The following is a 54943-nucleotide window of genomic DNA, read 5'->3' on the forward strand; positions in this document are numbered from 1 at the left end:
CCGGAACAGCGACGCCATCGCGTACGCCATATGGAAGCTCGCCGTGGGCGGCACGCCCGCGGAGAACGACTACTCGATCTCGGTGACCCCGTCCTCGGCGTCGGTCCAGGCCGGCCAGTCGGCTACCGCGGCGGTCAGTACCCAGGTCACGTCCGGCCAGGCGCAGAGCATCGCGCTCTCCGCCGGAAACGTGCCGAGCGGGGTCACCGTCTCCTTCAACCCGTCCACGATCCAGGCGGGGCAATCGTCCACCGTCACGGTCGCCACCACCAGCGGCGCCGCGGCGGGGACGTACACCATAGGGCTCAACGGCGACGGGGCGACGGCGGACCACTCCGCCTCCTTCACCCTGACCGTCGGAGGGGACGGCCAGGGCACCACCTGGACCGCCTACAAGGCCTACGCGGCCGGTGACGTCGTCACCTACCAGGGGTCCAGCTACCGCTGCCTCCAGGCGCACACCAGCCTGCCCGGCTGGGAACCGCCCAACGTGCCCGCCCTCTGGGGCCGGGCCTGATCTCACCGCGCGCCGGTCCCGACCGGCCCGCGTACTGGCTGCCGCGTGCGAGCTGACCTGCCATGACCGGCTCGCGCGCGGCCACCAACGCGGCCGCGGCCCCGCCTCTCCGGGGCCGCGGCCGCTTTTCGCTGCGTGCGGTGTACGGGATCGAAGCGCGACAACACCCCCATGTCGGCACTAGGCTGACGGACATCACCGGCGAAACCGTGCGGGAGAGCACCCTGACAGCCGGTCAGGGTCCCTGAAGGAGCAAGCCCTCCCCGCGAACCTCTCAAGGCAAAGGACCGCGCGGCAGCCCTGTAAGGCGTTCTTACGGGGAGGTGACCTCTGGAAAGCAGGCCCGAGCGGCCTCGCCGAAGGTGAAAGTCCGGCAAAACTCGGGCGAAGCTCTCAGGCATCCATGACAGAGGGGGAGGATGCTGGCATCCGATCCTGTCCTGAGGTGCGACAAATGTCCCGACCTACGCCGCTACGAGACGTCCACGAGGCCCTAGGCGCCACGCTGACCGACTTCGCCGGGTGGCTCATGCCGCTCCGGTACGGCAGCGAGTCGGCGGAGCACAAAGCCGTCCGCGAGGCGGCCGGGCTGTTCGACCTCTCGCACATGGGCGAGATCTTCCTGACCGGGCCGCAGGCCGCCGAGGCGCTGGACTACGCGCTGGTCGGCCACCTGTCGGCGCTCGCGCCCGGCCGCGCCAGGTACACGATGATCGTGGACGAGCGCGGTGGCGTGCTCGACGACCTCATCGTCTACCGGCTGGCCGACGAGGAGTTCATGGTGGTCGCCAACGCCTCGAACGCCGAAAAAGTCGCGGATGAGCTGAAAAATCGTACTAAGTCGTATGACACGGTGGTCGACGACCGCTCCCAGCAGTACGCCCTGATCGCGATCCAGGGCCCGCGGGCCCAGGAGATCCTTTCCACGCTCACCGACGCCGACCTCGCCGGCCTCAAGTACTACGCGGGCCTGCCCGGCGTGGTCGACGGCCGCCAGGCGCTCATCGCCCGCACCGGCTACACCGGCGAGGACGGCTTCGAGCTGTTCGTCGCCAACCAGGACGCCGTACCGCTCTGGCACGCCCTGGAAGCGGCGGGCGAGCCGTACGGGATCAAGGCCGCGGGCCTGTCCAGCCGCGACACCCTCAGGCTGGAGGCCGGCATGCCGCTCTACGGCAACGAGCTGAGCTCGGACCTGACCCCGTTCGACGCGGGGCTGGGCAGAGTGGTGAAATTCGACAAGCCCGGTGACTTCGTCGGCAGGGCGGCGCTGGAGGCGGTCAAGGACGACCCGCCCCGCCGCCGCCCGCGCCGCCTGGTCGCCAAGGGCCGCCGGGTGCCGCGCCACGGCTACCCGGTCACCCGAGACGGCGCCGTCGTCGGCGAGGTCACCAGCGGTGCGCCCTCCCAGACCCTGGGCAAGCCCATCGCGATGGCCTACGTCGACGCCGGAGCAGACGAAGGTCTGGCCGTGGACATCCGGGGCAGCCAAGAACCTATGGACCTGGTCGAGCTGCCCTTCTACAGGAGGAACAAGTGAGCAACATCCCTGACGACCTGAACTACACCAAGGAACACGAGTGGGTGTCGGGTGTGGACGACGGCATCACCGTGACCGTCGGCATCACGGCCTTCGCCGCCGAAGCCCTTGGGGACGTCGTCTTCGTGCAGCTCCCCGAGGTCGGTGCGACCGTCGAGGCGGGCGACTCGGTCGGCGAGGTCGAGTCCACCAAGTCGGTGAGCGAGATCTACTCGCCGGTCGGCGGCGAGATCGTCGAGGTGAACCAGGCCATCGTGGACGACCCGTCGCTGGCCAACAGCGAGCCCTACGGCGACGGCTGGATGTTCCGCGTCCGCATGGAGGGCGACCCGGAGGACCTGCTGTCCGCCGAGGAGTACGCCGCACTCACCTCAGGCGAGTCCTGACCCAACCGCCGGGGCCCGGGTCGGGCCCCGGCACATCCTGAACTGAAGGGCGCCCATCAATGGCGATCAGCGTCTTCGACCTCTTCAAGATCGGCATCGGACCGTCCAGCTCCCACACCGGCGGCCCGATGGCCGCCGCGCACAAGTTCGCCCGCGGTCTGCACGACGACGGCCTGCTCCCCCGTGCGGCCCGGGTCGAAGTCATCCTGTACGGCTCGCTCGGCCTGACCGGCAAGGGCCACGGCAGCGACAAGGCGGTCCTGCTCGGCCTGTCCGGTGAGAAGCCCGAGCTGGTCGACGTCGACTCCATCGACGCCCGCCTGGCCGAGATGCGCGCCTCGGGCACGGTCAAGCTGTTCGGCAGCCACGAGATCCCGTTCGTCGTCGGCCAGGACCTCGTCTTCGAACGCAAGATCTCCCTGCCCGAGCACCCCAACGGCATGCGTTTCACCGCCTACGACGAGCAGGGCGACACCCTGCGCGAGAAGGTCTACTTCTCGGTCGGCGGCGGCTTCGTCGTGGACGAGAAGGCCACCGGCGCCGACCGCATCAAGCCCGACGACACCGTCCTGCCCTACCCGTTCGCCTCGGGCGAGGAGCTGCTCAAGCACTGCTCGAACACCGGCCTGTCGATCTCCGCCCTCATGCTGGAGAACGAGAAGGCGTTCGGCCGTACCGAGGAGGAGATCCGCTCCGGCATCCTCAACCTCTGGCGCGTGATGTCCGACTGCGTACGGCGCGGCATCACCAAGGAGGGCGTGCTGCCCGGCGGCCTGAAGGTCAAGCGCCGGGCCAACCAGCTCCACCGGCGCCTCCAGGCCGAGTCGGCCGAGAAGGACCCGCTCCAGGCGATGGACTGGGTGGCGCTGTTCGCCCTGGCCGTCAACGAGGAGAACGCCGCGGGCGGCCGCATCGTCACCGCCCCCACCAACGGCGCCGCCGGCATCATCCCGGCCGTGCTGACGTACTACACCAAGTTCGTCCCGCACGCCGACGACGAGGGCGTGGTGCGCTTCCTCCTCACGGCCGCCGCGATCGGCGTGCTGTTCAAGGAGAACGCCTCCATCTCCGGCGCCGAGGTCGGCTGCCAGGGCGAGGTGGGCTCGGCCTGCTCGATGGCCTCGGCCGGCCTCACCGAGGTCATGGGCGGCACCCCCGAGCAGGTGGAGAACGCCGCCGAGATCGGCATCGAGCACAACCTCGGGCTGACCTGCGACCCGATCGGCGGCCTGGTGCAGATCCCGTGCATCGAGCGCAACGCCGTGGCCTCCAACAAGGCCATCACGGCCGCCAGGATCGCCCTGCGCGGCGACGGCCGCCACTACGTGGCCCTGGACAAGGCCATCAAGACCATGCGCGACACCGGCCGCGACATGCTGGACAAGTACAAGGAGACCTCGCGGGGCGGCCTGGCCGTCAACGTGATCGAGTGCTGAACCACGAGGACCCCTCCTTCACGGGAGGGGTCCTCGCGGCCCTGGGTCTTCGCGGCCGGGTCTCAGTGCCGGCAGATGATCGTGGTGAAGTGACTGTTCACGCAGATCAGGCCGAACTCGGGATTCAGCGCCTGCAGCAGCAGGCCGGCCAGGTGGTCCCCGACGCAGTGGGTCTGGCCGTCGTCCCCCGTCCGGCACGGGAACAACGGGACGCCGCCGTCCGGCGCCGCCTGGGCGGCGGGCGTGGCGAGGGCGATGGTGAGGGCGGCGGCGGCGAACGCGCCGATGATGCGGTGAATGACGACCTCCCGATCGGATTCGACGACGAAGGCGCGGACTGCGCCTTCTCCCTTCGGATGACGGCTGAGCTGGGGGTGACGGCTGAGCTGGGGGTGACGGGTCAGCGGCGTTCGGCCCGTTGGCGGCGTACGTGGACGCGGACGACCGCGGGCGTCTCGTCGTCGCGTACCTCGCGGCGGACGCGGCCCACGATGTCCTGGTCCAGCTTGCTCACCACCGCGCCGACGTCGGCGTCGGACGGGCAGGTCAGGTGGACACGCAGGCCGTTGTCGGCGAACCGTACGCCGGCCCTGCCGAGCCCGTCCACGCCCTTGAGGCCGACGCACAACATGGCGGTGCCGGTGCCGTTGGCCACGCCCCGGCGGCCCCAGCCGACGCTGAGCAGCAACCAGCGCAGGGCCAGCATGGACAGGATCAGCAGCGCGAAGGCCAGCAGCCACAGCGTCCAGGGATCCTCGGCCAGCGTACGGGCGAGCTCGGCGGGCAGGACCTTGGCGTTGCGCGGCAGGTCGAAGAGCCGGCCCTGACCGCGCAGCCAGGCGTAACCGCCCGCGCCGAGCAGGGTGAGACCGACCAGTGCCAGGCCGACGCGGTTGCCCGCGTACTGCCGCATCACACGCCCTTCCTGCGCAGCCGGACGACGACCTCGCCGGTGCCGAGCGTGCCGACTCCGGCCAGCCGGTCGCCGACCGCCGTACCGACCTGCCTGAGCATGGTGCCCGAGCTCTCCGGCCCGGTCACGACGGTGACCTCGATGGTGCGCCGGCGCAGCCGTACGCGGGCCCGGTCCACCCCGCTCACCTGCTGGGCGGCCGACCGCAGGGTCCGGCGCAACCCTGCCCGGGTGATGCCGATGACGATCAGGGGGTCGGAGGTCTCGACCGGGACCGTACGGGAACGTCCCGGCACGATCGCGAGCAGCAGCATCAGCATCCCGGCCCCGGCGGTGACCAGGGCGGCGGAGGAGACCTGCGGCCACGTCCGCGCGCCGGCCAGCTCGATCGCCTCGTTCAGCGGGACCCAGCCGAGCGGCTTGCCGAGCAGCGACGTCACCACCTCGGCGGTCGTCGCGCCGAGCCCGGCGGCCAGGGCGAGGGCGACGAGGGCGCCGGGGAGCGTACGGGCCGGTCTGAGCGCCCTCCTGGCCCTGCGCAGACCGGTGTGCTGAGCGGTGATGGCTGCGGGCACCATCTGCTGAAGCGTGGTCATCACAACGACAGACGTACATGGGTCCTCAGGGCCCGCGACCGCGCCCTCGCCGCCGATTTGCCCGATCATTACGGGCGCACCAAGGAATGTGAACCTCCCTCATATTCATTCGCCCCATATGCCGTTACCCTGCTGGTATGGAAGACCGCCAGCGCTACGACCGCGCCACCGTGGCGCTTGAACCGCCCTTCGCGATCCTCGACCTGGCGGCCATGCGGGCCAACGCGGCCGACCTGGTACGCCGAGCCGCGGGCAAGCCCATCCGGGTGGCGAGCAAGTCCGTACGCAGCCGCGCGGTCCTCGAACGCATCCTCGCCATGGACGGTTTCCGCGGCATCCTGGCCTTCACCCTCCCCGAGGCCCTGTGGCTGGCCGCCGAGGGCTTCAGCGACATCCTGGTGGCCTATCCGACGGCCGACCGGCACGCGCTGGCCGAGCTGGCCGCCGACCCGCGGGCCGCCGAGCGGATCGCGATCACCGTCGACTCCCGCGAGCAGCTCGACTTCATCGAGAAGGCCGTGTCGGACGTGTACCCGCGAGCCGAGCTGCGGCTCTCCCTCGACCTGGACGCCGGTTACGTCACCCTGGGCGGGAAGTTCCGGGCCGGCGCGCTCCGCTCCCCCGTACGCGAGCCCGAGCAGGCCGCCGACCTGGCCACGGCCGTCGGCAAGCGCCCCGGCCTCCGCCTGGTGGGCCTGATGGCGTACGAGGCGCAGATCGCGGGGGTCGGCGATGACCCGCCCGGCAACGCGGCCTTCGCCCGGGTCGTCCGGATCATGCAGGCCCGGTCGGCCAGGGAGCTGATCGTCCGCCGCGGGCGCATAGTGAACGCCGTACGCCAGGTCGCCGACCTGGAGTTCGTCAACGGCGGCGGCACCGGCTCGATCGAGACGACCGTCAGGGAGAAGGCGATCACGGAGGTCGCCGCCGGCTCGGGCTTCTTCCACCCGCGGCTGTTCGACTTCTACCGGCGCTTCAGCGGGCGCCCGGCGGCCCTGTTCGCGCTGCCGGTCGTCCGCCGTCCCGGGCCGGACACGGTGACGGTACTGGGCGGCGGCTACCTCGCCTCGGGCCCGCCCGGACCGAGCCGCCTGCCGCAGCCCTACCTGCCCGCCGGCCTGCGGTACGCGCAGGACGAGGGTGCCGGCGAGGTGCAGACCCCGCTGCTCGGCCAGGCCGCCCAGGATCTACGGGTCGGGGACCGGGTGTGGTTCAGGCACGCCAAGGCGGGCGAGATGTGCGAGCGCTTCGACACCCTCCACCTCGTGGACGGCGACACCGTGGCCGAGTCGGTGCCCACGTACCGGGGCGAGGGCAGGACGTTCCTCTGACCCCGCCCCCGGCACGTGCTCAGCGCCGGCGACGCCAGCGCCGGAACAGGACGATCGCGGCGCCGACGACCAGCACCGCGCCGACGCCGATGAGCACCGGCGCCAGGTTGGGCTGCTCGTCCTCCCACACCCCTTCGGGCTTGTCGCCATAGTCGACCGGGCGGGCGGTCACCCCGAGGGCGTCCCCCACGGACGCCACAAAGTGGCCCGCCCTGCTCTTGACATCGGCGACCGTACGCTCGGCGACCCGCTTGGGGCTCACCCGGTCGGCGATGGCGTCGACCGTCTGCGCCAACTCCGCGCGCGTGCGCGCGATCCGCCGCTCCAACTCGTCTGGATCGGTGTCAGCCATGGCTCTCCTTTCGACCGTACGCGTGGTCGCGCCCGCTACGCGGTCCGTCGCGAGCTCCGTCCGTTCTGGTCGTGATCAGTCTGTCAGGTCGTCATGCCGTACGGCACGGCGGCCAGGCCGGTAGGTTTGCCGGGAGAACTCAGGAGGGCCTCATGACAGACACCAAGCTCGCGCCCGGCGACCCCGCGCCCGAGTTCACGCTACCCACCGCCGACGGCGGCACCGTCACCCTCGACGACCTCCGCGGCAAGAGGGTGATCCTCTATTTCTACCCCGCCGCGATGACGCCGGGCTGCACCAAACAGGCCTGCGACTTCCGCGACAACCTCAGCCAGTTGACGGACGAGGGTTTCGTCGTCCTCGGCGTGTCCAAGGACAAGCCCGAGAAGCTGGCCAAGTTCGTCGCCCGCGACGCCCTGACCTTCCCGCTGCTGTCCGACCCCGAGCTGACCGTCCACCAGGCGTACGGCGCCTATGGCCCGAAGAAGCTCTACGGGAAGGAGATGATCGGCGTGATCCGCTCGACGTTCGTGATCGACGCCGACGGGAAGATCGAGCAGGCGCTCTACAACGTGAAGGCCACCGGACACGTGGCCTCGCTCAAGAAGAAGCTCGGCCTGGCCTGAGCCCCGGCCCGCGGTCTCCCGGAAAGGCTGCTGCCCGGCCTCGGCCGGAGCGCTAAACTGTCCCCAGCCCGCCTCGGCGGGACCGCGGGCGTGGCGAAATGGCATACGCGGCAGGTTTAGGTCCTGTTGGTGGAGACACTGTGGGGGTTCGAGTCCCCCCGCCCGCACACGCTCCCGCGCCGGCTCGTGATCAGCCGCGCGGGGCGAAGCACAGTGAGAGCGCGCGCCGCCGGCGCGCCGACGACCAGCCCTGTCGGAGCGGTCGCGAAGGTTCTCGAAGAGCCCGGGCGGTGTCTCTGGTGGGGGCCGTGGCCGAGGTTTCCCTAGGTGAGCTGCTCGGTGTCGCGCGGTCCGGGGGTCGGGTCGCGCGGTGCTTCCTCTTCACCGCGCGACCCGGCGTCGCGATCATGATCCGCCATCACGATCTCCCTTTACTCGCCCGCGAGGGGCGCTCCCATGAACCACAATGCCGTGTCCGCCGTAAGACCCATGTAAGACCTGGGTCGTACGCGGACTTCCCCCTCTAGGCGGACAAACCCCCGGCGTGGCTTACATATCGTGAGGATGTGTTCGGCAGGGTACGGGCGTGGTCGAGGCGCCATGGCGGGCTGGTGAGCGTCCTGCGGGTCGCCCCCCTCGCCCTTTTGAGCTTGCTCCTGGCGATTCCCTACGCCTCGCTGAACCCCTCCGAGGGCAGCAGGTACCTGGGCGTGGCCGGCTACATCGCGCTCTCCGCGCTCCTGCTGCTGCCGCTGCTGTGGCGGAGCAGGCCGCTGGCGGCGTTCGCGGTGGTCTCGCTGGTCTCCTTCGGTCAGTGGCTGGCGCACGTCGATCCGATGCCGGCCAACCTCGCGGTCATGGTCGCGCTGTGGACGGTCGCCTCCGAGTGCGCGTTCCGGTGGGCGCTGGCGGCGGGGCTGGTGGCCGAGCTGGGGATCTTCCTGGCGCTGGTGAACTGGTCCGTCGCCACCTTCGGCATGTTCTTCAGCGGCTCGATCTTCGTCGTCACCATCTGGCTCGCCGGCCTGTACGCCAACACCCGCAGGCGCTACCTGGAAGGTCTGGAGGAACGCGCCGAGCGGGCCGAACGCGAACGGGACCAGCAGGCCAGGATGGCCGCGGCCGCCGAGCGCACCAGGATCGCCAGGGAGCTGCACGACGTGGTGGCCCACAACGTCAGCGTGATGGTCGTCCAGGCCGACGGCGCGGGCTTCGCCCTCGACAGCGACCCCGAACAGGCCCGGCTGGCCGTACGGAACATCTCCAAGACCGGACGGGCCGCGCTCGCCGAGATGCGCAGGATGGTCGGCGTGCTGCGCGAGAGCGAGGACGACGACACCGACTACACCCCGCAACCCGGCCTGGGCCAGCTCGAAGAGCTGGTACGCGGCGCCGGCGTGCCCACGAGCCTGCGGATCGGCGGCATGCCCGGCGAGCTGCCCGAAGGGCAGCAGCTCGCGGTCTACCGCATCGTCCAGGAGGCCCTGACGAACGCGCTCAAGCACGGCGGCCCCGACGTCCGGGCGCTCGTCGAGATCGATTACGGCGGCCCCGAGCTGGTCGTCCGCGTGACCGACGACGGCAGGGGCGCCGCCGCGCCGCCCAGCCCCGACGGGCACGGCCTGATCGGCATGCGCGAACGCGTCGGCATGTACGGCGGCGCGGTGTCGGCCGGCCCCCGTTCGGGGGGCGGCTTCGAGGTGCTGGCCCGGCTCCCGATGATCAGGGCGGCGTGATGATCAGAGTGATGCTGGTCGACGACCAGGAGCTGCTGCGGGCCGGGTTCAAGATGGTGCTCGGCGCCCAGCCCGACATCGACGTGGTGGCCGAGGCCGGCGACGGCGTCGCGGCCCTGGAGCTGCTGGAGCGCGTCGAGGTGGACGTCGTCCTCATGGACGTGCGCATGCCGCGCATGGACGGCGTCGAGGCGACCAGGCACATCGACGGGCCGAAGGTGCTGATCCTGACCACGTTCGACCTCGACGAGTACGCCCTGTCCGCGATCAAGGCGGGCGCGGCCGGGTTCCTGCTGAAGGACGTGCCGCCCGCCGACCTGGTCGAGGCGATCAGGCTGGTGCACGCGGGCGACGCCGTGGTCTCGCCGCGTACGTTGCGCAGGATGCTGGACCGGTTCGCCGCCCAGTTGCCCGTGGAGGAGCTGCCCGCGGCGACCGAGCTGACCCCGCGCGAGCGTGAGGTGCTGCTCATGGTGGCCCGCGGCCTGTCCAACATGGAGATCGCGAACCGTCTTGAGGTCGCCGAGGCCACCGTGAAGACGCATCTGGGCCGCGTGCTGGCCAAGCTGGGGCTGCGCGACCGGGCCCAGGTGGTCGTGTACGCGTACGAGGCGGGGCTGGTCGTGCCCTCGCATCGGCCGAAAGGTTGACGGGGGTCGTCTGAGGTCCTACACGAAGTCCCTCCTCAGGACCCACAAGTCCTGAACTTTCCACTCCTAGCGTTGGTCGCGACGAAATATTGCGACAAGGAGTGAAAGTGACCCTCACCGACTCCCGGCGCGCGGCCCCGCCCGCGGTGGTGGCCAAGGCCCTGACCAAGGTGTACGGCCAGGGCGACGCCGAGGTCCACGCCCTTCGCGGCGTGGACGTGGCGTTCGCGACCGGCGCCTTCACCGCGATCATGGGCCCTTCCGGCTCCGGCAAGTCGACGCTCATGCACTGCCTGGCCGGTCTCGACACCGCCACCTCGGGCACCGTGCACATCGGCGACGTGGAGCTGACCGGGCTGGCCGACCGGCAGCTCACGCTGCTGCGCCGGGAGCGGATCGGCTTCATCTTCCAGGCGTTCAACCTGCTGCCCACGCTGACCGCCGAGCAGAACATCAGGCTGCCCCTGGACATCGCCGCCCGGCAGGCGGACGAGGAGCTGTTCGCCCGGGTCATCGACACCGTGGGGCTGCGCGACCGGCTCGGGCACCGGCCGACGCAGTTGTCGGGCGGCCAGCAGCAGCGTGTGGCCGTGGCCAGGGCGCTGATCAGCAAGCCACGGGTGATCTTCGCCGACGAGCCCACGGGCAACCTGGACTCGCGCAGCGGCTCGGAGATCCTGTCCTTCCTGCGCACCTCGGTCCGCGAGCTGAACCAGACCATCGTCATGGTCACGCACGACCCGGTCGCGGCGGCGTACGCCGACCGGGTGGTGTTCCTGCGTGACGGCGAGCTGGTCACCGAGGTCAGCGGGCCGACGCCGCAGGCCGTCCTGGACACGCTCATGAAGCTGGAGGGCTGAGGTGCTGAAGACGGCGCTGGCCGGGCTGCGGGCGCACACGCTCAGGCTGCTGCTCACCTCGCTGGCGATCACGCTGGGGGTGGGCTTCATCGCGGGCACGTTCGTGCTGAACGACACCATCCAGGCGGGCTTCTCCCAGCGCGTCACGGCCGACGCGGACAAGGTGGACGTGGCCGTCCTGCCCAAGGAGCGCGACGGCGTGTTGCCGGAGAAGGTCCTCGAACGGGTACGCGCCCTGGCGGGCGTGACCGAGGCGCAGGGCCTGATCCGCGACCCCGCGCCGCTGCTCGGCAAGGACGGCAGGGCGGTCGGCGGCAGCCCGACCACGGCCCTCTCCATCGTCCCCGGCCCGCTGGACCGTACCTCGATCGTCTCGGGCGCCTGCCCCGGCACCGACGACCAGGCGGCCGTGCTGGACAAGAACACCGCGAAGTCGCAGGGCCTGCGGCTCGGCGACACGATCACCGTGCTCGACCGCAAGCAGGCCCGGCACGAGTTCAGGCTGGTCGGCCTGCTCGACCCCGGTGTGGACCAGGAGTTGTCCTTCACCGGCGCGGTCGGCTTCACCTCGGCCACCGCGCAGCGCATGACCGGCGCGAAGGGCTACCGCGAGATCGACGTCGCCGGCTCGGCCCCGGGGCTGAAGCAGGCCGTCGCGGCGGCGCTCGGCGGCGCGTACGAGGTCAAGACCGGCGCCGAACTGGCCGACGACCTGGCGGCCTCGGCCGGGCTGTCGATGCGTACGCTGACGATCGGCCTGTTGCTGTTCGGGGCCGTGGCGATGATGGTGGCCGCGCTGGTCATCTACAACACCTTCACCATCCTCGTCGCGCAGCGCACGCGGGAGATGGCGTTGCTGCGCTGCATCGGCGCGACGCGCGGGCAGGTGTTCGGCTCGATCGTGCTGGAGTCCTTCGCGGTCGGCCTGCTCGCCTCCGCGCTCGGCCTGCTCGCCGGGTACGGGCTGGCCGTGCTCGCGCTGACGCTGCTGGCCGCGTTCGACGCCCCCATGCCGACGGACGCGGCGGTCGCGCTCACGCCGGGCACCATCGGGATCGGCCTGGCCGTCGGCCTGGTCGTCACCCTGTTCGCGGCCCTGCTGCCCGCGCGCGCGGCCACCCGAGTGCCGCCGGTCGCGGCGCTGCTCGCCCAGCCGGAGGAGCAGGACTTCCGCACCGGCCTGCTGCGCTGGTTGTTCGCCGGGCTGTTCCTGCTGGCCGGAGCCGGTACGACCGCGTTCGGCGTGGCGAAGCTGCCGCCGGGCGAGCCGAGCACGTTGTTCGTCGTGATGGCCGGGGGCGCGCTGGTCTTCCTGGCCGTGCTGATCCTCGGGCCGGTGCTGGTCAAGCCGCTGAGCGCGATGGTGGGCTGGATCCCGGCCAAGCTGTTCGGCGTGCCGGGACGCCTGGCGCTGGACAACTCGGCCCGCAACCCCCGCCGCGCCGCGACCACCACGGTCGCGCTCACCATCGGCGTCACGCTGATGACGCTGATCTCGGTGCTCAGCGCCTCCACCCGGCTGACCGTGTGGAACAAGCTCGACGAGCAGTTCCCGGTCGACTACATGCTGGCCGGACAGGTACGCGAGACCGGCGTCCCCCGGTCGGTGGCCGAGAAGCTGCGCGGGCGGCCCGAGCTGGCCTCGGTGCTGCAGATCCGCGAGACGCCGGGCAAGGTGGGCGCGCGCAGGTTCGACATCGGCACCTACCACGGGCCCCTCACCTCCGAGGTGGCCTCCGGCTCGATGGCGGGCCTGGCCGACGGGCAGGTCGCGCTGCTCGACTACGCGGCCTCCGCCCTGGGCGTCAAGGTCGGCGACACGGTCACGGTCCGGACCCAGCGGGCCGGGGCCGTACCGCTGAAGGTGGTCGCCGTCCTCGTCGGGACGAACTCCGCGCTGCCCGCCCTCACCGTCGCCGAGCGGCCGTTCGACACCTACTACGACCGGGTGCCGGACTCCCGCGTGATGATCAACATCCGCGACGGGGTGGCGGCCGAGCAGGCGCGCCGGGTGGTCAACGCCGCGATCGCGGCCTATCCCACCGTCCAGATGTCGAGCTCGACCGAGGTACGCGGGCAGTTCGACGAGACCCTGGACATGCTGCTCATGATCGTCACGGGACTGCTCGGGCTGGCGATCCTGATCTCGCTGCTCGGCATCGCCAACACCCTGTCGTTGTCCGTGCACGAACGCACCAGGGAGTCGGCGCTGTTGCGGGCGCTCGGGCTGACCCGGCCGCAGCTCCGGCGCATGCTCTCGGTCGAGGCGCTGGTGCTCGGGCTGCTCGGGGCGCTGGTCGGGGTGGCGCTCGGCGCCGTGTTCGGCTGGGCGGCGGTACGGGCCATGTTGCCCGGGGCGGTCTTCTCCGCGCCGGTCGGGCAGATCGTGCTGTTCGTGGTGTTGTCCGGGCTGGCGGGCGTGCTGGCGGCCGTGGTGCCGGCGCGGCGGGCGGCCAGGGCGTCCATCGTGGGCTCGCTGGCGACGGGTTGATCCCGATAAAACCGAATAAAAGCGAAAAATCGGGATAGAGGGTACGAGCAAGAGGCTGCGCGGCCTCGTGGGACGGTGTCATGGGGGACGCCGAGGCCGCGCGGCCATGTTCGTGTCCGCAGGCCGGGCGCCCTACGGGGGCGGCGCCCGGCGCGGGGTCGGCGCCCGGCGCGGGGTCGGCGCCCGGCGCGGGGCCGGGGTCAGCGTGGGGTGCGGCCCGGCCAGAGTTCGGCGACGGTCTCCGGGTCGAGCAGGGGACGGACGACGACCTCGCCGGACGCCTTGTCGATCACGAGGCAGGCCCCTCCGACCGTGTCCGGCAACGTGGTGGGATCGTCGGGGTCGAGCTCCCGGATCCAGGCGACATATCCGTCATGGAAGCCGTACAGGCCCACCGAGAGCGGGTCGTCCGGCGGGCGGGTCCCGTTGAAGTACTCCTCCGCCAGCGCCCTGGCCTGGTCCATGTTCACCGCGGCCGCCCCTGCCGGTCGAGGATCATGCAGAACACCCCGGTCACCGTCGCGTACGGCGGCTCGACCGACATGTGCCCGCGCTGGGCGTCGATCCAGATGACCTCGCTGCCGGAGTTGACCGCGTTCCAGACGTGCGAGCCGCCGCCCGGCCAGCGCACCACGATGACGGCGCTCGCGCCGTGCCCGGCCTCCAGCAGCCGCCGGGCCACCATGGGGTAGGCGTGCCGGCCCTGGCCCGCGTACTGGAAACGCTGGCCGGTCCACCGTTCGATCCTGGCCGCGCCGCCCTGCTCGCCGGTGAGCAGCGGACGGCCGATGCGGTCGTACTCGGGGAGGCGGGGGGCGGCGGTGGCGGGCTCGCCGTGCCAGGTGGACAACACGGCCAGGGCGCAGTCGGCGGCGTTGGAGGCCCGGAACGGGTCGTCCGCCGGGCCGCCGCCGTTGATCAGCCTGACCCAGGTGCCGCGCGGGTCGGGGAACCTGGTGCCGGGCTCCAGCGCCTGGGCCAGGTCCTGCTCGACCTGCGGGTCCGGTTGTGCCAGCCCGCCCGGCAGCCCGTACGGACGGCACTCGGTCAGCCTCGGCGGCCTGCGCTCGCGTTCGAACCAGTCTCCGTCGGAGTTGTTCCTGCCCCGGTCGACCCGGACGTCGAGCGGATGCCGCCCGTTCCCCGGGACGGGCCCGCTCCCTCGTACCTCCCCCAGCTCCAGCCGGCGCATCCCCCGCACCGCCGCCCCGAATCCCTGTGTGGGAGAGGTTCTGACGGGGGTGGTGCCGGGCTCCGGCGGGGTGCTCGTGGCTGTGTCGTGCCCGTTCGGGCCGCCGGAGTGCCAGATCCACGATTCGGGGTTCGCCGCGGGAGCCGGGGGCGTGCTCGGCTCGGCGGCGGACATGGTGTCGGACGCGGTGGCGCCGTCCGGACCGTCCTCCTCGGCGGGGGCGGACGTCGAACGAGCCCCGCCCGGCGTCGCCGACCCGCCGGTCTCCCGGTCGCCCGCATGGGGACCCGTCAGTGCGGTCCCCGAAGAAGTGGCGAGCCCCGTCAGGACGTCCAGGGCGGCGGCCAGGGCGTTCGGGGTGTCGCCATGGGAGGCGGGCGGGCCCTGCGCGGGAGGACGGGACGTCGGGGCCTCCGGGGGCCCGTGGCCCGAGGGAGCGGCGCAGGGCGTTAAAGGGGCCGAGCCCTCACGGGAGGAAGGGGCCTCCGTCGTGGCGGGCACGTCGCCGGGGGCGTCCTCGGCGGCACGTTCGTAGTCGAGCCACCGGACCCCCTCCCCCACCACCGGGTTGTACTGCCCCTCCGGAAGGACCCACCGGACGCTCGACTCACGCTCGCGGAACACGTCCTGCCTCCTGTCCTACTCGACGACCGATCGTAGGGCCGCCGTCAGGCCGCGGAGGGGGAAGTCAGGAAGATTGTCGGTCAGGGCCACCGGCCTTACCTGCGAGAACGCCAGCGAATCAGGCCACCTGCACCGTGATCGTGGGCCAGCCGCTGGCGCCGTCGGGCGCGGGCGGCGCCTGCCGCTCGGTCTGGGTACGCCCGGCCGCGTCGGTCGCCCGCGCCTCGATCGTGTGCGCCCCCGGCGTGGCGTCCCAGTCGAGCGCCCATTGCCGCCAGGTGTCCCGGCCGGCCAGCGCGGCCAGCCGCGCCTGCCGCCACTCGCCGCCGTTGATCCGCACCTCGACGGCCTCCACCCCGGTGTGCTGCGCCCACGCCACCCCGGCGATCGTGACGCGCCCGGCGGCCAGGGAGTCCCCCGCCTTCGGTACGTCGATGCGCGACTCGGTCTTGATCGGCCCCTTGGCGGCCCACCCGCGTGGCGTCCAGTACGCCTCGTCCTGGTCGAACCTGGTCACCTTGACGTCCACCACCCATTTGGTGGCCGACACGTACCCGTACAGGCCGGGCACGACCTGGCGGACGGGGAAGCCGTGCTCTACGGGGAGCGCCTCGCCGTTCATCGCGATCGCGAAGAGCGCGTCGCGGCCGTCCATCACCACGTCCACGGGCGTGCCGCAGGTGAAACCGTCGGACGAGGTGGACAGGAGCATGTCGGCGTCCGGCCGCAGCCCGGCCCGGCGCAGCAGGTCGGGCATGCGTACGCCCAGCCAGCGGGCGTTGCCGACGTACGGGCCGCCCACCTCGTTGGAGACGCAGGTCAGGGTGATGTCGGCCTCGGTGAGGGGCAGGCGGAGCAGTTCCTCGTAGGTGATCTCGACGGGCCGGTCCACCATGCCGTGGATGCGCAACGTCCACGTTCGCGGGTCCACCTGGGGGACGACGAGCGCCGTATCAACCCTATAGAAGTCCCGATTTTTCGTGATGAAGGGGGAAAGGCCGGGGATGCGGAAGTCCGTTCCGGGCGGGAGGGGTTTGGCGGGCGTCGCGGGCTTGGGCAGCGCCATGTGCATCCGTGCCTCGTCGAGCGCCCGCCGCCCGCCGAGCTCCCGTCCCAGCGCGGCGGCCGCCCCGGCCACCACCACCCCGCCGGCCACCCCCGTGATCAGCCCCCGCCGGTCGAACCCGCGCCCCGCGCCCCCGGCCCGCATTACGGGCGGTCGCCCCTCGACCCCCTCGCCCCCCTGCCTGAACGCCGGGACCGTGTCGTGGTCGGGTGCCGGACTCGGGCCGCCGGCGCGCCGGATCAGCCAGGCCAGCGCCGCCGCCCCGCAGACGACCCCAACCACCGTCGGCGACACGTCCGCCGCCCGAGCACCCGGACGGGTGAGCACCGCGACGACCCCCACCACCCCGAACACGGCCAGCCCCGCGAACCCGTACGCGAGCCGCCGCCTGGCCAGCACCCCGATCACGGCCGCGATCCCGGCGAGCACCACCAGGACACCCCCGACGAGAACGGTCTTGTCGTTCTCCCCGAAGGTGTTGATCGCGAAGTCCTTGACCGGCGCGGGCGTCAGGTCGACCGCGGCGTCGCCCACCGCCACCACGGGAAAGGTCGCGGGCCCCGCGAACCCGGCGACGAGCTGCGCGATCCCGAGCGCCAGCGCGCCGGCCGTCAGCCCGGCCAGGGCACCCGCCCAGGCGGGCACCGAATCGTTCTTCTGCACGGTACGACGTTACGTCGCCGACCGCGACGAGGTTCTTACGCGGTGGTTACGAGCCCAGCATGTCGCGCACGATCGGCGCCAGCGCGCGGAAGGCGCGGCCCCGGTGGCTGATGGCGTCCTTCTCGTCGGGGGACAGCTCGGCGGTGGTGCGGTCGTGGCCGAGCGGCACCAGGATCGGGTCGTAGCCGAAGCCGTTGGTGCCTCGCGGCGTGGTGACGAGGTGGCCGGGCAGCGTGCCCTCCACGACCCGGTGCTCGCCCGAGGGCAGCGCGAGCGCGGCGGCGCAGGCGAAGTGCGCCGCCAACTTCTCGGCCGGCACGTCGGACACCTGCGCGAGCAGCAGGTCGAGGTTGGCCTGGTCGTCGCCGTGGCGCCCCGACCAGCGGGCCGAGAAGACGCCGGGCATGCCGTTGAGCACGTCGACGCAGAGCCCGGAGTCGTCGGCCACGGCGGGCAGTCCGGAGCCCTTGGCGACGGCATGGGCCTTGAGCAGCGCGTTCTCCTCGAAGGTGACACCGGTCTCGGCGACCTCGCCGATCTCGGGGAACTCCTCCAGCCCGACGATCTCGAACCCGGCGAGGATGCGCCGCAGCTCCGCGATCTTGCCCGGGTTGCGGGTGGCCAGCACGATCCTCATGCGCCCAGCGCCTCCTGCTGGATCAGCTTGAGCTCCTCGCACCCGGCGGCGGCCAGGTCGAGGAGCTGGTCGAGGGCCGCCCGGTCGAAGGGCACACCCTCGGCGGTGCCCTGCACCTCGACGAAGGAGCCCTCGCCGGTCATCACGACGTTCATGTCGGTCTCGGCGGCGACATCTTCGGTGTAGCACAGGTCGAGCATGGGCACCGAGCCGACGACTCCGACGGACACGGCCGCGACCGAGCCGATCAGCGGGTCTCCGGGGCACATCTTGCGGGCCTTCATCCACGCGACGGCGTCGGCGAGCGCGACGTAGGCGCCGGTGATCGCGGCGGTCCTGGTGCCGCCGTCGGCCTGAAGGACGTCGCAGTCGATCAGAATGGAGTTTTCGCCCAGCGCCTTGTAATCGACGCACGCGCGCAATGATCTTCCGATCAGCCGGGAGATCTCATGGGTGCGCCCGCCGATTTTGCCGCGGACCGATTCACGATCGTTACGGGTATTGGTCGCGCGCGGAAGCATCGCGTATTCGGCCGTAACCCAGCCCTGCCCGCTGCCCCTGCGCCAGCGCGGCACGCTGTCCTGCACCGACGCCGCGCACAACACCCTCGTGCCGCCGAACTCGACCAGCACCGAACCTTCGGCGTGCGCCAGCCATCGCCGGGTGATGGTGATGGGGCGTAGCTGGTCGGGGTTGCGGCCATCCTGTCGGGACATGCAGTTCACCCTATCTCCGCGCCACGACACTCTTGACCAAATGTGTCCGACACATGGATCCTTACGCAATGACAACGGGGGTGTTGCGAAACCCTGACTTCCTCCGGTTCCTGACTTCGCACGTGGGGAACGAACTGGGAGCGAATATCTCGCGCGTGGCCCTCCCGCTGGTGGCTGTCGTCGCCCTGCATGCGGGCCCTGCCCAGGTGGCTCTGCTGTCCGCGCTGCAGACCGCCGCGTTCCTGTTGCTCGGCCTGCCCGCGGGGGTGTGGGTCGACCGCATGCGACGGCGCCGGGTGATGGTGGTCTCCGACCTGGCCAGGTTCGTGCTGCTGGCGAGCATTCCGCTGGCGGCGCACCTGGGTGTGCTGTCGATCGGGATGATGTTCACGGTCGCCTTCCTGGCCGGTGTGGCGCAGGTGTTCAACGACGTGGCCGACCAGACGTACCTGCCCAACCTGGTGAGCACGCCGCAGCTCGGCGACGGCAACTCCAAGCTGGAGGTGGTGCGCTCCGGCGGCTTCCTGGCCGGTCCCGGCATCGGGGGCGCGCTGGTGCAGCTCCTCGGCGCGCCGCGCACGATGCTCGCGACCGCGCTGGGCGCGCTGGCGTCGGCGGTGTTCCTCAGCTCGATCAGGACGCCCGACAAGCCGCCCGCCGCGGGCGTGCGCGAGCCGCTGCTGCGCGGCATCGGCGCGGGGCTGCGGTACGTCTGGCGCGACCGCCTGATGCGCATGTTCGCCGCGGCGTCGATCGCGGCGAACGTCACGGTCGGCGCCGTGCTCGGCCTGTCGGTGTTGTTCCTGGCCGAGGACGTCGGGCTGCCGCCCGGCCTCATCGGCGTGCTGCTGATGTCCGGCGGCTTCGGCGGCGTGGCCGCGGGCCTGCTCGGCGGCGTGCTGTCGAGGAGGATCGGCACGGCCAGGATGACGTGGCTCTCCCTCACCGTGCCGGCGCCCTTCGCCCTGCTGCTGCCGATGACGCAGGCCGACTGGCGGGTGGCGTTCTTCGCGATCACCTCGATCGCGTTGTCGTGGAGCTCGGCGCTGAGCACCGTCGGCCTGATCACCTACCGGCAGACGACGGTCCCCGAGCATCTTCTGGGCCGGGTCAACGCCTCGTTCAGGTCGTTCATGTGGGGCTCGATCCCACTGGGCGCGCTGCTCGGCGGGTTCGTCGCCCAGGAGATCGGCGTGCGGACGGCCTTATGGGTGTTCATGATCGGGCGGCTCGTGTCGTTCGTGCCGTTGTTGTTCTCGCCGCTGCCGTGGTTACGCGACTTCGACGAGGCTCAGGCCAAGTCGTAGACCGCGCCGCTGCGCGCCAGCTCGACCGGCCCGTCGTAGCCGCCTCTGGAGGCGTCCTCCAGCACCCGGGCGTTGTCGTTCCACGGGACGAGGTGGGTGAGCACGAGCCGTCCCGCGCTCGCCTTGGCCGCGTGCTCGGCCGCCTGGCGACCGGTCAGGTGCAGGTCGGGCGGCAGGTCGGGGCCCTCGACGAACGACGCCTCGCACAGCAGCAGGTCGGCCCCCGCCGCCAGCTTGACCAGCTCGGCCGACTCCCCGGTGTCCCCCGAGTACGCCATGCACACGTCGTCGCTGGCCACCCGGAACCCGTACGCCTCGACCGGATGGTTCACCAGGCCGGCCGTGACGGTGAACGGCCCCACCTCGAACGACCCCGGCGACAGCGGCGTGAAGGCGAAGGCGGTCTCCAGCCCGGGCTCCTCCGGCATCCCGTACGCGGCCGCGAGCCGGGCGGCTGCCCCCTCGGGCGCGAAGACGGGCACGAGCGGATAGGGCGCGTCGGGCCCGTACGTCCGGGCGACGTGGTAGCCGCAGATGTCGAGGCAATGGTCGGCGTGCAGGTGGGACAGGCAGATGGCGTCCACGTCGTAGAGGCCGATGTGGCGCTGGAGCGCGCCGAGCGACCCGTTGCCGAGATCGAGCAGCATCCTGAACCCCTCGGCCTCGACGAGGTAGCAGGACGCGGGGCTGTCGGGACCGGGGTAGCTCCCCGAGCATCCGACGATGGTCACCTTCATGTGGGCCTCCCGCTAAAGGTAGTACCCCCCACTGGTGCGACTTCGACCACATCGATCTCCGGGCCCAGGAATCGCCTGCCGAGGCGGGCGAAGAGCTCGGTGTCGCCGGTGGCGCGGAAGCGGTGCCGGGGGGTGGCCTCGCCTCCCGCCGCCAGTCCGTGGTCGTGCAGGATCCGGTAGACGTCCTTGGCCGTCTCGTCGGCGCTGGAGACCAGCGTGACCCCGTCTCCCACGACGTAGGAGATCGCGCCGGTGAGCAGCGGGTAGTGGGTGCAGCCGAGGATGAGCGTGTCGCAGCCGGCGTCCCTGATGGGCTCCAGGTACTCGCGCAGCACGTCGATGAGCTCCTTGCTCATCGTCTCTCCGCGCTCGACGTACTCCACCAGGCGGGGGGCGGCCACGCCGGTGAGCTGCACGTCGGGGGCCGCGGTGAAGGCGTCGTGGTAGGCCAGCGACTCGATCGTGGCCCGGGTGGCGATCACGCCGACCCGGCCGGTGCGGGTGGCGCGCACGGCCCGCCTGGTGGCGGGCTGGATGACCTCGACGACCGGTACGTCGTAGCGTTCGCGCGCGTCGCGCAGCACGGCGGCGCTGGCGCTGTTGCAGGCGATGACGAGCATCTTGACGTCCTGGCCGACGAGGTGGTCCATCACCTCAAGGGCGTAGGCGCGCAGCTCGGCGATGGATTTCGGCCCGTACGGCTGGCGTGCCGTGTCGGCCACGTAGGTGATCGCCTCGTTCGGCAGCTGGTCGATGATCGCGCGGGCGACCGTCAGGCCGCCGACCCCGCTGTCGAAGATCCCAATACTCGCGTCCGGCACGTTCTAGAGGGTAGGCGACCTGCGCGATCAACACTGCGTAAGAATGCTCACACCTGGTGAAGGCGGGACTGTTGTGTTGCTCACACCAGCCCTGCCGATCGCCCCTTCCGATCAGCCCCTGCCGACCCTGGCGAGCTGGCGTGACTGGGCGACCAGGCGGCCGGCGGAGTCCCACACCTCGACCTCTTCGTCGAACCAGCCGTCCGTGATGAGCCGGCCGCTGCCGATCAGGGTGAGCCAGCCGGGGGCGGGCAGCGCGCGCAGGTGCCAGGTGAGGTCCACGGTGGGCGCCCATCCGCGGGCGCCGGCCAGGAACACCACCGGCGGCAGCACGTCCACGGCCAGCGCCAGCACGTACGGGTCGGCGTCCTGCGGCTCGGCCATCCGGAAGTACGCCCGGGACTCCGGCCGACCCGTCGGCCCGCCGGTCAGCCACGCGATGGTGGGCGGGTCGAAGCGCAGGTCGAGCTGGGCGTTGAGGGTCATGTTGTTCTCGGGCTTGGGGTCGGGGAGCTTGACGCACTCCTCGACCAGCGGCATCACGACCGAGGGCGCGTCGGTGTAGACGGGGTCGGCGCCGGCCAGGGTGGCGGTGGTGATCAGGCTCTCGATCTGCGGCACGCCGTTCTGGACCAGCGTGGCCCTGGCGAACGCGGCCGTCCGGCCCGCCTTGAGCTGTTCCACTCTGACCTGGGCGGGCCCGGGGACCGGCGACCTGAGGAACTGCGAGGTGGTGCTCACCGGATGCTCGAACGGCGAGGCGTCCACCGCGGCGCGCAGGACCACGGCCATCAGGTAGCCGCCGTTGAGCGGGGCGCCGATGCAGTATCCGGGGTCGAGGCACACGTCGTAGGTGGTCTCGTCGATCCGGATCGCCTGTGTGGCCTCGTCGAACTTGGTCATCCCGCCCTGCCTCACCTTACGGAACTATATTCTAGTAGTCCCCCCACTTTACGCGGGGCTGCGCCGTTCGCACCACGCCGTTCCGGTATCAGCGCGCCTACCTGCGGAAACGTCCTCCGGATGGAACAGTTCGATCATGGCAAGCGTCGCCGAACTCATCGGCCAGTCGGTGTGGGACTCCAACGGGGTGTGGGTCGGTCACGTCGTCGACATCCGCGTCCAGAAGCACAAGGGCGAGCTCCAGCAGAGCCACACGGTCTACGGGCTGGTCGTCTCGGGACGGCGCGCGCCGGTCCTGCTCGGGCTCACGCGCGACCGCCAGGGCCGCTCCCCCTGGCTGTCCAGGACGCTGGCGCGGACGGTGTACGCCGGTTGCACGTTCGTGCCGTGGGCCTGCGTGTCAGAGTGGACAACTGGCGAAGTTCACCTCGATGTGCTGAAAAAAGAGCTAAACAGGGTCTAATTTCGTCTTCAGCACATTGCAAGCGGCCATCTAGCAACATCAGCTACCTTCTCTGTGGTCAAAAGTCCACATTGTGAGTTGAGTGATGTCTGCGAATAATCCCCCACCTGGCCAGGATCCTGAGCGCACCACGGCGTACCGAGGAGGCTGGGAGCAGCCGCAGGAGCCGCAGCAGCCGTACCCGCCGCAGCAGTCGTACCAGCAGCCCTACGGCCAGCAGGTCCCGCAGCCGGGCCAGGAGGCTTCGTACGGGCAGCAGCCGGCTTACAACTCCCAGGCCGCGTACGGACAGCAGCCCGCCTACGGCGCCCCGCACGGCGGGCAGCCCCAGCAGAACTGGCAACAGCAGAGCTGGCCGCAACAGGACCAGTACGCCCAGCAGCAGCAACAGCAGGGTTGGCAGCAGCAGGACCAGTACGCCCAGCAGGGCTGGCAGCAGCAGGGCCCCGAGGGCTTCGGCCCGCCGCAACCGGCGAAGAAGGGCAGCCGCAAGGGCTGGCTGATCGCCGGCGCCGCGGCGCTCGCCGTGGTGCTGCTCGGCGGCGGCGCGGTGTGGGCCGTGGGCGCGATCGGCGGCGGCGGCACGCAGCCGACCGAGGTGCTGCCCGCGAACGCGATCGCCTACGCCCGCCTCGACCTCGACCCGGCCGCGAACCAGAAGGTGGCGCTGTTCCAGCTCGCCAGGAAGTTCACGGTCACCAAGGGCTCCTTCACCGGCGAGGACCCGCGCCAGGCCCTGTTCAACCTGGTCAACGAGAGCGGCGAGAAGAAGGTCGACTTCGCCAAGGACATCGACCCCTGGCTGGGCAGCCGGGTCGGCTTCGCCGCCGTGCCCTCCGGCAAGGCCGAGCCCGACATCGCGGTCGCCGTCCAGGTCAAGGACCAGGCGCAGGCCAAGGCGGGCATCGCCAAGCTCATGGACGGCGACAAGTACGGCATCGCCTTCCGCGAGGACTACGCGCTGCTGTCCTCGACCCAAGCGCTGGCCGACAAGTTCGCCAAGGGCGAGGCCACTCTCGCCGAGAACAGCGAGTTCACCGACGACATGAGCGCCGTCGGCGAGCAGGGCGTGCTGTCGTTCTGGGCGGACATGGGCGGGGTCGCGAAGCTCGCGCCCATCCCCGCCGAGCAGGCGGCCGGCATCGAGCCCATCAAGGACGCCCGGTTCGCCGGCGCGCTGCGCTTCGACAGCGCCTACGTCGAGCTGGCCGGCCAGGTCAGGGGCGCCAAGGGCCTGACCACGGGCGACCTCCAGGCCGCCGGACTCGGCACGCTGCCCGCCACGACCGCCGGCGCCCTGTCGATCTCCGGCCTGGACCAGATGATCACCAAGCAGTGGGCCGAGATCCAGAAGTCGGCCACGGCCAGCGGCGGGGCCGAGGTCCAGCAGCTCTTCGAGCAGGCCAAGAGCAAGTTCGGCCTCGACCTGCCCGGCGACCTGGCCACCGTGCTCGGCAAGAACTTCACCGTCGCCCTGGACAGCCAGGGCCTGGACGCCGACCAGATCAAGGCCGGCGTGCGCGTCGCCACCGACCCGGCCAAGGCGCAGGCGGTCGTCGACAAGATCGAGAAGGCGATGGCCGCCAGCGGCCAGCCCGCGCCGCAGATCGCCAAGGTCCCCGGTGACGGCGTCTTCACGGCGGCGACCAGCGAGGAGTACGCCAAGAAGCTGGCCGAGGAGGGCACGCTGGGCGACTCCGAGACGTTCCAGACCGCCATCCCGGACGCCGACGAGGCGACCTTCGCGCTCTTCGTGGACCTCGACAAGGTCGAGAAGCTCTACCTTCAGGGCCTGGAGGGCGACGACAAGGCCAACGCGCAGGTCCTGCGGGCCGTCGGCCTGAGCGGCAAGCAGAGCGACACCGAGGCGAACTTCTCGCTGCGGGTCCTGTTCAACTGACCGAAAACGCGGAAGGGGCGGCCGGACCGGCCGCCCCTTCCGCGTTTTCGGCTCCTAGGCCCAGAGCTGCCCTTCGAGGCGCTCCTCGGCCTCCTCCAGAGTGCCCTCGTACGCGCCCGTGGACAGGTACTTCCAGCCGCCGTCGGCCACCACGAAGACGACGTCGGCCCGCTCGCCGTCCTTGACCGCCTTCCTGGCCACGCCCAGCGCGGCGTGCAGCGCGGCGCCGGTCGAGACCCCGGCGAAGATGCCCTCCGCCGCCAGCAGCTCGCGGGTACGCCGCAGCGCGTCGGCCGAGCCCACGGAGAAGCGGGTGGTCAGCACGGACTCGTCGTAGAGCTCGGGGATGAAGCCCTCGTCGACGTTGCGCAGGCCGTAGACCAGCTCGCCGTAGCGCGGCTCGGCGGCGACGATCCGCACGCCGGGCACGTGCTCGCGCAGGAACCGGCCGACGCCCATGAGCGTGCCCGTGGTGCCGAGCCCGGCCACGAAGTGGGTGACCGTGGGCAGGTCCGCCAGGATCTCCGGGCCGGTGGTCTCGTAGTGGGAACGCCAGTTGGCCGGGTTTCCGTACTGGTAGAGCATCACCCAGGACGGGTTGTCGGCGGCCAGGCCCTTGGCCACGCGCACGGCCTCGTTGGAGCCGCCCGCGGCGGGCGAGGAGATGATCTCCGCGCCCCACATGCGCAGGAGCTGGCGGCGTTCCTCGGAGGTGTTCTCCGGCATCACGCAGATCAGCTTGTAGCCCTTGAGCTTGGCCGACATCGCGAGGGAGATGCCGGTGTTGCCGCTGGTGGGCTCCAGGATCGTGCAGCCGGGAGTGAGCAGGCCGTCCTTCTCGGCCTGCTCGATCATCCACAACGCCGGCCGGTCCTTGATCGACCCGGTCGGGTTGCGGTCCTCGAGCTTGGCCCAGACGCGCACCTCGGGCGAGGGCGACAGCCGGGGCAGCCCGACGAGCGGCGTGCGCCCGACCGAGTCGATCAGCGAGTCGAACCGCATGTCACCCGCCGGCGACGGCGGGCAGCACGGTCACCGTGTCGCCGTCGGACACCGGCGTGCCGAGGCCGCCGAGGAAGCGCACGTCCTCGTCGTTGAGGTAGACGTTGACGAAGCGGCGCAGGCTGCCCTGGTCGATCAGGCGGTCCTTGATGCCGGGGTGGCGGGACTCCAGGTTGCTGATCAGCTCGTCGAGGGTGGCGCCCTCGGCGTCGACGGCCTTGGCGCCGTCGGTGTAGTTGCGCAGGATGGTGGGAATGCGAACCTCGATGGCCATCGCGGTCAGTCTCCTCTGTTCTGGTCGTCGTCCCCTCGGCGGCAACACCGGGGGATGGGTGCGGATTCCAGATCAGCGACAGTCGTAGACGACGACGGCCGGGGTGTGCGCGAAGAGGTAGCTCTGCACCGGCCGGACCATCATGGGAGGAATCTTACCTCTTCCTCCTCGATCACCCCGTCGAGGATCCGGTACGAGCGGAACTCGACGTCGTCCGCGTCCTTGGTCGAGACCAGGACGTAGTGGGCCTGCGGCTCGGAGGCGTAGGACACGTCGGTGCGCGACGGGTACGCCTCGGTGGCGGTGTGGGAGTGGTAGATCACGACGGGCTCCTCGTCGCGGTCGTCCATCTCCCGCCAGACGCGGAACTGCTCCATCGAGTCGAAACGGTAGAAGGTCGGCGAACGCTCGGCGTTCTCCATGGGGATGAACCGTTCGGGAACGCCGTTCCTCCCCGCGATCACGCCGCACGCCTCGTCCGGGTGGTCGGCCCGCGCATGGGCGACGATCTTGTCCACCAGTTCTTGAGAGATCGTGAGCATGCCCCGGAAGCTACCAGAGGGCCCGGACCAGGCTGTCTTGGAGGTAGGTCAGCCAGTCGTAGGTGACGTAGGCCGGGTAGCGGGGGTCGTCCTCGGACATCGTCGCGATCTCGTCGTGGATCTCCTCGGTCACGTCGAGCTTGGTGCCGAGCGTCAGGCGTACGTCGTTGAGCGAGCGCAGCCACGACTGAGCCTGCTCGGGCGTCAGCTCGGCACGGCCCGAGCGCGCGGTGTCCAGGACGGTCTGGGCGTCGGCGCGCTTGCCGTCGCGCAGCGTGGCCTCGGTGTAGCGGCGGAACTCCGAGGCTTCCTGCTCGTCTTCGTACGCCGAGGGGAACAGCCGGGCCAGCACCGGATCGGTCGGAGCCTGGGCCGCCCCGATGCCGAGCGCCCGCTCCAGCGGGTCGTCGCTCGTCTCCCCCGGCGTCACCAGGCCGAGCAACATCGAGACCAGCGAGCGCAACAACGAGACCTCCGCGGCCTCGAACCGCGCGATGACCGAGCCCTTGTGCCCGGCCGAGAACCCCGAACTCACCGCCGCCGCCTCACTTGACCGAATCCGGCTGGACCGTCGCCCACAGGCCGTAGGAGTGGAGAATCTGCACATCGCGTTCCATCTCTTCGCGCGTGCCACTGGACACGACCGCCTTGCCCTTGTGGTGCACGTCCATCATGAGTTTCTCGGCCTTCTCCTTGCTGTAGCCGAAGACGGTTTGGAAGACGTAAGTCACGTAGGACATGAGGTTGACCGGGTCGTTCCAGACGATGGTCACCCATGGCAAATCGGGCCGGACGTCCGATGACGGACGCTCGACGGTGATTGGAGCGGTGCTACCCACATCCCCGAGTCTGCCCTATCTGGGTCGTAGTCTTCGAGTCGTGAGAATGACCATGAGCACTGCGTTGCTCACAGATCACTATGAGCTGACGATGCTCCAGGCGGCGCTGCGCAGCGGTGCCGCGCACCGGCGCGCGGTCTTCGAGGTGTTCGCCCGGCACCTGCCCGGCGGCCGCCGCTACGGCGTCGTGGCCGGTACCGGCCGCGTCCTGGACGAGCTCGAACGCTTCCGTTTCGGTGACGAAGAACTCACCTTTCTCCGCGAGCAGGAGGTGGTCGACGAATCGACTCTGGCGTTTCTCGCCGATTACCGGTTTTCCGGGAACGTCTACGGCTACCGCGAGGGCGACCTCTACTTCCCCGCCTCCCCGATCATGATCGTGGAGGGCACCTTCGCCGAGGCCGTGCTGCTGGAGACGCTGACGCTGTCGATCCTCAACCACGACTGCGCGATCGCCTCGGCCGCCTCCCGCATGTCCAACGCCGCCGGGAAACGTCCGCTCATCGAGATGGGCTCGCGGCGCACGCACGAGTACGCGGCGCTGGCCGCCGCCCGCGCCGCCTACATCGCCGGGTTCGCCTCCACCTCCAACCTCATGGCCGGCCACCTGTACGGGGTCCCCACGGCGGGCACCGCCGCGCACGCGTTCACGCTGCTGCACGACTCCGAGCGGGACGCGTTCGAGGCCCAGATCGCCACCCTCGGCGCGGGGACGACGTTGCTGGTGGACACGTACGACGTGGAGCAGGCGGTGCGTACGGCGGTCGAGCTGGCCGGCAACAAACTAGGCGCGGTCCGCATCGACTCCGGCGACCTGGCCGCCGCCGCGCAGGAGGTCCGCGAGCTGCTCGACTCGCTCGGCGCCTTCGACACCCGGATCGTGGTCACCTCCGACCTCGACGAGTACGCCATCGCCGCGCTCGCCGCCGCCCCCGTGGACGGCTACGGCGTCGGCACCTCCCTCGTGACCGGCTCCGGCGTCCCCACGGCGGCCCTGGTCTACAAGCTGGTGGCGCGGGAGACGGCGACGGGCCGGCTGGAGGCCGTGGCCAAGCGCTCGGTCGGCAAGCCGTCGCGCGGTGGGCGCAAGGAGGCGTACCGGCTGTTCGACCCCCATGGGCACGTGGAGACCGAGCTGATCACCACCGGCGGCATCGTCCCCGAGGGCGGCATCCCCCTGCTGCACGAGCTGGTGCGCGACGGCGAGGTGATCGGCCGGGAGCCCCTGTCCGCCGCCCGCGACCGCCACGCCGAGGCCATCGCACTGCTCCCCCAGGAGGCGCTGCACCTCGGAAGGGGGTACGCGGCGATCCCCACGGAGTTCGCCTGACGTATCGTGCTCTTATGGGCACCGCGCTGATCATCATCGATGTGCAGAACGACTTCTGCGAGGGTGGAAGCCTGCCCGTCGCGGGCGGCTCCGAGGTCGCGGCGGCGATCACCCGCCACCTGAGCGACCACGGCTACGACCACGTCGTGGCCACCCGTGACTACCACGTCGACCCCGGCGACCACTTCTCGGCCGACCCCGACTTCGCCACGACCTGGCCCGCCCACTGCGTGGCCGGCACCCCCGGCGCCGACTTCCACCCCTCCTTCGACGTGTCGGAGGTGGAGGAGGTCTTCAGCAAGGGCGCTCACGCGGCCGCGTACAGCGGTTTCCAGGGCGCCTCGGGCGACGGCGCCCCGCTGGCCGAATGGCTGGCCGAGCGCGGGGTGAACGAGGTCGACGTGGTGGGCATCGCCACCGACCACTGCGTACGCGCGACCGCGCTCGACGCCGTGGCCAACGGGCTGGCCGTGCGCGTGCTGCTCGACCTGACCGCGGGCGTCGACCGGACGACCACCGAGTCGGCCATGGCTCAGATGGAGGCCGCCGGCGTCACGCTGAAGGGCGCCCCCAAGGAGGGCTGACCCCGGCCCCGGCACGACGGGCGCCGGGCGGCTTCGCCATGCCCACAATGATCACGCACGGTACACAGTGCGCAACCCTGTGGTCATGTGATATTCAAGGATGACCTAACCTCTCCGCAGCCGAAGTAGTACGTAGAGTCATATCTCTTCATTCTCGTGCGAGGTTACTCATGCTTGCCATCTCCCTGGGCGTCGCCTGGCTGCTCCTCGCCCCTCTCGCCCTCTGGGTGCTCGTCAAGGGTCGTCCGGGGGCGCGGGTGGGGGCCGTCGTGACGCTGGTGCTGCTGGAGGGCGCGACGATCGCGATGGGCCAGGCCGTACGTCCCGATCACGGTCCCGTGGTCGTGGCCCACGACATGCCGCCGGCGCCCGCGCTGCCCGCCTGCGACGAGCGTACGCCGATCCCCCAGTGGGCCACGGTCGGCCGGCAGCTCGTGTTGTCGTGGTCGGCCGCGCCGCGCGAGTGCGCGACGGCCAAGGTGATCTCGCGTACCGAGGGCCGCAGGCTGCTGGTGTGGGTGCACGAGGGCCCGCTGAGCGGCGACCACGAGGGCGTGCGCACCCTTCCCGTACGTGTGAAGGGCGGACGGGCCGCGCTGACGGTCCCGCTGCCGGCCGGCAGGCGCTACATCCCGGTCGACGGGCGCTCGGGCAAGAGGATCCCGGCCCCCGCGAGCCTCTAGAGTGTGGCCACCGCCAGCCGCAGGGCGTCGTCGAACCTGGTGAACACCTCGAACGCGTGCCGCAGCCCGGTGATCGACAACACCCGCGCCATCACCCCGTGCACCCCGCCGAGCAGCAGCCTGGTGCCCCTCGACTCGCACCGCTGCATGACCTCGACGAGCTCGTTCAGGCCCATCGAGTCGCAGAAGGCGACCTCGCCGAGATCCAGGATCAGGAACGGCTTGGCGGGCAGCTCCCAGATGTGGTGCATGTGCTCCCGGAGCACCGGAAGCGCGTAGACGTCGAGCTCCCCTTCGAGCCGGATGATGATGGCGTTTCGGGAGAGGCCGGACGAGACGGTGAGGGTCGACGTTCCAGGGGCCTCAGACGACATGGGCTAGATCCTTCTGCTGATCCCGAGACAGCCAAGAGGGTTCTTGCCGTTCTGGCTGAGGTTCTAACGGAAGGTCACTGCTCTGTGTCCAAATGCGCAGGGTCCCCCTGCGGGTCCCTTCGCCGGCCCGAGGCGGGCCGGCGAGGGGGCGCGGCTAGCGTCGCTGGGTGGCCCAGCGGCGGATGGCGTCGATGCGTTCCTGGATCTGCTCGGACGTGGCCTGCGCGATCGGGGGCCCGCCGCACGTGCGCCGCAGCTCGGCGTGGATGACCCCGTGGGGTTGACCGGTGCGGTGGTTCCAGGCGCCCACCAGGCCGTTGAGCTCGCGCCGCAGCTCGGCGATCTGCTCGTGGGGCGCCAGGGTCTCCTTGGGCTGCTCGGCGGGGCTCTGCCGGCGCTTGGCCTGCTGGTCGGACTGGCGCTTGCGCAGCAGGGTGGCCACCTGGTCGGGCTCCAGGAGGCCGGGCAGCCCGAGGAAGTCCTCCTCCTCGGCCGAGCCGATCTCCGCGCCGGTGCCGAACTCGCCGCCGTCGAAGAGCACCCGGTCGAACGTGGCCGAGGTCTCCATCGTCTCGAACGGCAGCTCGTCGCCCAGGACGTCGGGGTTGTCCTTCTGGCGGTTGGCCTGCTCCAGCAGGCTGTCGTCGAGGCCGTCCTCCGGAGGTTTCCGGTTGAGCACGTGGTCGCGCTCGACCTCCATCTCGTTGGCCAGCCCCATGAGGGTGGGCACCGAGGGGAGGAAGACCGAGGCCGTCTCGCCGCGCTTGCGGGCGCGGACGAACCGGCCCACGGCCTGGGCGAAGAAGAGCGGGGTCGAGATCGAGGTGGCGTAGACGCCCACGCACAGGCGCGGGATGTCGACGCCCTCGGAGACCATGCGGACGGCGACCAACCACCGGTCCGGGGAGCTCCCGAAGTGCTTGATCTTCTTGGACGCCCCCGGGTCGTCGGACAGGACCACCGTCGCGCCCTCGCCGGTGATGTTGCGCAGGTGGCGGGCGTAGGCGCGGGCGGTCTCGTGGTCGGTGGCGATGACCAGGCCGCCCGCGTCGGGCACACCCCGGCGGATCTCGGTCAGCCGGCGGTCGGCGGCCTGCATGACCTGGCGGATCCAGTCGCCCTTGGGGTCGAGCGCGGCCCGCCACGCCTGGGAGAGCTGGTCCTTGGTGAGCGGGGTGCCGAGCGTGGCGGCGATCTCGTCGCCCGCGCGGGTGCGCCACTTCATCTCGCCGGAGTAGGCGAGGAAGATCACGGGACGGACGACGCCGTCGTCGAGCGCGGGCCCGTAGCCGTAGGAGTAGTCGGAGACGCTGCGCTTGGCGCCCTCGGCGTCCTCCTCGTAGTCGACGAACGGGATCGGGTTGTCGTCGGACCTGAACGGCGTGCCGGTGAGCTGGAGCCTGCGGGTGGCCGGCTCGAACGCCTCGCGCACGCCGTCGCCCCACGACTTGGCGTCGCCCGCGTGGTGGATCTCGTCGAAGATGACCAGCGTCTTGCGGGCCTCGGTGCGCGCCCGGTGGAGGGCGGGATGCATCGCGACCTGCGCGTACGTCACCGCCACCCCGGTGTAGTCGCGCGAGGTGGTGCCCTGGCTGTTCTTGAACTCCGGGTCGATGCCGATGCCGACCCGGGCGGCGGCGTCGGCCCACTGGCGCTTGAGGTGCTCGGTGGGCGTGACGATGGTGACGGCCCGGATCACCCCGTTGGCCAGCAGCTCGCTGGCGATGCGCAGGGCGTAGGTCGTCTTGCCCGCGCCGGGGGTGGCCACGGTGAGGAAGTCACGCGGCTCGCGCCTGAAGTACAGGTCGAACGCCTGCTGCTGCCAGGCGCGCAGCTTGGGCGCGGTGCCCCACGCGGCGCGGTCTGGATAGGAAGGCGAAAGGTGGGACGCGGCGAAGGTGCTCACCGCATCACCTCTGGGGTTCGTGTGCTTCGCTCTCTCACAGTGACCCAAGGGTAATCGGGCTCACCGACAAGACGTGCCGTGCACCGAGGATTCTGGCCAAGGTCTTCCCTACGTGCTATGTGGCTTATCTGAAGCTCGTCATCACCGCGTCGAGCGCCTGTCTTCCGCCGGTCGCCTCGGGCTGGAGCAGGCCCACGAGCAGCACCGCGCGCCCCGCGCGAGTGAGAAGCATCACGCGCAGGAAGGCGGGCCGGTTGACGACGTCCTGGTACTCGGCCCGCAGCGCCCTGGTGTGCCCCTGGGGGATGTCGCGGTCCTCGACGACCGTGACCTTGTCGCCCTTGAGCAGCAGCCTGGAGTACAGCTCGGCGGCCTCGCCCGTGGTCTTCTTCGCGTTCGTCACGGGGCCGGGGACCCCCATGGCCATGACCAGCGCGCCGTTCCCGTCCCTGGCGGCCGACGTGAACCCGGTGACCGGCGGGACCGTCCCGGGGCTCCAGCCGGGCGGCAGCAGCAGCGACACGCCCGCCGCGGCGTCGCTCAGCCGTTCGGGCTCGGGCGGCGGCGCGGTGAGCCGGGGCGCCAGCGCCCGCGTCCCCGCGACCAGCCCCGCCGCCGCCACCAGTGCGACCAGGACGCCGGGCCAGCGCCGTACGCGGCTCGGTGCCTGTTCCAGGGGCCCGGGGTCGGCGGGGGTGCCGTAGAGCCGGGCGGAGGGCGGCAGCGCCTCGGAGGGGGCCGGTGGGTCGATCGGGACGGTCCTGCGGATCCGCGGGTTCCAGGCCGTCTCCCGCTCGTACGGGTCGCGCCCCCGGCGCGGCGGCCAGGGGGCCTCCTCGTCCTCGTCGGAGTCGTCCTCCGAGTCGTGGGGAGGGGGGCGGCGGTGCCTGGGCCCGGAAGCGGGGGGCCAGACCTGGTGATCGTCCTCCATGACACCTCCTCGTCCGCTGTCCTATCACTCCTCGGGACGAAGATCTGGCGATCCGTGATCGCTGTGGCGGGAGGGGCAGAATCGCACGGTCAGCGCGTACGGGCGGCCAGGAACGTGGTGGCGAGACCGATGAGCGCCATCATCACCGAGATCACCACGAACCCGGCGGCGATCTGGGAGGGTTCGTGCCCGATGAAGTTGATCACCGCGCCGCCCAGGCCGACGGTCAGCGCGGAGCCCAGCATGTCGGTGACCGACAGCGCCGCCGAGTTGGCGCCCTGCTCGCTGACCGGCGACTGCTTGAGCGCGGTGACGCTGACCGTGGTCATGCCGAGGCCCATGCCGAACCCGGCCACGATCCACGCCGGCACCGCGATCCACCCGTTCACCGAGGGCAGCGCCGCGAACAGCGCGATCACGATGCCGACCGTGACGCACGCCGCCCCGAGCCTGATCCGCCGGTGCGGCTCGGCGGTCCGCCTGCTCTGCAGGAACGACCCCGTGGACCAGCCGAGCGCGCCCGTGGTCAGCGCGATCCCCGCGGTCCTGGCGTCGAAGAACTTGACCGACTGGAGCACCAGCGGGATGAAGGAGTTCACGCCGAAGAAGGCCGCGGAGAAGAAGCCGCGCAGCAGCACGGTCGTCGGCAGCCCGCGCCCGAACCGCAGCGCGCGCACCGGCAGCAGCCGATGCAGGCCGTAGACGAGGAAGCCCAGCCCGGCGAGGGTGGCGGCGACGCCGATCACGGGCTGCTTGTGCAGCTCGTCCACGCCCCACAGCAGCACGCCCGCGCCGCCGGCCGCGGCGGTGGCGGCCAGCGTCATCGCCAGCGGCTGCGAACGCGGCCCGCGCGAGGGCTCCGCGTCCGGCTCGGAGGTGGCCATCCGGAGGGCCGGGACGAGCATGACCAGCGCGGGGATCACCAGCGGGATGATGCCGTAGAAGACGTAGCGCCAGCCCCACTGCTCGGCGACGAACCCCGCCACCGCGGGCCCGACCATCGAGGGCACGACCCAGGCGGCCGACAGGGCCGCGAAGACCTTGGGCCGTACGGCCGCCGGGTAGACCCGCGCGATCATCACGTACAGCGCCACGATCGAGGCACCGGCCCCGAGCCCCTGGACGGCCCGCGCCACCAGGAACAGCTCCTTGGCGTCGGCCGTGCCGGCCAGCGCCATCCCGGCGACGAACAGCACCACCCCGGCCAGGAACGGCAGCGGGTATCCGCGCCGGTCGGACCAGAGCCCGGCCACCACGTTGGCGAACAGGCTGGCGATGAGGAAGGCGGAGAAGCTGATGCCGTAGAGGTTGAGCGCGTCGAGGTCCTTCGAGACCTCCGGCATGACGACGCCGACCGACATCCCCTCGAAGGCGATCAGGGTGACCACGAGGACGATGCCCAACGTGGCCGTACGGAATTCGGGCCCCAGGATCCGGGGTTCGGTGTCGGGAGTGTCGATTGCCTTCGGTGCTGTCACCTACACATCGTAAATGTGCGGAAACTAGACATCTGTCGCGCGGCGGTACGCGGCCCACATCTCGTGCATGCGCTCGGCCTGGCCCTGGGAGAACTCCGACATGCACCGGTCATGGGTGTAGTCCATGTAGTTGTGCATCGGGTCGGAGGCGGCGCCGGGGCAGGTGTCCTTGCTCTCGGGGCAACCCTCGGTCGCGCCGCCCTCGGGCGCCGTGTCGGCGATGCCGTCGCCGGGGACGTCGCAGCCGTTCTCGAACGTGTGGAACAGGCCGAGCCAGTGGCCGATCTCGTGGACGCCGGTGAAGCCCTTGTTGTAGTTGGTCATCGCGCCGCCCGGCAGCGTACGCCAGTCGATCACGACGCCGGCGAGGGCGGGGGCGCCCGCGTACCAGTAGGGGTAGGCGGCGAAGCCGAGCATGAGCTCGCTGAGCTGGGCGATGTAGAGGTTGAGCGTCTGGGCGCCGCCCTGGTGCAGGCGGGTCTTCATGGCCTTCTCGGCGCCGACGGGGTCGGTGAACCAGGAGGCGTTCTCCTTGACCGAGACCGACTCCAGCTTGAAGCGCACGCCGGTGTCGACGCCGCCGTAACCGCCGGAGTAGGCGGTGTTGAGCACGTCGAGCTGGGCCCTGACGGCCTGGTCGGAAACCCTGCGCCGGCCGTCGGTGAGGAGGATCACCCTGGTCGGCACGGTGATCCGGACGGGCACGGCGACACCGCGCAGCCTGCTCTTGAGCTCGCCCATGACCTTGGCGACGTCTTCGGGGCGCGGCGAACGCGCGCCCGTCGCGCCCGGCACGGCCCGGGCCAGGCGCGCAGCGGCCGGTAGGCAACCGGATACCCGCGCGACATCGAGCCTGAGCGGCGGGACGAGCCCGGCCGCCAGCAGGCATGCCAACGAGACGGCGGACGCGCGCCGGGCCATGCGATCCCCCCGTGACGGTGTGGGCTGGTCAGATTACCGACCGTAGCCCCACCCGGAGGGATTGGCCTTCAGCAACACTCACTGCTTGTCGTCGCCGCCACCGCCGCCCGACGGGAGACCCTCGTAGATCTCCTTGCACTCCGGGCAGACCGGGTATTTCTTCGGGTCCCGGCTGGGGACCCAGATCTTGCCGCACAGGGCACGGATGGGCGTGCCCGTCACCATGCTCTCGGTGATCTTGTGCTTGTCCGCGTAGTGGGCGAAGCGCTCGTGGTCGCCGTCGCCGTGCGAGGTGCGCGGAGTGGTCTCCTGCTCGGGGAGGATCTTCGTGCTCACCCCATCGATTTTATGCCCGCCGGCGACCGGTCCCGCGTTCCGCGCCGGCGTGGCAGCGCGGCGAGGCCCGGAATCCAGCCGAGCACGATTCCCCAGATCAGCCCCGTGAGCAGGCCACCCCCGAGATAGCCGAGGTAGGCGCCGAGGCCGGCCTGCGCCACCATGGCGAGCAGGGCCGCGCGCAGCAGGTTCACCACGATCGCGGCGACCAGGAAGGCGCCCCAGGTGCGCCAGAATCCGCCGCGCGCGGACGCCACCGCGCCGACCAGCGCGAGCGCCAGCACGGTGTCGGCCAGCGTGAGGAGCCACGTCGTCTCGCCGAGGGGTACGACACGCAGCCCCGGCAACGCGTACGGCCCTCCGATCGCGGACGGCACGGCCAGGTAGCCGACCCTGGTGACCAGGGCCGCGCCGAACAGACCGAACGCCAGGACGATCACGAAGGCGACGATCGCCGGCAGGCTATTGCGAACAAGGCTCATGTTCGGCAGGCTAGCCGCGTCCATGATTCTGATGGAAGACCCCATTTCCCGGCACCCGCGGAGATCAGATGAAGCGTGCCAGGTTGCTCGCGACGGCAGCCGTGCTCGTCCTGCTGGCCGGAGGCGCCGTCGCCGCCGGGACCAGGGACGCTCCCCCGTCCGCCCCCCGCTACGTCACCGACGACCAGGGCCGGGCGCTGATCCTGCACGGCTTCAACACGGCCGGCAGCGCCAAGGGCGCCCCGGACGCGCTGCCGGAGCTGACCCCGGACGACATCGACCGCGAGTACCGGGACATGGGCACGAACTTCGTGCGTTTCCTCATCCAGTGGCGGGCCGTGGAGCCTTCCCCCGGCACCTATGACATGAAATATCTGGACAAGGTGGCTGAGCGGGTGCGGTGGTACTCCGACCGCGGCTACCAGGTCATGCTCGACATGCACCAGGACCTGTGGGGCAACGCCATCACCCCCACCGGCGTCGCCGGCAACGGCGCGCCGGCCTGGGCCACCCACACCGACGGCCTGCCGGTGGCCACCGAGCAGTTCACCTGGGAGATGTACTACCTGGAGCCCGGCGTCATCCGGGCCTTCGACCACTTCTGGAACACCACCGGCGACCACCCCGACCTGATGGACCGCTACGCCAAGGCGTGGGCGGCGGTCGCGGCCCGCTTCAAGGACGTGCCGGGCGTTCTCGGGTACGACCTGATGAACGAGCCTTGGGGCGGCTCGGTGCAGGGCGCGGCGTTCGAGACCGGCCCCCTCGCCACCCTCTACCGCAAGACCATCGCCCGGATCAGGGAGGTCGACCCCGACGGCTGGATCTTCCTGGAGCCGCAGGCCGTGGGCGTGAACTGGGGTCTGCCGTCGGCGCTGCCGCGCTTCGACGACCCGCGCGGCGGCCCGCCGCGCATCGCCTTCGCCCCGCACCTCTATCCGCTGCCCCTGGACCTCGGCGACGACTACGCCGCGGACTCCAAGGAGTGGACCGACCGCACGCTCGGCTGGTGGCGGGAGAACATCGCGCGGACGGCCGAGCGGATGCGGGCGCCGGTCCTGCTGGGCGAGTTCGGGCTGGACATGACCAGGCCCGGCGCGTCCGACCTGGTCAAGAAGGTCCAAGGGTTGAGCGACCAGGCAGGGACGGGGATGGCGTACTGGTCGCGGGACGCCGACGCCTGGGGGCCGTACGACGCGAAGGGGAAGGCCACTCCGCTGCCGGGCGTGTACGTCAGGGCGTACCCGAGGGCGATCGGCGGCGTCCCGGTCAGCGTGACGTACGGCGAGAACCGCCTCCAGGTGGCCTTCGACGCCAACGAGACCGGCCCCACCGAGATCTACGTGCCCGAGCGCGGCTTCCCGAACGGCGCCCAGGTGGACGGCGGCACGGCCGTCTGGAACGCCGCCCGGCGCATCCTGACGGTCACGACCAAGACCTCCGGCCGCGTCATCCTCACCGTGACCCCCAAATAGCGTCATCCTCACCGTGACCACCAAATAGCGGAACGGCCCCCGCCGCACTGGCGGGGGCCGTTCCTGCGGCGCGCGGTCAGCCGACGTGGACCGGCGCGCCCTCGGTCTTGCGGCCTGCCTTGACGAACATCGTCAGCAGGGCCGTCAGCACCGCGACACCGGTGCTGACCAGGAAGGCGAGGTGCATGCCGTCCATGAACGAGTTGTGCACGGCGTTCGTGACCACCTCCGGCAGCCCGGGAGGCGCCATACCGAACGCGGCGGCCTTCTCCAGCAGCGTGAGCTGCTCCGGCGGGACGCCCTGCGCCGCCGGGCCGAGGTAGCCGGGCAGCTTGTCGGCGATCTCGCCGGCCATCACGGCGCCCAGGATCGCGGTGCCGAGCGCACCACCGACCTGCATGGCCGACTGCTGCACGCCACCCGCGACACCGCTCAGCTCGACCGGCGCGTTGCCGACGATGATCTCGGTGGCGCCCACGAACACCGGCGAGAGGCCGAAGGCCAGCAACACGAACGGCAGGCCGCTCTCGATGAACGAGGCGTCGATGCTGAGACGCGACATGAGGAACATCGAGCACGCGGTGATCAGCAGACCCGCGGCCATCGTGATCTTCGGGCCGAGCTTGCCGATCGCCATGCCGGCCAGCGGCGAGGCCACGATCATGCCCGCGCTCATCGGCAACATCCGCAGACCCGCCTCAAGCGGGGACAGGCCGTGCACACCCTGGAAGAAGAAGCCCAGGAAGAACATCGCGCCGAACATCGCGAACGCGACCATCATCATCAGCAGGGTGCCGATCGAGATCGAGACGTTCTTGAACAGGGACAGCGGGACCAGCGGCTGCTTGGCCTTGCTCTGCCAGACGATGAACAGGGCGATGAGCACCACGAACGCGCCGATGAAGGTCAGCGTCGTCGCGTCGCCCCAGCCCCACTCGGGGGCCTTGATGATCGTCCAGACCAGCGAGAACATCGCGCCGGACAGCAGCAACACGCCGAGCCAGTCGATCCTGCCGAACGTCTGGACGGCGCGGTTCTCCTTGATCAGGAAGATGCCCATGATCAGCGCCACGATGCCCACCGGGGCGTTGATGAAGAAGACCGTCTCCCAGCTCACCTTCTCCACCAGCACGCCGCCCACGATCGGGCCGGCGGCGCTGGACAGGCCGATGATCGCACCCCATGCGCCCATCGCCTGGTTCAGCCTCTCACCGGGGAAGGCGCCACGCAGCAGGGCGAGGGCGGCCGGCTGGAGCAGGGCGCCGAACAGGCCCTGCAGCACCCGCAGGCCGATCAGCGCGCCGACCGGCGAGACGCCGGGGATGACGTCGGCCAGTTCCTGGCTGAGGCCGATGCCCACCGAGGACAGGGCGAAGCCGGTCACACCGATCAAGAAGACGCGCTTGTGGCCGAACAGGTCACCGAGCTTGCCCGCGGTGATCAGGAACACGGCCAGCGCGAGCAGATAACCGCTGGTCACCCACTGCAGGTCGGACAGCGACGCCTTCAACTCCACCTGGATGACCGGGTTGGCGATGCCCACCACCGTGCCGTCCAACATCACCATGATGACGCCGAGGCTGACCGCCAGCAGCACCAGCCATGGGTTTCCGCCACCAGTCCCCGTCTTACCGAGGCTGGGCGACGACGGTTCGGCGACCGCCTTCGCGTTAGCCATAAGTCCCCCTCAGTTACACGTACCGCCCCACAAAGCGGCATAGATCTCGTAAGCCTCAGGTAATCTATGTCAGGCAATGACTTATGACAAACGGTTTTAGATAGTCACCGTATGACTTCTGGCACACTGTGACAGATAGGTGGCGAGGGAGTGTCCGCTGTGGGTCTACGGGAACGCAAGAAGGAGAAGACGCGCGTCGCACTCCTGGACGCGGCGCTTGATCTTTTCCTCGAACAAGGATACGAGTCCACCACGATCGAGCAGATCGCGGGGGTGGTCGAAGTGTCTCCCCGTACGTTCTTCCGCTACTTCACCGGCAAGGACCATCTCGTCCTGTGGTTCCACGACCACGGCGAGGAGATCCTCCTGGAGACCTTCGCCGGCCGTCCGGAGGACGAGCCCCCGTTCACGTCGCTCATGCACGGCCTGCGGGCCATGCTGGACGACATGCACGGGTCAACGCCGGAGGACACCGAGAGGTTCCTGAAGCTCCGGAAACTCTTCGACAAGTATCCGCACCTGGTGGGCCAGTCCGTGGCCCGGGGCAGCGTGACCGAACTCCGCCTGGCCGAGGCCGTCGCCGCCCGCAGGGGTGTCGCCCCCGAGGACGATCAGCTGACGTACCTGATCGTGGCGTTCGCGATGTCGACCATGCGCATCGGCTTCGAGTGCCCCCGCAGGGAGACCACGATGCCGGAGATCAAGCAGCGCATCTCCGACGCGGTCGCGCTGGCCGAGGCGTCGCTGCGGCCCGGCTGGGACACCCGCCCGGCGAGCTAGTTCATCGTGGGGTCGTCGGGGCAGGTCGCCACGAAGGCGAGCTCGCCCGGCTGACGCCGCAGCACGTGCCGCCAGAGCGAGCCGGGGTCGCCGTGGAAGGTGTCGCCGGCCTCGGAGTCGACGACGTACCAGGCGCCCTCGGCGATCTCGCTCTCCAGCTGGCCGGAGGTCCATCCGGCGTATCCGGCGAAGATCCGCATCTGCGCGATCTCGCCCTGGAGGATCTCGGGGGGCGCGTCGAGGTCGACCGTGCCCAGCCGGGAGACGGCCGGGGTGCCCGCGTGGAGCCTGCGCCACCCGAGCGGCTCCTGCCCGCTCGGGACCGCCGCCAGCGCGAGCGCACTGTCGGTCTGTACGGGCCCGCCCTCGAACAACACCGGCGGCCCGGTCACCAGCGGGTCCCACACCGGCAGCACCTGCGTGACCGAGATGTCGCTCGGCCGGTTGAGGACCACGCCGAGCGTGCCCCCGTCGAGGTCGTGTTCCAGGATGAGCACGACGCTACGCCGGAAGTTGGGGTCGTCGAGAAGCGGCGTCGCCACCAACAAACCGCCGACGTAGATCGCTTCCGCCATACCTCCATCATGAAGGGTGCGACGGGCATTCCGCTCCCCCGGCTCAGTCATGTTACTTTCTGTGCTCTTATGGGCACGATCTGTAGCAATGATCACGCTTGCGGGGGCTCGGGAGGAGCACATGCGCATCGGTACACGCCTCGTCCTGGCCGCCCTTCCCGTGGGCGCGGTCCTGCTGCTCCCGACGTCCGCGGAGGCGTGGCCGCTGCCGACTCCAGACCAGGGCGACCCGTTCACGATGACGACCGACCAGCTCGCGTGCCACTCGGGGTCCGTACGGGTGACGTTGCGCAACCAGACCCGCCAGCTCGCCCGGTTCGACCTGCGGGTCGACTCGGCCAGCGTGGCGACCGGCTCGATCCCGGCCCGCAAGAAGGTGATCAGGACGGTCAAGGTGAACCGCGGCTCCGCCCGCGAGATCGAGGCGTACTCGGTCAGTGAGGCCCGTCCCGACACACTCATCGACTCCACGCGGGTGCGCAACGACTGCGCGTGGGGACGGGGGCACGGGCGGCTGCCGTACACCGGGCCGCCCTCCGACCTGCTGGGCAAGCTCGCCACGGCGGGAGGGCTCGTGGTGATGGGCGGGATCATGTGGTGGTACGGCTCAATCTGGCCCCGTTCGGTCCCCGACGGCCCCCTGTGATCCCGCCCCCCGTGACGCGCTAGGCGGGCAGCGGGACGAACGCGCCCGCCCGCGCCGCCGCCAGCGTGCGCAGCGCCGCGCTCCTGGCGACCCCCTGGTCCACCGGCTCCTTGGTGACCAGGAGACGGTAGTAGAGCGGGGCCGAGATCGCCCGGATCACCTCCATCCCGTCGGTGCCCTCGGGCAGCTCACCCCGCTTCACGGCGAGATCGACCACCTTGGCCCATTCCTCGATCCGCCGCAGATAGAAGGCCTGTAACGCCTGGACGGCCTGCGCGTCCGAGGTGCCCGCCGCGATCACCGCCTGGAACGTCGCCCCGAGCCGGTGGTCGGTGACCGCACCCACGACAGCCATGGCGTTGGCCAGCAGGTCGTCCTCGATGGATCCCGTGTCGGCGTGCGGTGACGACTGCTCGGCCAGCTCGATCATGAGGTCCGTGACCAGCCCGGCCCTGCTCCCCCAGCGCCGGTAGACCGTGGTCTTGCCCACGCCGGCCCTGGCCGCCACCTGATCCATGGTCAGCCCATGGAAGCCGTGCTCGACCAGCTCGTCCTGAGTGGCCTCCAGCACGGCCGCGCGCACGCGCGCGGTGCGGCCCCCCGGCCGCACAGTCCCCGCTAAACGGGACTCTTGTTCCATTAACGCTCCTTCCCTGTTATCGTCATGGCACATCTTAACGGAACAGCTGTCCCATTAGGGAGATGACATGACCGTACTCGCCGACCGGCCCCGATCCGATCGGATGACGTCCGCGCAGCGGCTGGTGCTGGTGCTCTTGCTGGGGTCCCAGTTCATGCTCGCCGTGGACTTCTCCATTCTGAACGTGGCACTGCCGGTCATCGGTTCGGGCCTCGGTTTCGCACTGGCCGAGCTGCAATGGGTGGCGACCGCGTTCGCACTGGCCGCGGCCGGGTTCACGTTGTTGTTCGGCAGGATCGCCGACCTGTTCGGGCGGCGCAGGCTGTTCCTGATCGGCATGGCCCTGCTCGGGGTGTCCTCGCTGGCCGGCGGGCTGGCGACCTCCCCGGGCCTGCTGCTGGTCGCCAGGGTCGCCCAGGGCCTGGCCACGGCCATCGTCAACCCCGCCGGGCTCGCGCTGCTGACCACGTCGTTCCCCGAGGGCCCGCTGCGGGCCAAGGCGCTCGGGCTGAACGGCGCGCTGATGTCGGCCGGGTTCACCTCGGGCGCGGTGCTGGGCGGGCTGCTGACCGAGTTGCTGAGCTGGCGGTGGGCGTTCTTCGTCAACGTGCCCGTCGCGCTGGCCGTGCTCCTCGCCGCGCCCGCCGTACTGAAGGAGAGCCGCCCGGCCGAGCGGCCCAGGATGGACCTGCCCGGCGCGGCGGCCGTCACCGCCGGTCTGCTCGCGCTGGTCTTCGGCCTGACCAGGGCCAGCGAGCACGGCTTCGCCGACGCCCTCAGCCTCGGCGCGCTCGCCGCCGGCGCCGCGCTGCTGATCGCCTTCTGGTACGTCGAGCGCCGCGCCGCCGCTCCCCTGGTGCCGGTCACGATCCTGGCCAGGCCCAATGTCACCTGGGGCAACCTGGCCGGGCTGATCGCCTTCGCCACGGAGACGTCCCTCGTCTTCCTGATGACCCTCTACCTGCAGAAGGTGCTCGGCTACTCGGCCCTGGCCACCGGGCTGGCGTTCGGCGTGCTGGGGCTCGGGACCGTGCTCGGCGGCGTGCTCGCGCCCCGGGTCATCGGCCGGCTCGGCACAGGACGGGCCCTCGCCGCCGGGTTCGGCCTCCAGGCCGTCGCCACGGCCTCGCTGGCCCTGCTCGGCACCGGCCCGGGTTGGATCTGGCTGCTGCTGGCCGCCACCTTCGCGGGCGGGATCGGGAACATGGTGGCGATCGTCGGGTTCATGGTGACGGCGACGTCCGGGCTGCCGGACTCCGAGCAGGGTCTGGCGACCGGCCTGGCCACGATGACGCAGCAGGTCGGCATCACCATGGGCATCCCGGTCATGAGCGCCGTGGCCACCGCGGCCATGGGGACCGTACTCCAGGGTGTGATCGTGGCGGTGCTCGTCAACGTGGCCCTCACGTTCGCCGGAGCACTGATTCCCCGGAAGCGTTCGGCAATGTCGAACTGATCTGCGCTATGGTTGCCGCCGTGGGAGAGACGATTCAATCGGTCGAGCGGGCCGCCGCGATCCTGCGGCTGCTCGCCTCCGGTCCCCGCCAGCTCGGCGTGGCCGAGCTGGCCAGGGCGCTGGGCCTGCCCAAGGGCACACTCCACGGCATCCTGCGCACGCTGGTCCGCGTCGGCTTCGTCGAGCAGGACGCGGCGACCGGCAAGTACCGGCTCGGGGCCACGCTGCTCCACCTGGGCAGCAGCTACCTCGACGTCAACGAGCTGCGCACCCGCTCGATCAACTGGGCCGACGCCCTGGCCGGGCGGAGCAGGGAGAGCGCCTGGATCGGCACCCTGCACGAGGGCCACGTGCTGGTCATCCATCACGTGTTCCGCCCGGACGACAGCATGCAGACCCTCCAGGTGGGCACCTACCTGCCGACGCACGCCAGCGCGCTCGGCAAGGTGCTGCTCGCCTACGACCCCTACGGCGAGTCGCTCGCGCCGCCGCTGACCGCCTACACCGACCGGACGCTGGTCGACGCCGCCAAGCTGGAGGAGGACCTGGAGCAGGTCCGCACGCGGGGGTGGGCGGCCGAGATGGAGGAGCTGACCGAGGGCGAGGTCGCCATCGCGGCCCCGATCAAGGACCCGCGCGGCATCGTCGTCGGGGCCATCGGCATCCGCGGCGCGGTCGAACGACTGACCGCCGGCGGGGCCCTGACCATGGAGTACGTCTCCTACGTCCGCGACGCCGCCCGCGCGATCAGCCGGGATCTGGCCAGGTGAACCGGTTGAACAACACCGGGGCGAACACGTACCATCGCTCACATCGTTCGACAATGTCGAACCCCGACTCTCAAGCGAGGAACCTCGTGCCTCGACCGCACTACATCGCAGCCATCGACCAGGGCACCACGTCCAGCCGGTGCATCGTCTTCGACCAGGCCGGCAACATCGTCACCGTCGCCCAGCGGGAGCACCGCCAGATCTTCCCCAAGCCGGGCTGGGTCGAGCACGACGCCGCGGAGATCTGGCAGGCCGTCCAGACCGTCATGGCCGAGGCCACCGAGGGGCTCGACATCGCCGCGCTGGGCATCACCAACCAGCGCGAGACCACCGTCCTCTGGGACCGGCAGACCGGGCGTCCCGTCTGCCCCGCGATCGTGTGGCAGGACACCCGCACCGACGCGCTCACCCGTACGCTGGCCGAGCACGAGGGGCTGTTCAAGGAGCGGGCGGGGCTGCCGCTGACCACGTACTTCTCCGGGCCGAAGATCCGCTGGCTGCTCGACACGTACGAGCTGCGGGAGCGGGCCGAGCGCGGCGAGGTGCTGTTCGGCACCATGGACAGCTGGCTGCTGTGGAACCTGACCGGCCGCCACCTGACCGACGTGACCAACGCCAGCCGCACGATGCTGATGAACATCCACACGCTGAGCTGGGACGACGACCTGCTCGCCGCCCTCGGCGTGCCGCGCGCGATGTTGCCGGAGATCCGCCCGTCGGCCGAGGTCTACGGCCACACGGCGGCCGGCGTGCCGGTGGCCTCCGCGCTCGACGACCAGCAGGCGGCGCTGTTCGGCCAGACCTGCTTCGAACCCGGCGAGACCAAGAGCACCTACGGCTCGGGCAGCTTCCTGCTGATGAACACCGGTCAGGAGCCCGTCGTCTCCCGGCACGGCCTGCTCACCACCGTCGGCTACCAGATCGGCGACGGCCCGGCCACGTACGCGCTCGAAGGCGCGATCGCCGTCACCGGCTCGCTGGTGCAGTGGCTGCGCGACAACCTGGGCCTGATCTCCAGCGCCGCCGAGATCGAGACGCTGGCCAAGAGCGTCGACGACAACGGCGGCTGCTACTTCGTCCCGGCGTTCTCGGGGCTATTCGCGCCCCACTGGCGTTCCGACGCCCGCGGCGTGATCGCCGGTCTGACCGGATTCGTCACCAAGGGCCACATCGCGCGGGCGGTCCTGGAGGCCACCGCCTGGCAGACCCGCGAGGTCGTCGACGCGATGAACGCCGACTCCGGGCTCGACCTGACCACGCTGCGCGCCGACGGCGGCATGACGGCCGACAACCTGCTCATGCAGACGCTGGCCGACGTACTGGCCGTCCCCGTGATCAGGCCGATGGTCGCCGAGACCACCGCGCTCGGCGCCGCGTACGCCGCCGGCCTGGCCACCGGTTACTGGCCCGACCTCGACAGCCTGCGCGCCAACTGGCACAAGGCGTCGGAGTGGCGGCCGGAGATCGACGATCAGGTCCGCGCGCGGGAGTACCGCAATTGGAAGAAGGCCGTGGCCCGCACCCTTGACTGGGTCGAACAGTAGGACTGGAGCACGTTCATGAACATCGCCATCGGCGCCGACCGGTCCGAGATCCGAGACGAACTCTCCCGCGCCACCTACGACCTGCTGGTGATCGGCGGCGGCATCCTCGGCACGTCCGTCACCTGGATGGCCGCGCAGGCCGGGCTGCGGGTGGCGATGGTCGAGGCGGGCGACTTCGCCGGGGCCACCTCCAGCGCGTCGTCCAAGCTGGTCCACGGCGGCCTGCGCTACCTGCAGACCGGCAACGTCAAGCTGGTCGCCGAGAACCATCGCGAACGCCGTGCCCTGGCCGCCGACATCGCGCCCCACCTGGTCAAACCGCTCACCTTCCTGGTGCCGATCTACAAGGGCGGCCCGCACGGCGCGGCCAAGCTCGGCGCCGGCGTCTTCCTGTACTCGGCGCTGTCGGTGTTCGGCGACGGCATGGGCAAGGTCATCACGCCCCACCAGGCCATGGCCCGCGTCCCCGCGCTGCGCAGCGAGGGCCTGCGCGCCGCCGCCGTCTACGGCGACCACCAGATGAACGACAGCCGCGTCGCCGTCATGACCGTCCGGGCCGCCGTGGACGCGGGCGCGGTCGTGCTCAACCACGCCGAGGTCGTCGGGCTGCGCAAGACGGGCGCCAACGTGACGGGCGCCGAACTGCGCGACCGCCTCGACGGCACCGAGTTCGGCGTGGACGCCCGGCTGGTGCTCAACGCCACCGGACCCTGGGTGGACCACCTGCGGCGGATGGAGGACCCGAACGCCGCGCCGAGCATCCGCCTGTCCAAGGGCGCCCACCTGGTCATGCGCCGCCACGAACCGTGGAAGGCCGCGCTCACCACGCCCATCGACAAGTACCGCGTGTCCTTCGCCATCCCGTGGGAGGACCACCTGCTGCTCGGCACCACCGACGAGGCGTACGAGGGCGACCCGGCCGCCGTACGCGCCACCGACGCCGACATCACCCAGATCCTGGACGAGGCCGGCCACGCCGTACGCGACTCCCAGTTGCGCCGCGAGGACATCACCTACGCCTTCGCCGGGCTGCGCGTGCTCCCCGGCGGCCCCGGCGGGGTGGCCTCCGCCAAGCGGGAGACCGTGGTGACCAGGGGCTCGGGCGGCATGTTGTCGGTCGCGGGCGGCAAGTGGACGACCTACCGGCACATCGGCAAGCACGTCCTGGACACCCTGGCCCGCCTGCCCGGCAGGCCGCTCGGCGACGACCTGGCCGCCATCCTGCCCGCCGTACCGCTGCCCGGCCTGGCCAGCCCGGACGCCGTCGCCATGCGCCTGTGGACCGAACGCGAGCCGGGCGCCCGCATGGACCCGCTGGTCGCCCGCAACCTGGCCACCCACTACGGCACGATCGCCTTCGACGTGGCCCGGCTCATCCGCGACGACCCCTCGCTCGGCGAGCGCATCCACCCGGACGGTCCCGACATCTGGGCCCAGGCCGTCTACGCCCGCGACCACGAGTGGGCGGCCACCGTGGACGACGTCGTCCGCCGCCGTACCACGCTCACGGTGCGCGGCCTCGACACGCCCGACGTCCGCACCCGGATCGAGCGGCTCCTGGGCTGACCGCGCCCTCCCGGATTCCTCAGGTTCAGAACGGCTGAGATCGGGAATCCGCACGGTCGCATTCCGCCGCCTCCGGGCCATCCGGAGGCGGCGGCCCCTATGGAGGTGACGACTTGTCCGCCGATTCCCGGCTGCACATCGCGATGGTGACCCCGCCGGAGCTGGAACGCTCCGACGGGGGCGTCAGGGTCATGATGACCGACCTCGCGCGTTCCCTGCTCAGGCTGGGCCACCGGGTCACCCTGATCGGCGCCGACCGGCCGGTGCCGGAGGACGCGGATGTCGTCCACGACCACTCGTCGGCGGGCATCGTCCTGGACCCGCGCTTCCCGACGGTAGCGACCGTGCACGGCCCGGCCACCGGCGAGCCGGCCCGGTGCCACCGCCCGCTCGGCGACGCCGTCGGCCTGGTGTCCACCTCCACCTTCCAGCGGATGCGGGCCCCGGAGCTCAACTGGCTGGGCACCGTGCACAACGGCGTGGATCTGAAGAGCTTCCCCTTCCGCGAGCGCAAGCAGGACTACGTGCTCTTCCTCGGCAGGCTCAGCCCCGGCAAGGGCGCCCACCTGGCCATCGACGCCGCGCGCGCCGCGGGACGGCGCATCCTGCTCGCCGGCGGGCTGACCGGGCCCGCCGACCACGCCTACTTCGACGCCCACGTCAGGCCCCGGCTCGGCGACGACGCCGTCTTCGTCGGCGAGGCGGACGGCGTACGCAAGCGCGAGCTGCTGGCGAACGCCCACTGCCTGCTCTTCCCCAGCCTGCGGGAGGAGTCCTTCGGGATGGTCATGATCGAGGCCATGGCGAGCGGCACCCCCGTGGTCGCGCTGCGCGGCGGCGCCGTGCCCGAGATCGTCGCGGACGGCGTCACCGGCTACGTCAGCGCCGCCCCCGCCGACCTGCCAGAGGCTGTCGAGGCCGCGGGCGGCCTGCATCCGGCCGACTGCCGCATGCACGTCAAGCGCGACTTCGACGCGCTCGGCATGGCCATGGGCTACGAGAAGATCTACGAGCTGAGCGTGCGCGACCGGCGACCGGCGCCGTTCGCGGCCGCCTGACCTGCTTCTACGGCGCGGCGGATCGCCGCCGTACGGGGTGTCGCCCGCGTACCGGGGGAAGAGGGTAGGCATGCGCACTGCCATGAACGAGGCTCTGATCAGGCATTTCACCGACCTGCGCGACGGCGTCCACGGCGGCGTCACCGCGCGGGAGGACAAGGAACGCCTGTTCGCCACGGCGGTCGAACTGCTCGACCCGGTGGCACGGGCGACGCTGGACGAGTTCAACGCCGACCTGCTCCTCGGTACGGGGCAGGTGGTGGCCAGCGGGCTCACCAGGTCTCAGGAGGGCGGGCTCAACGCCATGTGGTCGCTCACGTGGCCGGAGCAGCGCGACAAGGACATCCTGCCGATCGCGATCGTGGCCCATTACGGCGCCGACTTCCACCACCCGCACCTGCGCGGCAACACGGTGGGCGACTGGCCGCTGAACGTCTTCGACCACTCCGACGCGGCGGGCCAGCTCACCACCCTGCGCGCCATCGCCGCCGCCGACGCCCACAACCTCGTCTTCCAGGAGAGCTACCGCCTGATCCCCGCCGTCACCCACGCGTAAAGCCTCCACAGGCGACGCCCTGCGGGCCGTCCGGATGGTCGGAGGATCTGCGGCGCTGCGGCGGAAGAGGGCCGAACCAGCGGCTCGGCCCTCCGGTGATCACGCCTCGGTGAAACCTCGGGCACGGCCGCCGGCGGACTCGCGGACCGCGGCCGCCACCGCCGTCGCCACGTCGGGGTGGAAGACGCTCGGGACGATGTAGTTGGGGCCCAGCTCCTCCGGCGTGACCACCGCGGCCAGCGCCGCCGCGGCGGCCAGCAACATCTCCTGCGTCACCCCGCCGGCCTGCGCGTCGAGCAGCCCCCGGAACACCCCGGGGAAGGCCAGCACGTTGTTGATCTGGTTGGGGTAGTCGGAGCGCCCGGTCGCCACCACGGCGGCGTGCTCGCGGGCGTCGTCGGGCGACACCTCGGGCTCGGGGTTGGCCAGCGCGAACACCACCGCGTCCTTGGCCATCGTGGCGATGTCGTCGCCGGTCAGGATGCCCGGCGCGGACACCCCGACGAACACGTCGGCGTCCTTGACCGCGCCCCGCAGGTCGCCGGCGTAGCCCTCGGCGTTGGTGTGGTCGGCGATCCAGCGCAGCGACTCGTCGAGGTCGTCGCGGCCCTTGTGGACGGCGCCCAGGTAGTCGCAGACGACCACGTTGCGCGCGCCCGCGGCCAGCAGCAGCCGCAGCACCGCGTTCCCGGCCGCGCCCGCGCCGGCCATCGTGATCTTGACGTTCTCGATGGACTTGTTCACCACGCGCAGCGCGTTGGTCAGCGCCGCCAGCACGCAGATCGCCGTGCCGTGCTGGTCGTCGTGGAAGACCGGGATGTCCAGCAGCTCGCGCAGCCGGCGCTCGACCTCGAAGCAGCGCGGCGCGCCGATGTCCTCCAGGTTGATGCCGCCGAACCCGGGCGCGATCACCTGCACCGTGCGGACGATCTCGTCGACGTCCTGGGTGTCGAGGCAGATCGGCCAGGCGTCGATGCCCGCGAACCGCTTGAACAGCGCCGCCTTGCCCTCCATGACCGGCAGCGCGGCCTCCGGCCCGATGTTGCCCAGCCCGAGGACGGCGGATCCGTCGGTGACCACGGCCACCGTGTTCCGCTTGATCGTCAGGCGGCGGGCGTCCTCCTTGTTCCTGGCGATGGCCATCGACACGCGCGCCACACCCGGGGTGTAGGCCATGGACAGCTCGTCGCGGTTACGCAGCGGCACCTTCGACTTCATCTCGATCTTGCCGCCGAGGTGCATGAGGAACGTGCGGTCGGACACCTTGTGGATGACGACGCCCTCGACGGCCTCGAGCTGGTCGACGATGGCCTGGGCGTGGTCGGTGTCGCGGGCGGCGCAGGTGACGTCGATGCGGAGCTTCTCGTGGCCCGCATTGGTGACGTCGAGGGCGGTCACCACACCCCCGGCCGACTCTACGGCGTGGGTGAGCTGGCTGACGGCCTTGCCGCCCGCAGGCACCTCAAGACGCACGGTGATGGAGTACGACACACTCGGAACGGTGGCCACGTCAATCGCTCCTTCGGGACTGACCAAGAAGTCATCCCAGGATAGGGGGCTTCAGGTCAATCCAGTGCCGCCGCGGCCATGACGATCAGGTCGACACAGGCCGGGACCGGGATGGTGGTGCTGTCGAGCACGAGATGATAGTGGCACGGATCGCCCGGATCCGCGCGGTAGAAGTGGCGTACGTAGGCCGTCCTGGCCCGGTCGTTGTCCTCGATGACGGCCCGCGCCTCCCGCTCGCTCATCTCGCCGAGGGTGGCCGTCTGCCGGATCCGGCGCTTGAGCGGCCCGTCCAGCCGGACGTGCAGCGCGCCGGGCTGGTCGGCCAGCACCAGGGCCCCGGCCCGGCCCAGGAAGACGCCTCCCTGGGCGAGGGCCATCTCCTTCATCATCCGCTCGGTACGCCGGACGAACTCCTCGGGCGGCAGCGGCATCGCGCCGGGGACGTACATGTCGACGCCGCCGAACGTGACCGTAGGCAGCCGGATGGCGCCGGACAGCAGCCTGCCGAGGCCGTGTTCGGCGCGGTCGTCGTGGGCCAGCGCCTCCTCCAGCGTGCAGCCGAGCTCCTGGGCGACGGCGCTGGGGATGGCACGGTCGACGAAGGGCACGCCGAGGCGCTCGGCGACGGCCGGGCCGATGTGGCTGCCGGCCGTGCCGTAGGCCGCGGAGATCGTGACGACCCGCATACCTCCAGGTTAGAACAGGGCGCTCGCCAATGCTCTACGCGCTTTTGCCAAAGATGGGTCGTCTGATGGCAACGCGTCGAAAAGTCCGAGCAAGTGCTTTCTGGCCTTGTCACGGTCGTCACCCGAGGTGCGCTTGACCACCGCCACGACCCGCTCGAACGCCTCGTCCACCGCGCCGGAGAGCATCTCCAGGTCGGCGGCGAGAAGCTGCGCGTCGACGTCGGACGGGTCCTGCGCGCGCCGCTGCACGTCGGCCGGGTCGACCTCGGAGGTGCGCTTGATCAGGCCGACGCCCGCCAGGCCCATCTTGGCGTCCTCGTCGCCCGGGATGCGGGCCAGCAGGCGCTGGTAGGCCGCCTCGGCCGCGTCGAGGTCTCCGGCGTCGATGGCCTGCTCGGCGGCCACCAGGTCGGGGTCGGCGGGCGGCCCGGCGGGCGCCTCCTCCCCCTCCTCGGCCGCGGCCGGCCGGGCGTCGGGGTTGGCCTGGTAGGGCTGCTCGACCGCGCCCATGAGCTCGTCGAGCCAGCGGCGCACCTCCTGCTCGGGCAGCACCTGCTGGAAGCCGGTGACGGCCTGCCCCTGGAAGATGGCCAGCACGGTCGGCACGGCCTGCACCCGCAGCGCCTGCGCGATCTGGGGGCTGGTGTCGACGTTGACCTTGGCCAGGACGGCTCTGCCGCCCATGTCGCCGATCACCTTCTCCAGCACGGGGCTGAGCTGGGCGCTGCCGGGCGCCCTCGGCGACCACAGGTCGAGCACGACCGGCATGGTCATCGAACGGTCGATGACGTCCGTCGTGAAGGTCTCCTCGGTCACGCCGACGACCGAGGCCGACGGGGCCCCCTGGGGACCGGCGGCCTCCCGCCGGGCCTGGGCCTCCAGTGCCTGTTTGCGCGCGCCCAGGTCCACAGCTCCGTAGAGCGACCCGGGCCTAGAGAAGTCCGCCATGCTCCTCATCTTGCCGCATGGACGGGCCGGCGAAGTCACCCGCCGCCACCCTCAGCGTGCGGAGCTGGTCGAAGATCTGCTGGAGTTCGTCCTCGGCGTACATCGTCAGGCCGAACTCGGCGGCCATCAGGTCGGCCGTGGCCCGGCGTACGACCTCCCTGCCCTTGTCGGTGATCTCGGCGAGCACGCCGCGGCCGTCGCGCGGGTTGGGCAGGCGGCAGACGAACCCGGATTTCTCCAGCCTGTCCACGGTGTTCGTGACGCTGGTGGGGTGGACCATGAGCCGCTCGCCGATCTTCCACAGCGGCAGCGAGCCGGTGTGGCTGAAGGTCAGCAGAACCAGCGCCTCGTAGCGGGCGAAGGTGAGATCATGGGGCTTCAGGAGCGAGTCGAGCTGCGACAGCAGGATCTGCTGGGCTCTCATGATGGAGGTCACCGCGGCCATCGCGGAGGAAGGCCCGAAACGGGCACGCCAGCTCTCCGCGGCGCGGTCGATGGGATCGAACGGCAGATTGAGCGGCTTCGGATGGGACACAGCGCTACGGTAGCGCGCCTCTCGTCCCGGTTTCTCCGGGCCACCTGGAGCGACAGGCTTCACCGCTTGACCAAGAATCCGACCGTCAATCATCACGCTCCGTTATGGTTCTCTTACGTAAGGTGACGCGGAAGCCAAGTCCATCTGCCGTGGGGACGGGTCTGGGCTTGCATTCTTCCGCCTCGCCAGGGGCACGGGGGGTGCTTGGTGAACTGCAACGGGATAAGGCGTGCGTGAGCACGCGGGCGTTTCACGCGAGGAGCTGAAGCACAGCGCGGCCGTGACAGTGGCGGTCCTGCTCGCTCTCGGCCTGGTCGCGGCGTGGAACGTCCTGATACCTGGCGTCGACGCGTGGGAGAACATCCTGGCCGCGGTCATCGGCTCGCTGCGGATGACCGGGCCTGTAGCGGCCGCGTTCGCCGCGTGGGTGGCGCTGCGCAAGCGGCGGGCCCTGCGCGGGCGTTCGCTCACGACGTGGCGGGCGCTCAAGGCGCCGCTGGCGATCGTGGTGGTGGTGCTGGGCTCGTTCGGCGCGACGGTGCTGGTGCTGGCGGTCAAGACCGTGCTCACCGACCAGGCGGGGCGGCTGAGCCTGTCCGGGCTGGGCATGGGCATGGCCGGCCTGGCGCTCTACGCAGTGATCGGGTGGGTGGCCGGCTGGGTCGTGCCCAAGGCGCTCACGCCGCCGATCGCCGGGCTGGCCTGCTATGGCGCCTTCTCGTGGCTGGCCGACGACCGGGGGCTGGCCGACAGGCTGGCGCCGGGCACGGGCGAGCCGTACGACCTGTTCCAGGGGCTGGGCGGGGCGCCGTTCTTCGACCAGACGATCTGGCTGCTCGGCATCACCTGCGCGCTGCTGCTCGGCTGGGCGGCGCTGGTGACCAGGCAGGCCCTGGTGCTGGCGTGCGCGCTGCTGGCCGTGCTGGCGGCGGGCATGGGCGTGTCGCGGATGCTGGCCCACCCCAAGCCGGCCGCGGCCGAGGACATCGCCTACGCCTGCCAGGAGTGGCCGATCACCGTGTGCCTCCACCCCGGGATGCGGGCCGGGCAGACCGAGCTGGGCGCGGTGTTCACGCAGATCGCCTCGCGGCTGGCCGGCACCCCGGCCGCGTTCACGCGGGTCGAGCAGCGGCCGCTCGACGAGCCGCTGAAGCCCTCCAACGGCCTCGCGCCGATCCACGTGCCCGACCTGTCGGCCGGGTTCGCCGAGGAGGCGGCGTACGAGTACATCGACGCGCTGGCCGCCCGCTGCCCCGGCACGCCGGCCGACGGCTACCGGGAGATCGTGATGGCCTGGCTGCGCGGCGAGCCCCTGCCCGGCGGGCCGCTGCCCGAGCACCAGTACGCCGCGTCCTGGTTCTCCGGGCTCGACGAGCACCAGCGCAGGGAGTGGCTGCGCATGTTCTACAGCGACTTCCAGGCCTGCCGCCTGTCCAGCACCCACTTCGGCGGCGGCCCGGCCGGCATGCCGGCGATGACGTCCCCCGCCCGGCCCACCCCGGAGAGCAGCCACGTCTACCCGGTCTACCCCGATCCCGGCACGGCGGGCACCTCCGGCGCGTCCGGCTGAGAACGAAGCCGAGAACGAAGCCGAGAACGAAGCTGCGGACAAAACCGAGGACAAGGCTGAGGACGAAGTTGTCACCCTATGGCTGGCAATGATGATCGACGAGCGGGTAGTCATGCACCCATGACGACTTCCCAGACGACGCCGCCGGACGTGGCTCCCCGGCGGCGCCGCAGGTGGCGATACGCGGCGGGGTTCCTGGTCCTGGCGGTTCTGCTCGTGGTGGGCGGCCGGCTGGCCTGGACCTGGCTCAACCCGCTCGGTGAGCAGACCGTCGACCGCAGCGGGCCGGTGTTGTTGCAGTCCATCAAGGACCTCAGCCGGTTCGAGGCCGCGACGGGCAACTTCCAGGTCGTCGTCGATCTGGAGAAGGACGCCAACTTCCTGCCCGACGCCGTCAAGGGCACCCGGACGCTGTTCGTGGGCGCCGGCGGCGTCGACGCGTACGTGGACTTCTCGGCCATGGCGGCCGGCGCGGTGACCGTCAACGAGGAGCGCACCGAGGCCACCGTCCGCCTCCCGCGCGCCCAGCTGGAGAAGCCCAACCTGGACAACCGCCGCTCGTACGTGTTCGCCCAGCAGCGCGGCCTGCTCGACCGCGTCCAGGACTTCCTGTCGGGCTCGCCGGGCGACCAGCGCGAGCTCTACCTGCTGGCGGAGAGGAAGATCACCGAGGCGGCGGTGGCGAGCGACCTGCGCGCGCGGGCCGACGCCAACACCAGGTCCATGCTGACGGGCATGCTCAAGTCGCTGGGGTTCACCAAGGTGAGCGTGAAGTTCACCGACGAGCCCTGACCCCCGCCGCCCCT

The 54943-nt window shown here is 70.9% G+C and carries 58 protein-coding genes, 1 tRNA gene and 2 riboswitches (1 of these 61 cut by a window edge); of the genes, 28 read left to right on the forward strand and 31 right to left on the reverse strand.

The window, feature by feature from the left end:
- From DMB42_RS06095 to DMB42_RS06110, 4 genes are all read left to right on the forward strand, one after another.
- Positions 1–517: the 3' portion of a M28 family peptidase gene (locus DMB42_RS06095; protein WP_125632618.1), read on the forward strand. 854 nt of this gene lie to the left of the window's left edge; only the last 517 of its 1371 coding nucleotides appear in the window; its start codon lies beyond the left edge, outside the window; the stop codon is at positions 515–517.
- Between the two features lie 202 nt (positions 518–719).
- Positions 720–817, forward strand: a riboswitch (glycine riboswitch).
- A gap of 20 nt (positions 818–837) precedes the next feature.
- A riboswitch (glycine riboswitch) is annotated at positions 838–937 on the forward strand.
- 34 nt (positions 938–971) lie between these two features.
- Positions 972–2057, forward strand: coding sequence for a glycine cleavage system aminomethyltransferase GcvT (gcvT, locus tag DMB42_RS06100; protein WP_125631518.1), 1086 nt, complete (start codon positions 972–974; stop codon positions 2055–2057).
- Entirely contained in the window at positions 2054–2443 is a 390-nt protein-coding gene (gene gcvH / locus DMB42_RS06105) for a glycine cleavage system protein GcvH (protein WP_125631520.1), read from the forward strand. The genes gcvT and gcvH overlap by 4 nt, the downstream gene beginning before the upstream one ends.
- A gap of 59 nt (positions 2444–2502) precedes the next feature.
- Complete coding sequence (locus DMB42_RS06110; RefSeq protein ID WP_125631522.1) at positions 2503–3879, forward strand: L-serine ammonia-lyase; 1377 nt, start codon at positions 2503–2505, stop codon at positions 3877–3879.
- A 62-nt stretch (positions 3880–3941) separates the two neighbouring features.
- Here DMB42_RS06110 and DMB42_RS52985 read toward each other — a convergent pair whose 3' ends face one another.
- The 3 genes from DMB42_RS52985 to DMB42_RS06120 all read right to left on the reverse strand — a co-directional run bounded on the left by DMB42_RS52985 (position 3942) and on the right by DMB42_RS06120 (position 5370).
- On the reverse strand, positions 3942–4085 hold the full coding sequence (locus tag DMB42_RS52985; protein WP_185844487.1) for a hypothetical protein: 144 nt from the start codon (positions 4083–4085) through the stop codon (positions 3942–3944).
- A 194-nt stretch (positions 4086–4279) separates the two neighbouring features.
- On the reverse strand, positions 4280–4795 hold the full coding sequence (locus DMB42_RS06115) for a hypothetical protein (RefSeq protein WP_125631524.1): 516 nt from the start codon (positions 4793–4795) through the stop codon (positions 4280–4282).
- Positions 4792–5370 carry a DUF6286 domain-containing protein gene (locus DMB42_RS06120; RefSeq protein ID WP_125631526.1) on the reverse strand — a complete coding sequence of 193 codons (579 nt, stop codon included), beginning with the start codon at positions 5368–5370 and terminating at the stop codon, positions 4792–4794. Before DMB42_RS06120 ends, DMB42_RS06115 begins: the two co-directional genes overlap by 4 nt.
- A 155-nt stretch (positions 5371–5525) precedes the next feature.
- On the opposite strand from DMB42_RS06120, the gene DMB42_RS06125 reads away from it, so the two are divergent.
- A complete protein-coding gene (locus tag DMB42_RS06125; RefSeq protein ID WP_125631528.1) occupies positions 5526–6719 on the forward strand; it encodes an amino acid deaminase/aldolase in 1194 nt (397 codons plus the stop codon).
- A gap of 19 nt (positions 6720–6738) precedes the next feature.
- Here the strand turns inward: DMB42_RS06125 and DMB42_RS06130 are convergent, their stop codons facing one another.
- Positions 6739–7071 carry a DUF3618 domain-containing protein gene (locus DMB42_RS06130; RefSeq protein WP_125631530.1) on the reverse strand — a complete coding sequence of 111 codons (333 nt, stop codon included), beginning with the start codon at positions 7069–7071 and terminating at the stop codon, positions 6739–6741.
- A 152-nt stretch (positions 7072–7223) separates the two neighbouring features.
- On the opposite strand from DMB42_RS06130, the gene bcp reads away from it, so the two are divergent.
- From bcp to DMB42_RS06160, 6 genes are all read left to right on the forward strand, one after another.
- Positions 7224–7697 (forward strand): thioredoxin-dependent thiol peroxidase, encoded by a 474-nt coding sequence (bcp, locus tag DMB42_RS06135; RefSeq protein ID WP_125631532.1) that lies wholly within the window; start codon positions 7224–7226, stop codon positions 7695–7697.
- A gap of 84 nt (positions 7698–7781) precedes the next feature.
- Positions 7782–7864 (forward strand) — tRNA-Leu (locus DMB42_RS06140).
- Between the two features lie 483 nt (positions 7865–8347).
- On the forward strand, positions 8348–9433 hold the full coding sequence (locus tag DMB42_RS06145; RefSeq protein ID WP_260477518.1) for a sensor histidine kinase: 1086 nt from the start codon (positions 8348–8350) through the stop codon (positions 9431–9433).
- Positions 9433–10083, forward strand: coding sequence for a response regulator transcription factor (locus DMB42_RS06150; RefSeq protein WP_125631536.1), 651 nt, complete (start codon positions 9433–9435; stop codon positions 10081–10083). The genes DMB42_RS06145 and DMB42_RS06150 overlap by 1 nt, the downstream gene beginning before the upstream one ends.
- A gap of 107 nt (positions 10084–10190) precedes the next feature.
- Positions 10191–10943 (forward strand): ABC transporter ATP-binding protein, encoded by a 753-nt coding sequence (locus DMB42_RS06155; protein WP_260477519.1) that lies wholly within the window; start codon positions 10191–10193, stop codon positions 10941–10943.
- 1 nt (position 10944) lies between these two features.
- Complete coding sequence (locus DMB42_RS06160) at positions 10945–13434, forward strand: ABC transporter permease (protein WP_125631540.1); 2490 nt, start codon at positions 10945–10947, stop codon at positions 13432–13434.
- 200 nt (positions 13435–13634) lie between these two features.
- On the opposite strand, the gene DMB42_RS06165 is transcribed toward DMB42_RS06160, so the two are convergent.
- The 5 genes from DMB42_RS06165 to rph form a co-directional block, all read right to left on the reverse strand.
- Positions 13635–13898, reverse strand: a complete 264-nt coding sequence (locus DMB42_RS06165; RefSeq protein WP_229824242.1) for a hypothetical protein — start codon at positions 13896–13898, stop codon at positions 13635–13637.
- Positions 13899–13900: 2 nt separating this feature from the next.
- Positions 13901–15250: a toxin glutamine deamidase domain-containing protein gene (locus DMB42_RS54795; protein ID WP_260477520.1), complete on the reverse strand. Its 1350-nt coding sequence runs from the start codon at positions 15248–15250 to the stop codon at positions 13901–13903.
- Positions 15251–15368: 118 nt separating this feature from the next.
- Positions 15369–16979 carry a molybdopterin-dependent oxidoreductase gene (locus DMB42_RS06175; RefSeq protein WP_260477521.1) on the reverse strand — a complete coding sequence of 537 codons (1611 nt, stop codon included), beginning with the start codon at positions 16977–16979 and terminating at the stop codon, positions 15369–15371.
- A 46-nt stretch (positions 16980–17025) separates the two neighbouring features.
- Positions 17026–17616, reverse strand: a complete 591-nt coding sequence (gene rdgB / locus DMB42_RS06180; protein WP_125631544.1) for an RdgB/HAM1 family non-canonical purine NTP pyrophosphatase — start codon at positions 17614–17616, stop codon at positions 17026–17028.
- Entirely contained in the window at positions 17613–18332 is a 720-nt protein-coding gene (gene rph / locus DMB42_RS06185; protein ID WP_125631546.1) for a ribonuclease PH, read from the reverse strand. Before rph ends, rdgB begins: the two co-directional genes overlap by 4 nt.
- Before the next feature lie 68 nt (positions 18333–18400).
- On the opposite strand from rph, the gene DMB42_RS06190 reads away from it, so the two are divergent.
- A complete protein-coding gene (locus tag DMB42_RS06190; protein ID WP_260477522.1) occupies positions 18401–19639 on the forward strand; it encodes an MFS transporter in 1239 nt (412 codons plus the stop codon).
- Here the strand turns inward: DMB42_RS06190 and DMB42_RS06195 are convergent.
- From DMB42_RS06195 to DMB42_RS06205, 3 genes are all read right to left on the reverse strand, one after another.
- Complete coding sequence (locus tag DMB42_RS06195) at positions 19624–20376, reverse strand: MBL fold metallo-hydrolase (protein WP_125631549.1); 753 nt, start codon at positions 20374–20376, stop codon at positions 19624–19626. The genes DMB42_RS06190 and DMB42_RS06195 overlap by 16 nt on opposite strands.
- Positions 20373–21197, reverse strand: a complete 825-nt coding sequence (gene murI / locus DMB42_RS06200) for a glutamate racemase (RefSeq protein ID WP_125631551.1) — start codon at positions 21195–21197, stop codon at positions 20373–20375. The genes DMB42_RS06195 and murI overlap by 4 nt, the downstream gene beginning before the upstream one ends.
- A 111-nt stretch (positions 21198–21308) precedes the next feature.
- Positions 21309–22100, reverse strand: a complete 792-nt coding sequence (locus tag DMB42_RS06205) for a thioesterase family protein (RefSeq protein WP_125631553.1) — start codon at positions 22098–22100, stop codon at positions 21309–21311.
- Between the two features lie 136 nt (positions 22101–22236).
- Here DMB42_RS06205 and DMB42_RS06210 point away from each other — a divergent pair, with 136 nt between their 5' ends.
- Together DMB42_RS06210 and DMB42_RS06215 are read left to right on the forward strand one after the other, a co-directional pair.
- A complete protein-coding gene (locus DMB42_RS06210) occupies positions 22237–22563 on the forward strand; it encodes a hypothetical protein (RefSeq protein ID WP_125631555.1) in 327 nt (108 codons plus the stop codon).
- Positions 22564–22648: 85 nt separating this feature from the next.
- Positions 22649–24463, forward strand: coding sequence for a DUF3352 domain-containing protein (locus DMB42_RS06215; protein ID WP_125631557.1), 1815 nt, complete (start codon positions 22649–22651; stop codon positions 24461–24463).
- Between the two features lie 54 nt (positions 24464–24517).
- Here DMB42_RS06215 and DMB42_RS06220 read toward each other — a convergent pair whose 3' ends face one another.
- The 5 genes from DMB42_RS06220 to clpS form a co-directional block, all read right to left on the reverse strand.
- A complete protein-coding gene (locus DMB42_RS06220; RefSeq protein ID WP_125631559.1) occupies positions 24518–25465 on the reverse strand; it encodes a PLP-dependent cysteine synthase family protein in 948 nt (315 codons plus the stop codon).
- A gap of 1 nt (position 25466) precedes the next feature.
- Complete coding sequence (locus DMB42_RS06225; RefSeq protein ID WP_125631561.1) at positions 25467–25739, reverse strand: MoaD/ThiS family protein; 273 nt, start codon at positions 25737–25739, stop codon at positions 25467–25469.
- Positions 25740–25879: 140 nt separating this feature from the next.
- Positions 25880–26281 (reverse strand): Mov34/MPN/PAD-1 family protein, encoded by a 402-nt coding sequence (locus DMB42_RS06230; protein WP_125631563.1) that lies wholly within the window; start codon positions 26279–26281, stop codon positions 25880–25882.
- A gap of 10 nt (positions 26282–26291) precedes the next feature.
- The gene (locus DMB42_RS06235) at positions 26292–26816 is read right to left on the reverse strand and encodes a DUF2017 domain-containing protein (protein WP_125631565.1); all 525 of its coding nucleotides are present in this window, start codon (positions 26814–26816) and stop codon (positions 26292–26294) included.
- Positions 26817–26826: 10 nt separating this feature from the next.
- The gene (gene clpS, locus DMB42_RS06240; RefSeq protein WP_125631567.1) at positions 26827–27120 is read right to left on the reverse strand and encodes an ATP-dependent Clp protease adapter ClpS; all 294 of its coding nucleotides are present in this window, start codon (positions 27118–27120) and stop codon (positions 26827–26829) included.
- A 46-nt stretch (positions 27121–27166) separates the two neighbouring features.
- On the opposite strand from clpS, the gene DMB42_RS06245 reads away from it, so the two are divergent.
- From DMB42_RS06245 to DMB42_RS06255, 3 genes are all read left to right on the forward strand, one after another.
- Positions 27167–28450: a nicotinate phosphoribosyltransferase gene (locus DMB42_RS06245; protein WP_125631569.1), complete on the forward strand. Its 1284-nt coding sequence runs from the start codon at positions 27167–27169 to the stop codon at positions 28448–28450.
- 14 nt (positions 28451–28464) lie between these two features.
- Positions 28465–29034 carry a nicotinamidase gene (locus DMB42_RS06250; RefSeq protein ID WP_125631571.1) on the forward strand — a complete coding sequence of 190 codons (570 nt, stop codon included), beginning with the start codon at positions 28465–28467 and terminating at the stop codon, positions 29032–29034.
- A 170-nt stretch (positions 29035–29204) separates the two neighbouring features.
- A complete protein-coding gene (locus DMB42_RS06255; protein ID WP_125631573.1) occupies positions 29205–29717 on the forward strand; it encodes a hypothetical protein in 513 nt (170 codons plus the stop codon).
- Here DMB42_RS06255 and DMB42_RS06260 read toward each other — a convergent pair.
- From DMB42_RS06260 to DMB42_RS06290, 7 genes are all read right to left on the reverse strand, one after another.
- Positions 29714–30091, reverse strand: a complete 378-nt coding sequence (locus DMB42_RS06260; RefSeq protein WP_125631575.1) for an STAS domain-containing protein — start codon at positions 30089–30091, stop codon at positions 29714–29716. The two genes, DMB42_RS06255 and DMB42_RS06260, sit on opposite strands and share 4 nt — an antisense overlap.
- 154 nt (positions 30092–30245) lie before the next feature.
- Positions 30246–31997: a DEAD/DEAH box helicase gene (locus tag DMB42_RS06265; RefSeq protein ID WP_185844489.1), complete on the reverse strand. Its 1752-nt coding sequence runs from the start codon at positions 31995–31997 to the stop codon at positions 30246–30248.
- A gap of 124 nt (positions 31998–32121) precedes the next feature.
- Positions 32122–32928, reverse strand: a complete 807-nt coding sequence (locus DMB42_RS06270) for a hypothetical protein (protein ID WP_125631577.1) — start codon at positions 32926–32928, stop codon at positions 32122–32124.
- 89 nt (positions 32929–33017) lie between these two features.
- On the reverse strand, positions 33018–34406 hold the full coding sequence (locus DMB42_RS06275) for an MFS transporter (RefSeq protein WP_125631578.1): 1389 nt from the start codon (positions 34404–34406) through the stop codon (positions 33018–33020).
- 24 nt (positions 34407–34430) lie between these two features.
- The gene (locus DMB42_RS06280) at positions 34431–35327 is read right to left on the reverse strand and encodes a zinc metalloprotease (RefSeq protein ID WP_125631580.1); all 897 of its coding nucleotides are present in this window, start codon (positions 35325–35327) and stop codon (positions 34431–34433) included.
- A gap of 78 nt (positions 35328–35405) precedes the next feature.
- Positions 35406–35663: a DUF3039 domain-containing protein gene (locus tag DMB42_RS06285; protein WP_125631583.1), complete on the reverse strand. Its 258-nt coding sequence runs from the start codon at positions 35661–35663 to the stop codon at positions 35406–35408.
- The gene (locus DMB42_RS06290; protein WP_125631585.1) at positions 35660–36145 is read right to left on the reverse strand and encodes a hypothetical protein; all 486 of its coding nucleotides are present in this window, start codon (positions 36143–36145) and stop codon (positions 35660–35662) included. The genes DMB42_RS06285 and DMB42_RS06290 overlap by 4 nt, the downstream gene beginning before the upstream one ends.
- A 68-nt stretch (positions 36146–36213) precedes the next feature.
- On the opposite strand from DMB42_RS06290, the gene DMB42_RS06295 reads away from it, so the two are divergent.
- Complete coding sequence (locus DMB42_RS06295; RefSeq protein ID WP_125631587.1) at positions 36214–37620, forward strand: cellulase family glycosylhydrolase; 1407 nt, start codon at positions 36214–36216, stop codon at positions 37618–37620.
- 76 nt (positions 37621–37696) lie between these two features.
- On the opposite strand, the gene DMB42_RS06300 is transcribed toward DMB42_RS06295, so the two are convergent.
- Positions 37697–39298, reverse strand: a complete 1602-nt coding sequence (locus DMB42_RS06300; protein ID WP_125631589.1) for an MFS transporter — start codon at positions 39296–39298, stop codon at positions 37697–37699.
- A gap of 159 nt (positions 39299–39457) precedes the next feature.
- On the opposite strand from DMB42_RS06300, the gene DMB42_RS06305 reads away from it, so the two are divergent.
- The gene (locus DMB42_RS06305; RefSeq protein ID WP_221762032.1) at positions 39458–40078 is read left to right on the forward strand and encodes a TetR/AcrR family transcriptional regulator; all 621 of its coding nucleotides are present in this window, start codon (positions 39458–39460) and stop codon (positions 40076–40078) included.
- On the opposite strand, the gene DMB42_RS06310 is transcribed toward DMB42_RS06305, so the two are convergent.
- Positions 40075–40653: a YqgE/AlgH family protein gene (locus DMB42_RS06310; RefSeq protein ID WP_125631593.1), complete on the reverse strand. Its 579-nt coding sequence runs from the start codon at positions 40651–40653 to the stop codon at positions 40075–40077. The genes DMB42_RS06305 and DMB42_RS06310 overlap by 4 nt on opposite strands.
- Before the next feature lie 121 nt (positions 40654–40774).
- On the opposite strand from DMB42_RS06310, the gene DMB42_RS06315 reads away from it, so the two are divergent.
- A complete protein-coding gene (locus DMB42_RS06315) occupies positions 40775–41299 on the forward strand; it encodes a hypothetical protein (protein ID WP_125631595.1) in 525 nt (174 codons plus the stop codon).
- Between the two features lie 19 nt (positions 41300–41318).
- Here DMB42_RS06315 and DMB42_RS06320 read toward each other — a convergent pair whose 3' ends face one another.
- Positions 41319–41939 (reverse strand): TetR/AcrR family transcriptional regulator, encoded by a 621-nt coding sequence (locus tag DMB42_RS06320; protein ID WP_125631597.1) that lies wholly within the window; start codon positions 41937–41939, stop codon positions 41319–41321.
- Positions 41940–42006: 67 nt separating this feature from the next.
- Here DMB42_RS06320 and DMB42_RS06325 point away from each other — a divergent pair, with 67 nt between their 5' ends.
- The 6 genes from DMB42_RS06325 (at position 42007) to DMB42_RS06350 (ending at position 48889) form a co-directional block, all read left to right on the forward strand.
- Complete coding sequence (locus tag DMB42_RS06325) at positions 42007–43395, forward strand: MFS transporter (RefSeq protein ID WP_221762033.1); 1389 nt, start codon at positions 42007–42009, stop codon at positions 43393–43395.
- 8 nt (positions 43396–43403) lie between these two features.
- Positions 43404–44165 (forward strand): IclR family transcriptional regulator, encoded by a 762-nt coding sequence (locus tag DMB42_RS06330; RefSeq protein ID WP_379478608.1) that lies wholly within the window; start codon positions 43404–43406, stop codon positions 44163–44165.
- An 86-nt stretch (positions 44166–44251) separates the two neighbouring features.
- Complete coding sequence (glpK, locus tag DMB42_RS06335; RefSeq protein WP_260477523.1) at positions 44252–45709, forward strand: glycerol kinase GlpK; 1458 nt, start codon at positions 44252–44254, stop codon at positions 45707–45709.
- Between the two features lie 15 nt (positions 45710–45724).
- The gene (locus DMB42_RS06340; protein WP_125631603.1) at positions 45725–47275 is read left to right on the forward strand and encodes a glycerol-3-phosphate dehydrogenase/oxidase; all 1551 of its coding nucleotides are present in this window, start codon (positions 45725–45727) and stop codon (positions 47273–47275) included.
- Between the two features lie 113 nt (positions 47276–47388).
- Positions 47389–48333 (forward strand): glycosyltransferase, encoded by a 945-nt coding sequence (locus tag DMB42_RS06345; protein WP_260477524.1) that lies wholly within the window; start codon positions 47389–47391, stop codon positions 48331–48333.
- 70 nt (positions 48334–48403) lie between these two features.
- Entirely contained in the window at positions 48404–48889 is a 486-nt protein-coding gene (locus DMB42_RS06350) for a hypothetical protein (protein ID WP_229824200.1), read from the forward strand.
- Between the two features lie 99 nt (positions 48890–48988).
- On the opposite strand, the gene DMB42_RS06355 is transcribed toward DMB42_RS06350, so the two are convergent.
- The 4 genes from DMB42_RS06355 to DMB42_RS06370 are packed head-to-tail and all read right to left on the reverse strand — an operon-like array spanning position 48989 to position 52567.
- Positions 48989–50398, reverse strand: a complete 1410-nt coding sequence (locus tag DMB42_RS06355) for an NAD-dependent malic enzyme (RefSeq protein ID WP_125631605.1) — start codon at positions 50396–50398, stop codon at positions 48989–48991.
- Positions 50399–50454: 56 nt separating this feature from the next.
- On the reverse strand, positions 50455–51084 hold the full coding sequence (locus tag DMB42_RS06360; protein WP_125631607.1) for an AAA family ATPase: 630 nt from the start codon (positions 51082–51084) through the stop codon (positions 50455–50457).
- Positions 51085–51093: 9 nt separating this feature from the next.
- Entirely contained in the window at positions 51094–52032 is a 939-nt protein-coding gene (locus DMB42_RS06365) for a tetratricopeptide repeat protein (protein WP_125631609.1), read from the reverse strand.
- On the reverse strand, positions 52016–52567 hold the full coding sequence (locus DMB42_RS06370) for a MarR family winged helix-turn-helix transcriptional regulator (protein WP_260477525.1): 552 nt from the start codon (positions 52565–52567) through the stop codon (positions 52016–52018). The genes DMB42_RS06365 and DMB42_RS06370 overlap by 17 nt, the downstream gene beginning before the upstream one ends.
- 229 nt (positions 52568–52796) lie before the next feature.
- Between DMB42_RS06370 and DMB42_RS06375 the strand changes: the two genes are divergently transcribed.
- Both DMB42_RS06375 and DMB42_RS06380 read left to right on the forward strand, forming a co-directional pair.
- A complete protein-coding gene (locus DMB42_RS06375; protein WP_125631611.1) occupies positions 52797–54137 on the forward strand; it encodes a hypothetical protein in 1341 nt (446 codons plus the stop codon).
- 120 nt (positions 54138–54257) lie between these two features.
- Positions 54258–54929, forward strand: coding sequence for a DUF4230 domain-containing protein (locus DMB42_RS06380; protein ID WP_125631613.1), 672 nt, complete (start codon positions 54258–54260; stop codon positions 54927–54929).
- Positions 54930–54943: the final 14 nt, after the last annotated feature.

The organism is Nonomuraea sp. WAC 01424, from assembly GCF_003947315.1.
GTDB lineage: Bacteria > Actinomycetota > Actinomycetes > Streptosporangiales > Streptosporangiaceae > Nonomuraea > Nonomuraea spiralis.

Excerpts from the sequence above, each read along its gene's own strand:
- DMB42_RS06350 (WP_229824200.1), top strand. The coding sequence starts at position 48,404 with ATGCGCACTGCCATGAACGAGGCTCTGATCAGGCATTTCACCGACCTG.
- DMB42_RS06330 (WP_379478608.1), top strand. The coding sequence starts at position 43,404 with ATGGTTGCCGCCGTGGGAGAGACGATTCAATCGGTCGAGCGGGCCGCC.
- DMB42_RS06380 (WP_125631613.1), top strand. The coding sequence starts at position 54,258 with ATGACGACTTCCCAGACGACGCCGCCGGACGTGGCTCCCCGGCGGCGC.
- DMB42_RS06260 (WP_125631575.1), bottom strand. The coding sequence starts at position 30,091 with ATGTCGTCTGAGGCCCCTGGAACGTCGACCCTCACCGTCTCGTCCGGC.
- DMB42_RS06300 (WP_125631589.1), bottom strand. The coding sequence starts at position 39,298 with ATGGCTAACGCGAAGGCGGTCGCCGAACCGTCGTCGCCCAGCCTCGGT.
- DMB42_RS06295 (WP_125631587.1), top strand. The coding sequence starts at position 36,214 with ATGAAGCGTGCCAGGTTGCTCGCGACGGCAGCCGTGCTCGTCCTGCTG.
- DMB42_RS06270 (WP_125631577.1), bottom strand. The coding sequence starts at position 32,928 with ATGGAGGACGATCACCAGGTCTGGCCCCCCGCTTCCGGGCCCAGGCAC.
- DMB42_RS06255 (WP_125631573.1), top strand. The coding sequence starts at position 29,205 with ATGCTTGCCATCTCCCTGGGCGTCGCCTGGCTGCTCCTCGCCCCTCTC.
- DMB42_RS06120 (WP_125631526.1), bottom strand. The coding sequence starts at position 5,370 with ATGGTGCCCGCAGCCATCACCGCTCAGCACACCGGTCTGCGCAGGGCC.
- DMB42_RS06315 (WP_125631595.1), top strand. The coding sequence starts at position 40,775 with ATGCGCATCGGTACACGCCTCGTCCTGGCCGCCCTTCCCGTGGGCGCG.
- DMB42_RS06245 (WP_125631569.1), top strand. The coding sequence starts at position 27,167 with ATGACCATGAGCACTGCGTTGCTCACAGATCACTATGAGCTGACGATG.
- gcvT (WP_125631518.1), top strand. The coding sequence starts at position 972 with ATGTCCCGACCTACGCCGCTACGAGACGTCCACGAGGCCCTAGGCGCC.
- rph (WP_125631546.1), bottom strand. The coding sequence starts at position 18,332 with ATGTCCCGACAGGATGGCCGCAACCCCGACCAGCTACGCCCCATCACC.
- DMB42_RS06195 (WP_125631549.1), bottom strand. The coding sequence starts at position 20,376 with ATGAAGGTGACCATCGTCGGATGCTCGGGGAGCTACCCCGGTCCCGAC.
- DMB42_RS06320 (WP_125631597.1), bottom strand. The coding sequence starts at position 41,939 with ATGGAACAAGAGTCCCGTTTAGCGGGGACTGTGCGGCCGGGGGGCCGC.
- DMB42_RS06215 (WP_125631557.1), top strand. The coding sequence starts at position 22,649 with ATGTCTGCGAATAATCCCCCACCTGGCCAGGATCCTGAGCGCACCACG.
- DMB42_RS06360 (WP_125631607.1), bottom strand. The coding sequence starts at position 51,084 with ATGCGGGTCGTCACGATCTCCGCGGCCTACGGCACGGCCGGCAGCCAC.
- DMB42_RS06365 (WP_125631609.1), bottom strand. The coding sequence starts at position 52,032 with ATGGCGGACTTCTCTAGGCCCGGGTCGCTCTACGGAGCTGTGGACCTG.
- DMB42_RS06340 (WP_125631603.1), top strand. The coding sequence starts at position 45,725 with ATGAACATCGCCATCGGCGCCGACCGGTCCGAGATCCGAGACGAACTC.
- DMB42_RS06125 (WP_125631528.1), top strand. The coding sequence starts at position 5,526 with ATGGAAGACCGCCAGCGCTACGACCGCGCCACCGTGGCGCTTGAACCG.
- DMB42_RS06310 (WP_125631593.1), bottom strand. The coding sequence starts at position 40,653 with ATGGCGGAAGCGATCTACGTCGGCGGTTTGTTGGTGGCGACGCCGCTT.
- DMB42_RS06210 (WP_125631555.1), top strand. The coding sequence starts at position 22,237 with ATGGCAAGCGTCGCCGAACTCATCGGCCAGTCGGTGTGGGACTCCAAC.
- bcp (WP_125631532.1), top strand. The coding sequence starts at position 7,224 with ATGACAGACACCAAGCTCGCGCCCGGCGACCCCGCGCCCGAGTTCACG.
- DMB42_RS06130 (WP_125631530.1), bottom strand. The coding sequence starts at position 7,071 with ATGGCTGACACCGATCCAGACGAGTTGGAGCGGCGGATCGCGCGCACG.
- DMB42_RS06150 (WP_125631536.1), top strand. The coding sequence starts at position 9,433 with ATGATCAGAGTGATGCTGGTCGACGACCAGGAGCTGCTGCGGGCCGGG.
- DMB42_RS06165 (WP_229824242.1), bottom strand. The coding sequence starts at position 13,898 with ATGGACCAGGCCAGGGCGCTGGCGGAGGAGTACTTCAACGGGACCCGC.
- DMB42_RS06110 (WP_125631522.1), top strand. The coding sequence starts at position 2,503 with ATGGCGATCAGCGTCTTCGACCTCTTCAAGATCGGCATCGGACCGTCC.
- DMB42_RS06290 (WP_125631585.1), bottom strand. The coding sequence starts at position 36,145 with ATGAGCCTTGTTCGCAATAGCCTGCCGGCGATCGTCGCCTTCGTGATC.
- DMB42_RS06190 (WP_260477522.1), top strand. The coding sequence starts at position 18,401 with ATGACAACGGGGGTGTTGCGAAACCCTGACTTCCTCCGGTTCCTGACT.
- DMB42_RS06225 (WP_125631561.1), bottom strand. The coding sequence starts at position 25,739 with ATGGCCATCGAGGTTCGCATTCCCACCATCCTGCGCAACTACACCGAC.
- rdgB (WP_125631544.1), bottom strand. The coding sequence starts at position 17,616 with ATGAGGATCGTGCTGGCCACCCGCAACCCGGGCAAGATCGCGGAGCTG.
- DMB42_RS06250 (WP_125631571.1), top strand. The coding sequence starts at position 28,465 with ATGGGCACCGCGCTGATCATCATCGATGTGCAGAACGACTTCTGCGAG.
- DMB42_RS06220 (WP_125631559.1), bottom strand. The coding sequence starts at position 25,465 with ATGCGGTTCGACTCGCTGATCGACTCGGTCGGGCGCACGCCGCTCGTC.
- DMB42_RS06205 (WP_125631553.1), bottom strand. The coding sequence starts at position 22,100 with ATGACCAAGTTCGACGAGGCCACACAGGCGATCCGGATCGACGAGACC.
- DMB42_RS06325 (WP_221762033.1), top strand. The coding sequence starts at position 42,007 with ATGACCGTACTCGCCGACCGGCCCCGATCCGATCGGATGACGTCCGCG.
- DMB42_RS06230 (WP_125631563.1), bottom strand. The coding sequence starts at position 26,281 with ATGCTCACGATCTCTCAAGAACTGGTGGACAAGATCGTCGCCCATGCG.
- DMB42_RS06280 (WP_125631580.1), bottom strand. The coding sequence starts at position 35,327 with ATGGCCCGGCGCGCGTCCGCCGTCTCGTTGGCATGCCTGCTGGCGGCC.